At 70.2% G+C, this 56,541-nt stretch carries 51 protein-coding genes and 1 tRNA gene; 22 read left to right on the top strand and 30 right to left on the bottom strand.

All coding sequences use genetic code 11. The annotated features are described in order from the left end of the window. The first annotated feature begins 25 nt into the window (after positions 1-25). Positions 26-508 carry a nuclear transport factor 2 family protein gene (locus tag AWQ71_RS32325; RefSeq protein WP_067140517.1) on the top strand — a complete coding sequence of 161 codons (483 nt, stop codon included), beginning with the start codon at positions 26-28 and terminating at the stop codon, positions 506-508. On the opposite strand, the gene AWQ71_RS32320 is transcribed toward AWQ71_RS32325, so the two are convergent. Then, positions 471-1,394: an IclR family transcriptional regulator gene (locus AWQ71_RS32320; protein ID WP_067140515.1), complete on the bottom strand. Its 924-nt coding sequence runs from the start codon at positions 1,392-1,394 to the stop codon at positions 471-473. The two genes, AWQ71_RS32325 and AWQ71_RS32320, sit on opposite strands and share 38 nt — an antisense overlap. An 88-nt stretch (positions 1,395-1,482) precedes the next feature. On the opposite strand from AWQ71_RS32320, the gene AWQ71_RS32315 reads away from it, so the two are divergent. Genes AWQ71_RS32315 through AWQ71_RS32305 form a run of 3 tightly spaced genes read left to right on the top strand, consistent with a single transcriptional unit; the run spans position 1,483 to position 4,654 of the window. Next, entirely contained in the window at positions 1,483-2,661 is a 1,179-nt protein-coding gene (locus AWQ71_RS32315) for a hypothetical protein (RefSeq protein WP_067140512.1), read from the top strand. Further along, positions 2,661-3,467, top strand: a complete 807-nt coding sequence (locus AWQ71_RS32310; RefSeq protein WP_245658694.1) for an SDR family oxidoreductase — start codon at positions 2,661-2,663, stop codon at positions 3,465-3,467. Before AWQ71_RS32315 ends, AWQ71_RS32310 begins: the two co-directional genes overlap by 1 nt. A gap of 14 nt (positions 3,468-3,481) precedes the next feature. Then, the gene (locus tag AWQ71_RS32305; RefSeq protein ID WP_067140509.1) at positions 3,482-4,654 is read left to right on the top strand and encodes a sulfotransferase family protein; all 1,173 of its coding nucleotides are present in this window, start codon (positions 3,482-3,484) and stop codon (positions 4,652-4,654) included. Between the two features lie 55 nt (positions 4,655-4,709). Here AWQ71_RS32305 and AWQ71_RS32300 read toward each other — a convergent pair whose 3' ends face one another. The 4 genes from AWQ71_RS32300 to AWQ71_RS32285 all read right to left on the bottom strand — a co-directional run bounded on the left by AWQ71_RS32300 (position 4,710) and on the right by AWQ71_RS32285 (position 7,674). Further along, positions 4,710-5,042, bottom strand: a complete 333-nt coding sequence (locus AWQ71_RS32300; protein WP_157570711.1) for a hypothetical protein — start codon at positions 5,040-5,042, stop codon at positions 4,710-4,712. 53 nt (positions 5,043-5,095) lie between these two features. Beyond that, on the bottom strand, positions 5,096-5,761 hold the full coding sequence (locus AWQ71_RS32295) for a response regulator (protein ID WP_067140503.1): 666 nt from the start codon (positions 5,759-5,761) through the stop codon (positions 5,096-5,098). Next, the gene (locus tag AWQ71_RS32290) at positions 5,758-6,909 is read right to left on the bottom strand and encodes a sensor histidine kinase (RefSeq protein WP_084259531.1); all 1,152 of its coding nucleotides are present in this window, start codon (positions 6,907-6,909) and stop codon (positions 5,758-5,760) included. The genes AWQ71_RS32295 and AWQ71_RS32290 overlap by 4 nt, the downstream gene beginning before the upstream one ends. Positions 6,910-7,068: 159 nt before the next feature. Further along, positions 7,069-7,674: a helix-turn-helix domain-containing protein gene (locus tag AWQ71_RS32285; RefSeq protein ID WP_067140500.1), complete on the bottom strand. Its 606-nt coding sequence runs from the start codon at positions 7,672-7,674 to the stop codon at positions 7,069-7,071. A gap of 73 nt (positions 7,675-7,747) precedes the next feature. Here AWQ71_RS32285 and AWQ71_RS32280 point away from each other — a divergent pair, with 73 nt between their 5' ends. Beyond that, positions 7,748-9,355: a bifunctional NAD(P)/FAD-dependent oxidoreductase/class I SAM-dependent methyltransferase gene (locus tag AWQ71_RS32280; protein ID WP_067140497.1), complete on the top strand. Its 1,608-nt coding sequence runs from the start codon at positions 7,748-7,750 to the stop codon at positions 9,353-9,355. 28 nt (positions 9,356-9,383) lie between these two features. Here the strand turns inward: AWQ71_RS32280 and AWQ71_RS32275 are convergent, their stop codons facing one another. Together AWQ71_RS32275 and AWQ71_RS32270 are read right to left on the bottom strand one after the other, a co-directional pair. After that, a complete protein-coding gene (locus AWQ71_RS32275; RefSeq protein ID WP_067140495.1) occupies positions 9,384-10,598 on the bottom strand; it encodes a hypothetical protein in 1,215 nt (404 codons plus the stop codon). Between the two features lie 10 nt (positions 10,599-10,608). Next, entirely contained in the window at positions 10,609-10,830 is a 222-nt protein-coding gene (locus AWQ71_RS32270; protein ID WP_157570710.1) for a hypothetical protein, read from the bottom strand. A 176-nt stretch (positions 10,831-11,006) separates the two neighbouring features. On the opposite strand from AWQ71_RS32270, the gene AWQ71_RS42860 reads away from it, so the two are divergent. Beyond that, on the top strand, positions 11,007-11,171 hold the full coding sequence (locus tag AWQ71_RS42860; protein ID WP_169806686.1) for a VOC family protein: 165 nt from the start codon (positions 11,007-11,009) through the stop codon (positions 11,169-11,171). 73 nt (positions 11,172-11,244) lie between these two features. Further along, positions 11,245-11,856: a VOC family protein gene (locus AWQ71_RS32265; RefSeq protein WP_067140489.1), complete on the top strand. Its 612-nt coding sequence runs from the start codon at positions 11,245-11,247 to the stop codon at positions 11,854-11,856. Positions 11,857-12,087: 231 nt separating this feature from the next. Here AWQ71_RS32265 and AWQ71_RS32260 read toward each other — a convergent pair whose 3' ends face one another. Next, a complete protein-coding gene (locus AWQ71_RS32260) occupies positions 12,088-12,933 on the bottom strand; it encodes a M55 family metallopeptidase (RefSeq protein ID WP_067140486.1) in 846 nt (281 codons plus the stop codon). Positions 12,934-13,184: 251 nt separating this feature from the next. Between AWQ71_RS32260 and AWQ71_RS32255 the strand changes: the two genes are divergently transcribed. The 3 genes from AWQ71_RS32255 to AWQ71_RS32245 all read left to right on the top strand — a co-directional run bounded on the left by AWQ71_RS32255 (position 13,185) and on the right by AWQ71_RS32245 (position 15,156). Further along, complete coding sequence (locus tag AWQ71_RS32255; protein WP_067140484.1) at positions 13,185-13,781, top strand: 3'-5' exonuclease; 597 nt, start codon at positions 13,185-13,187, stop codon at positions 13,779-13,781. Between the two features lie 104 nt (positions 13,782-13,885). Continuing rightward, the gene (locus tag AWQ71_RS32250; RefSeq protein ID WP_067140481.1) at positions 13,886-14,485 is read left to right on the top strand and encodes a TetR/AcrR family transcriptional regulator; all 600 of its coding nucleotides are present in this window, start codon (positions 13,886-13,888) and stop codon (positions 14,483-14,485) included. Further along, entirely contained in the window at positions 14,482-15,156 is a 675-nt protein-coding gene (locus AWQ71_RS32245; RefSeq protein ID WP_067140478.1) for a molybdopterin-dependent oxidoreductase, read from the top strand. The genes AWQ71_RS32250 and AWQ71_RS32245 overlap by 4 nt, the downstream gene beginning before the upstream one ends. 32 nt (positions 15,157-15,188) lie before the next feature. On the opposite strand, the gene AWQ71_RS32240 is transcribed toward AWQ71_RS32245, so the two are convergent. After that, on the bottom strand, positions 15,189-15,971 hold the full coding sequence (locus tag AWQ71_RS32240) for a PIG-L family deacetylase (RefSeq protein WP_067140475.1): 783 nt from the start codon (positions 15,969-15,971) through the stop codon (positions 15,189-15,191). Positions 15,972-16,030: 59 nt separating this feature from the next. Here AWQ71_RS32240 and AWQ71_RS44895 point away from each other — a divergent pair, with 59 nt between their 5' ends. After that, a complete protein-coding gene (locus AWQ71_RS44895) occupies positions 16,031-16,243 on the top strand; it encodes a helix-turn-helix domain-containing protein (protein WP_218002051.1) in 213 nt (70 codons plus the stop codon). 23 nt (positions 16,244-16,266) lie between these two features. On the opposite strand, the gene AWQ71_RS32235 is transcribed toward AWQ71_RS44895, so the two are convergent. Continuing rightward, on the bottom strand, positions 16,267-16,806 hold the full coding sequence (locus tag AWQ71_RS32235) for a GNAT family N-acetyltransferase (protein ID WP_067140472.1): 540 nt from the start codon (positions 16,804-16,806) through the stop codon (positions 16,267-16,269). 848 nt (positions 16,807-17,654) lie between these two features. Between AWQ71_RS32235 and AWQ71_RS32230 the strand changes: the two genes are divergently transcribed. Continuing rightward, positions 17,655-18,467 carry a hypothetical protein gene (locus tag AWQ71_RS32230; RefSeq protein ID WP_157570709.1) on the top strand — a complete coding sequence of 271 codons (813 nt, stop codon included), beginning with the start codon at positions 17,655-17,657 and terminating at the stop codon, positions 18,465-18,467. A 100-nt stretch (positions 18,468-18,567) separates the two neighbouring features. On the opposite strand, the gene AWQ71_RS32225 is transcribed toward AWQ71_RS32230, so the two are convergent. The 3 genes from AWQ71_RS32225 to AWQ71_RS32215 all read right to left on the bottom strand — a co-directional run bounded on the left by AWQ71_RS32225 (position 18,568) and on the right by AWQ71_RS32215 (position 29,457). Then, a complete protein-coding gene (locus AWQ71_RS32225) occupies positions 18,568-18,951 on the bottom strand; it encodes a hypothetical protein (RefSeq protein ID WP_157570708.1) in 384 nt (127 codons plus the stop codon). Between the two features lie 7 nt (positions 18,952-18,958). Beyond that, the gene (locus AWQ71_RS32220) at positions 18,959-25,258 is read right to left on the bottom strand and encodes an RHS repeat domain-containing protein (RefSeq protein ID WP_067140463.1); all 6,300 of its coding nucleotides are present in this window, start codon (positions 25,256-25,258) and stop codon (positions 18,959-18,961) included. Between the two features lie 92 nt (positions 25,259-25,350). Continuing rightward, entirely contained in the window at positions 25,351-29,457 is a 4,107-nt protein-coding gene (locus AWQ71_RS32215) for a LamG-like jellyroll fold domain-containing protein (protein WP_157570707.1), read from the bottom strand. Between the two features lie 510 nt (positions 29,458-29,967). Between AWQ71_RS32215 and AWQ71_RS32210 the strand changes: the two genes are divergently transcribed. After that, on the top strand, positions 29,968-30,525 hold the full coding sequence (locus AWQ71_RS32210) for a nitroreductase family protein (RefSeq protein WP_084259535.1): 558 nt from the start codon (positions 29,968-29,970) through the stop codon (positions 30,523-30,525). A gap of 250 nt (positions 30,526-30,775) precedes the next feature. Then, positions 30,776-30,961 (top strand): hypothetical protein, encoded by a 186-nt coding sequence (locus AWQ71_RS42145; protein ID WP_157570706.1) that lies wholly within the window; start codon positions 30,776-30,778, stop codon positions 30,959-30,961. Positions 30,962-31,233: 272 nt separating this feature from the next. Here the strand turns inward: AWQ71_RS42145 and AWQ71_RS32205 are convergent, their stop codons facing one another. The 6 genes from AWQ71_RS32205 to AWQ71_RS32185 all read right to left on the bottom strand — a co-directional run bounded on the left by AWQ71_RS32205 (position 31,234) and on the right by AWQ71_RS32185 (position 38,154). Further along, positions 31,234-31,995 (bottom strand): hypothetical protein, encoded by a 762-nt coding sequence (locus AWQ71_RS32205; protein WP_067140460.1) that lies wholly within the window; start codon positions 31,993-31,995, stop codon positions 31,234-31,236. A 658-nt stretch (positions 31,996-32,653) separates the two neighbouring features. Next, a complete protein-coding gene (locus tag AWQ71_RS32200) occupies positions 32,654-33,688 on the bottom strand; it encodes a serine hydrolase domain-containing protein (RefSeq protein ID WP_067140457.1) in 1,035 nt (344 codons plus the stop codon). 365 nt (positions 33,689-34,053) lie between these two features. Further along, positions 34,054-35,661, bottom strand: coding sequence for an ABC-F family ATP-binding cassette domain-containing protein (locus AWQ71_RS32195; RefSeq protein WP_067140454.1), 1,608 nt, complete (start codon positions 35,659-35,661; stop codon positions 34,054-34,056). Between the two features lie 53 nt (positions 35,662-35,714). Continuing rightward, complete coding sequence (locus AWQ71_RS32190; RefSeq protein ID WP_067140451.1) at positions 35,715-36,773, bottom strand: radical SAM protein; 1,059 nt, start codon at positions 36,771-36,773, stop codon at positions 35,715-35,717. 29 nt (positions 36,774-36,802) lie between these two features. Beyond that, positions 36,803-36,988 carry a 50S ribosomal protein L32 gene (rpmF, locus tag AWQ71_RS40860; RefSeq protein WP_245658693.1) on the bottom strand — a complete coding sequence of 62 codons (186 nt, stop codon included), beginning with the start codon at positions 36,986-36,988 and terminating at the stop codon, positions 36,803-36,805. A gap of 761 nt (positions 36,989-37,749) precedes the next feature. Further along, on the bottom strand, positions 37,750-38,154 hold the full coding sequence (locus AWQ71_RS32185) for a nuclear transport factor 2-like protein (protein WP_157570705.1): 405 nt from the start codon (positions 38,152-38,154) through the stop codon (positions 37,750-37,752). A 271-nt stretch (positions 38,155-38,425) separates the two neighbouring features. Here AWQ71_RS32185 and AWQ71_RS32180 point away from each other — a divergent pair, with 271 nt between their 5' ends. The 3 genes from AWQ71_RS32180 to AWQ71_RS32170 all read left to right on the top strand — a co-directional run bounded on the left by AWQ71_RS32180 (position 38,426) and on the right by AWQ71_RS32170 (position 41,507). Next, positions 38,426-39,187, top strand: coding sequence for a hypothetical protein (locus AWQ71_RS32180; RefSeq protein ID WP_067140445.1), 762 nt, complete (start codon positions 38,426-38,428; stop codon positions 39,185-39,187). A 3-nt stretch (positions 39,188-39,190) separates the two neighbouring features. After that, positions 39,191-40,351: an AAA family ATPase gene (locus tag AWQ71_RS32175; protein WP_067140442.1), complete on the top strand. Its 1,161-nt coding sequence runs from the start codon at positions 39,191-39,193 to the stop codon at positions 40,349-40,351. Between the two features lie 166 nt (positions 40,352-40,517). Then, positions 40,518-41,507, top strand: a complete 990-nt coding sequence (locus tag AWQ71_RS32170; protein WP_067140439.1) for a hypothetical protein — start codon at positions 40,518-40,520, stop codon at positions 41,505-41,507. A 99-nt stretch (positions 41,508-41,606) separates the two neighbouring features. On the opposite strand, the gene AWQ71_RS32165 is transcribed toward AWQ71_RS32170, so the two are convergent. The 5 genes from AWQ71_RS32165 to AWQ71_RS42130 all read right to left on the bottom strand — a co-directional run bounded on the left by AWQ71_RS32165 (position 41,607) and on the right by AWQ71_RS42130 (position 43,577). Beyond that, positions 41,607-42,035 (bottom strand): hypothetical protein, encoded by a 429-nt coding sequence (locus AWQ71_RS32165; protein ID WP_067140436.1) that lies wholly within the window; start codon positions 42,033-42,035, stop codon positions 41,607-41,609. Beyond that, positions 42,032-42,286: a hypothetical protein gene (locus AWQ71_RS32160; protein WP_067140433.1), complete on the bottom strand. Its 255-nt coding sequence runs from the start codon at positions 42,284-42,286 to the stop codon at positions 42,032-42,034. Before AWQ71_RS32160 ends, AWQ71_RS32165 begins: the two co-directional genes overlap by 4 nt. A gap of 195 nt (positions 42,287-42,481) precedes the next feature. Continuing rightward, a complete protein-coding gene (locus tag AWQ71_RS42140; RefSeq protein ID WP_157570704.1) occupies positions 42,482-42,682 on the bottom strand; it encodes a hypothetical protein in 201 nt (66 codons plus the stop codon). Positions 42,683-43,088: 406 nt separating this feature from the next. After that, on the bottom strand, positions 43,089-43,262 hold the full coding sequence (locus tag AWQ71_RS42135; RefSeq protein ID WP_157570703.1) for a hypothetical protein: 174 nt from the start codon (positions 43,260-43,262) through the stop codon (positions 43,089-43,091). A 219-nt stretch (positions 43,263-43,481) separates the two neighbouring features. After that, positions 43,482-43,577 (bottom strand) — tRNA-Sec (locus tag AWQ71_RS42130). Between the two features lie 93 nt (positions 43,578-43,670). On the opposite strand from AWQ71_RS42130, the gene selD reads away from it, so the two are divergent. Both selD and AWQ71_RS32145 read left to right on the top strand, forming a co-directional pair. Beyond that, positions 43,671-44,717, top strand: a complete 1,047-nt coding sequence (gene selD, locus AWQ71_RS32150; protein WP_084259527.1) for a selenide, water dikinase SelD — start codon at positions 43,671-43,673, stop codon at positions 44,715-44,717. 346 nt (positions 44,718-45,063) lie between these two features. Continuing rightward, entirely contained in the window at positions 45,064-45,384 is a 321-nt protein-coding gene (locus AWQ71_RS32145) for an alpha-amylase inhibitor (RefSeq protein WP_067140428.1), read from the top strand. Positions 45,385-45,560: 176 nt separating this feature from the next. Here the strand turns inward: AWQ71_RS32145 and nrfD are convergent, their stop codons facing one another. Genes nrfD through fdh form a run of 3 tightly spaced genes read right to left on the bottom strand, consistent with a single transcriptional unit; the run spans position 45,561 to position 50,578 of the window. Next, positions 45,561-46,490: an NrfD/PsrC family molybdoenzyme membrane anchor subunit gene (gene nrfD, locus AWQ71_RS32140; RefSeq protein ID WP_067140425.1), complete on the bottom strand. Its 930-nt coding sequence runs from the start codon at positions 46,488-46,490 to the stop codon at positions 45,561-45,563. Between the two features lie 52 nt (positions 46,491-46,542). Then, complete coding sequence (locus AWQ71_RS32135; protein WP_067140421.1) at positions 46,543-47,397, bottom strand: 4Fe-4S dicluster domain-containing protein; 855 nt, start codon at positions 47,395-47,397, stop codon at positions 46,543-46,545. Then, positions 47,390-50,578: a formate dehydrogenase gene (gene fdh, locus AWQ71_RS32130; protein ID WP_218002050.1), complete on the bottom strand. Its 3,189-nt coding sequence runs from the start codon at positions 50,576-50,578 to the stop codon at positions 47,390-47,392. The genes AWQ71_RS32135 and fdh overlap by 8 nt, the downstream gene beginning before the upstream one ends. Before the next feature lie 131 nt (positions 50,579-50,709). On the opposite strand from fdh, the gene AWQ71_RS32120 reads away from it, so the two are divergent. Next, positions 50,710-51,549 (top strand): TIGR03619 family F420-dependent LLM class oxidoreductase, encoded by an 840-nt coding sequence (locus AWQ71_RS32120; protein ID WP_067140412.1) that lies wholly within the window; start codon positions 50,710-50,712, stop codon positions 51,547-51,549. Between the two features lie 6 nt (positions 51,550-51,555). Here the strand turns inward: AWQ71_RS32120 and AWQ71_RS32115 are convergent, their stop codons facing one another. Beyond that, positions 51,556-52,482 carry an aldo/keto reductase gene (locus AWQ71_RS32115; protein ID WP_067140409.1) on the bottom strand — a complete coding sequence of 309 codons (927 nt, stop codon included), beginning with the start codon at positions 52,480-52,482 and terminating at the stop codon, positions 51,556-51,558. A gap of 29 nt (positions 52,483-52,511) precedes the next feature. Beyond that, on the bottom strand, positions 52,512-53,384 hold the full coding sequence (locus AWQ71_RS32110; protein WP_067140406.1) for an NAD(P)-dependent oxidoreductase: 873 nt from the start codon (positions 53,382-53,384) through the stop codon (positions 52,512-52,514). Between the two features lie 195 nt (positions 53,385-53,579). Here AWQ71_RS32110 and AWQ71_RS32105 point away from each other — a divergent pair, with 195 nt between their 5' ends. Continuing rightward, a complete protein-coding gene (locus tag AWQ71_RS32105) occupies positions 53,580-54,884 on the top strand; it encodes an FAD-dependent oxidoreductase (protein ID WP_067140404.1) in 1,305 nt (434 codons plus the stop codon). A 295-nt stretch (positions 54,885-55,179) separates the two neighbouring features. Here the strand turns inward: AWQ71_RS32105 and AWQ71_RS32100 are convergent, their stop codons facing one another. Continuing rightward, entirely contained in the window at positions 55,180-55,722 is a 543-nt protein-coding gene (locus tag AWQ71_RS32100; RefSeq protein WP_157570702.1) for a hypothetical protein, read from the bottom strand. Positions 55,723-55,900: 178 nt separating this feature from the next. Between AWQ71_RS32100 and AWQ71_RS32095 the strand changes: the two genes are divergently transcribed. Next, entirely contained in the window at positions 55,901-56,395 is a 495-nt protein-coding gene (locus AWQ71_RS32095) for a GNAT family N-acetyltransferase (protein ID WP_067140398.1), read from the top strand. Positions 56,396-56,541 lie beyond the last annotated feature (146 nt).

The raw sequence follows: 56,541 nt of genomic DNA, 5'->3' as shown, positions 1-56,541 counted from the left end.
AGGCGGTCCCCTCCGCGCCGATCTGATGGATCCGACCACTCTCGAAGAGATCCGCCAGGTGAAGTACCGCTACCTGCGCTGTCTGGACCTCAAGCTCTGGGACGACTTCACCGACACCTTCACCGACGACGCCGTCGCGGCTTACGACACCCCAATGCTCCGCGAGCCGCTGCGCCTGGCCGGGCGGGACGCCATCGCCGGCTACATGCGCGCCACCCTGGGCGCCGGCATGATCACCACGCATCTCGTCAGCCACCCCGAGATCGAGGTCGGCGGCGACGACGCCACGGGGAGCTGGTGCCTGGAGGACACGGTCATCGTCATGGAACACCGGCTGCTGATCCGGGGCGCCGGCTACTACCGGGACACCTACCGGCACTGCCCGGACGGGCGGTGGCGGATCAGCGCCACCGGCCACGAGCGGACATACGAGTTCTCCGTCTCCCTCGACGACCTGCCGAGCCTGCGGTTCACCGCGAACCGCTGGGCATCTCCCGCCGGGGCCTGACCGGCGACCTGCCGCCGAGCTCGGCGGTGACCGCGCTCGCGGCCGCCGCCAGTTCGGAACCGCGCCGGGCGATCTCCGCGCCGGTGACGGACGCGCCGACGTGCAGGGTCAGCACCATCTCCTGCCCACCGCCGGCGTCGTACGTGGGCGCAGCGACGAGGTGCACCGGGTGCCTGCGCCGCGGATCGAGGTCGGCGCCCAGGTAGACGCGCTCTCCGAGGCTCGACACCATCTCGCCGACCAGCGCGCGCACCTCCTGCGGCAGCTCGTACGCCGCGACCCCGGCCATCAGCGAGTGGAGCCGCATGCCGGCCGGGGTGAGGCTCTCCACGAGGTATCCGGACTCCCGGCACCGCTCGACCACGGCGCGCAGGTGCTCGCGGTCCATCCGCACCGGCAGCGTCGGCTCCTTGGTCAGCCACCGGTCGAGCTCCTCGTCGGGGCCCCACAGCACGTACATCAGCCCGACCGGCGGGGCGAACGGGTAGCGCTCGCCCACCTTGACCGGCGGCGCGCCGGACGGGACCACCGCCTCCAGGATCATGATCTCGTCTCCGACCACGGCCGAGGCGGTGCACGTCACGCCGTACCGCTCGGACAGCGGCGAGAGGTGGCGCCGCGCGACTTCGCCGGAGAGGAGTTCCCCCTGCGCGGCCCGGCCGGCCGCGACGAGGGCGGGGCCGAGGCCGTACGTCAGCGTGCGCGGGTCGCGCACCAGGTAGCCGGCCGCGACCAGCTCGGTGAGGATACCGAGGCACGTCGGCTTGCTGATGCCCAGCTCGCGGGCGAGCGCGGACAGGCCGAGGCGGCGGCCCCGGGCTGTGACGAGGTGGTCGATGACGGCGACCACGCGCTGGGTCGGCGGCGAGCTCCTCGGCGTCGGCATTGACCATCTCCTAGAACCAGTTCTACGCTCACGTGGACGACAACCTACCGCTTCGGTACATATCTGTACCGCGATCCGAGGGGGTCCGGTGGCCACGCAGACATTCGCCCAGGCGATCGCCGAGGCCGAGCGGATCATCCGCTCGGCGCCGCACGTGCGGACCGATCAGGATCTGGCCGAGGGGCTCGACTACCTCTCCGGCAGCATCAAGGCGTCGCTGCACCTGGCCTGGGCCTACGAGCGCGACTTCCCGTTCTTCGTCGCCTCCACCGGGCCGTACGCCAAGCTCGGCCTGGACAACCCCGACACGCTCTACTTCCACGCCTACATCCGCGACGACGCGGAGTACGTGGTGTCGGGACGGCGCGGCACCACGTCCGACCTCAGCTTCCAGGTGCTCAACGGCGACTACTCCCCGGCGCGCTCGCCCGACAGCCTCACCGCGTTCGACGACCGCGACATCGAGATCGCCCCGGACGGAACGTACGAGCTGCGCTTCGGGCCGGCCGGGTCGGGCGGCGGGCCGAACCGTTTCACGCTCGGGCCCGGCTCGGCGATGCTGGTCGTGCGCGAGGTCTTCAGCGACTGGGAGAACGAACGGCCCGGCGAGATCCGGCTGCACCGCGCCGGCACGCTCGGCTCCGCTCCCCCGCCACGCTCGCCCGAGGCGATGGCCAAGCGCTTCGACGTGGCCGGCCGGATCCTGGTCGCGCGGCTGCGCACGTTCCTCGCCTTCCCCGAGTGGCACTACCTCTCGCTGCCGGTCAACACGATGACGGAGCCGCGGCCCACACCCGGCGGCCTGGCCACGCAGTACTCCTCCGTCGGGCACTACGACCTCGACGGCGACCAGGTCATGGTGATCACGGTGCCGGCCGCCGCCCGCTCGGACGCGCCGTACCAGGGCTTCCAGCTCGGCAGCATGTGGTACGTCTCGCTGGACTACATCAACCACCAGACGAGCCTGACCGCCGACCAGGCCCGGATCGATCCCGACGGGATGATCCGCTACGTCGTCAGCGAGCGCGACCCCGGCCTGGCCAACTGGATCGAGCGCACCGGGCACCGCCGCGGATACCTGCAGTTCCGCTGGCAGCGGCTCGCGCGCGAGCTCAAACCGGAGGACGGCCCCGAGGTGGAGGTGCTCCCGTTCGACGAACTGCCGCGACGCCTCCCCCATTACGAACGGCAGCGGGTGAGCCCGGGGGAATGGGCGGAGCGCGTCGCCGCCCGCCAGATCGCCGTCGCCCGAAGGATGCTGGGCTGATGGCGGCGCAGGACCCCGTGGAGGACCCGATGTCGCTGGAGGGCAAGGTCGTCGTCGTCTCCGGCGTCGGGCCGGGCCTCGGCCGCGCCCTCGCCGTACGATCCGCGCGCGCCGGAGCCGACGTGGTGCTGGCCGCGCGCACCGAGTCCCGGCTGGCCGAGGTGGCCGAGGAGGTCGCGGCGCTCGGCCGCCGCGCCCTGACCGTGCCGACCGACATCACCGACGAGGCGTCGTGCCGCCGGCTGGCCGACGCCGCCCTGGAGGCGTACGGCCGGGTGGACGGCCTGGTGAACAACGCCTTCGCGATCCCGCCGCTGGCCGACCTGGGCACGGTCGACCTCGACGCGGTGCGGGCCGGATTCGAGACGAACGTGCTGTCCACGCTGCGGCTGACCCGCCTTCTCACGCCCGCGCTCGCCGAGGGCGGCGGCTCCGTCGTGATGGTCAACTCGGCGGTGCTGCGGCACTCGCGGCGCACGTTCGGCGCGTACAAGATGGCGAAGACGGCGCTGCTCTCCATCGCGCAGAGCCTGGCGACGGAGCTGGGGCCGCGGGGTGTTCGGGTCAACTCCATCGCGCCCGGATACATCTGGGCGGACAACCTGAAGTGGTACTTCCGGTCCCTCGCCCGGGAGCGCGGCGTCACCACACGGCAGGTGTACGACGAGACGGCCGCGACGACCGACCTGCGCCGGCTGCCCGAGCCCGACGAGGTCGCCGACGTCGCGGTGTTCCTGCTGTCCCCGGGGGCGCGGGCGGTCACCGGGCAGTGCCTGGACGTCAACTGCGGCGAATGGCACCACTGACCCGGAGGTTCGCGATGACCACAGGACGCGACGCCGTCCGTACGGATGTCGGCACGGTCGAGGATCTGCACGCCTCGGCCCGCAAGATCACCGGCTTGGCCGACTTCGGCGCGGACGCCTACCTGGACGGCCTTGAGGTGCTGCTCGACTCGTACGCGAGGGAGGCGGCGCTCACCCCGCTGGGCCGCCGGGCGCAGCGCTCCTTCCTGCGCGGCGCGCTGGCCGCCCGGCTGTGGTCGGAGGAGGCGTGGCGGCGGCACCCGGAGCACGCGGACGTGCCCGTCGAGCGGCCGATCTTCGTCACCGGGCTGCCGCGCACCGGGACCACGGCGCTGCACCGGCTGCTCACCGCCGACCCCGCGCACCAGGGGCTGGAGGTGTGGCTGGCGGAGGCGCCGCAGCCGCGCCCGCCGCGCGAGACCTGGGCGGACGACCCCGTCTACCGGGCGATCCAGTCCGGCTACGAGCGGCACCACGTGGAGAACCCCGAGTTCATGGGGGTGCACTACATCTCGGCCGACATGGTGGAGGAGTGCTGGCAGCTCCTCCGCCAGTCGATGCGGTCGATCTCGTTCGAGTGCCTCGCCCACATCCCGGCGTACTCGGCCTGGCTGGACGGGCAGGACTGGACGCCGGCCTACCGGCGGCACCGGCGCAACCTCCAGCTCATCGGGCTCCGCGACGCCGGCCGGCGCTGGGTCCTGAAGAACCCGAGCCACCTGTTCGCCCTCGACGCGCTCCTCGCGGTCTATCCGGACGCGCTCGTCATCCAGACGCACCGCTCCCCGCGTACGGCGATGGCGTCGATGTGCAGCCTGGCCGCGCACGCGACCGCGGGCTGGTCGGAGGCGTTCACCGAGGCGGTGATCGGGCGGGACCAGCTCGACCTGTGGAGCCGCGGCCTGGACCGGTTCCGCGCCGAACGCGCGAAGCATGACCGGGCGCGCTTCTTCGACGTCCACTACGACGACTTCGTCCGCGACCCCATGGGCACGATCGAGGCCGTCTACGCCCACTTCGGGCTGCGTCTCGGCGACGAGGCGCGTACCGCCATGGCGCGGATGCACGACGAGAGCCGCTCCGGCCCGCGCCGGCCGGCGCACCGGTACAAGTTGTCGGACTTCGGCCTGACCGGCGAGGAGATCGACGAGCGGTTCGCCGGCTACGTGGCGAGCCTGGCGCGCTGACCCGGGGCCGGCCGCACCGGTGGAGTCCCCGGTCGCCGGACCGGGGCTCCCGCTCTCAGCTGCTCTCCACTCCGCGCGGTGAGCGGTCCGAGTTCATCGGGAACCATCGCTCGGATCCGGCCATCCACGCCGCCATGGCGACACAGCCGGTCTCGAAGGCGGTCAGGTCGCCGCCCCAGCGCGACCCGCCGGAGCGCCGCGTCGGCCACAGCAGCAGCGCGCCGGCCGCGAGGTTGAGCCCGGCCCACGCGGCGTTGACCGCCGGACCGGATCCGTGTCCGGCCAGAGGGGTGAAGTGCCGCCGTCCTGTGACCGCGGTGGCGAGGTGCGGCGCGCTGTTGGCTATCAGCACCCCGGCGACGAATGACCGGATTTGCGATGATTTCATGGCGGTCAGCATAGATCGTCTTCTGCCGCTCACCGGGGACGGCTCTGGCGCGCTCACCCGCCGGGCCGGATCAGGCCGCTCTCGTAGGCCAGGATGACCAGCTGGACCCGGTCGCGCACCTCCAGCTTCGCGATGGCCCTGGTGATGTGCGTCTTCGCGGTGAGCGGGCTGATGACGAGGCGCTCGGCGATCTGGTCGTTGGACAGTCCACGCGCGACCAGCCGGACCACCTCCAGCTCCCTCGTGGTCAGGGTGGCCATCCGCCGTCCGGTGTCGGGAGCGAGGTCCTGCCGGTGGGCGAACTGCCCGATGACGCGGCGGGTGACGCCCGGGGACAGGAGCGCGTCTCCGGCGGCGACGGCGGCGACCGCGCGGCGCAGCTCGGTCGGCTCGACCTCCTTGGTGAGGAAGCCGCTGGCTCCGGCGCGCAGCGCGGCGAACACGTGGTCGTCGGTGTCGAATGTGGTCAGGATGACGACGCGGCAGCCCGCGGTCGCGGGGTCGGCGACGATGCGGCGCGTGGCGGTGATGCCGTCGGTGCCCGGCATGCGGATGTCCATGAGGATGACGTCGGGGCGGGCGCTCGCGGCCAGCCGTACGGCCTCCGCGCCGTCGGCGGCCTCGCCGACGACCGTGATGTCCCGCGAGCGGGCCAGCAGGCTGCGAAAGCCGGCCCGTACGAGCGCCTGGTCGTCGACGAGGAGCACCTTGATCGTCACGGTGAGGAGTCTGCCAGAGGGACTCGGGCCTTCACGGCGAAGCCGCTGGGAACCGGCCCGGCGGTGAGCGTGCCCCCGAGGGCGCTCACCCGCTCGCGCATGCCGGCCAGGCCGTGCCCCTCTTTGATGCCGGCGCCGCCGGCGCTTCCGTGTCCGTTGTCGACGACCTCGACGCTGACCGAGTCCGGCTGGTAGGCCACCGTCACCTCGGCCGTGGTCGCCCCGGAGTGCTTGAGCGTGTTGGAGAGGGCTTCCTGCACGACGCGGTAGACCGCGACGGCGCAGGTGGCCGGGACGGCCGAGGGGTCGCCGCGTTCGTCGAGGGTCACCTCCAGTCCGGTGGCGCGGGCGTCGGCGACGAACGCGCCGAGCGACGCCAGATCGGGCTGAGGCACGGTGCCGGTCGGGGACGTCCGCAGGACGTCGATGAGGGCGGCGAGGTCGGCCATCGCCCGGTTCCTGACGTCCTGGGCGAGGCGGAGCGCGGCGGCGGCCTCGGCCGGCGCCTCTTCCAGAGTGTCCGCGGCGACGTTGAGATGGACGCCGACGACGGCCAGGGTGTGGGCGACGGTGTCGTGCACCTCCTGCGCGACGCGCAGCCGCTCCTCCGCGGCGCGGGCGCGCCCGTCGGTCTCACGCAGCCGATCGCGCCAGCGCAGCGACGCGGCGTAGAGGAGGCCCGCGCCGATGATGAACGCCAGCAGCAGCGCCTCACCGACGGTGTGGGTGAGGTAGCGGGCCATATTCCGGTCGATGACCCAGCGGAAGTCGACGGCGGAGTAGACGAGCTGGGCGACGCCGATGGCGGCCACCCAGCGCACCCGGGGCGTGGCCGCCGCGGTGAAGTACGCCGCCCATATCGGCCAGATCCAACCGTTGGGGGGTTCGTTGGTGAGGTGGTAGGCGAAGATCGCGGCGATGGACAGCAGCAGCACGATCATCGGCCAGCGGCGCCTGACGAGCAGGAGCGCGCCGAGGAACAGTGCGAGGGGGATCACCGGGATGGTGCCCCCCCAGGGCGACTGCACCCCGGAGGCGAGGGCGACGGCGACGAAGATGACGACGGTCAGCACGGCGAGCGCACCATCGATGACCTTCGCGGAGTGCCGGACGGAAGCGGGTTCGCGCCGCTGTGACAGTGCGGACATGTGACGCCTTTCTGGGAGGACGGCGGTCACATTAGGCCGGACCGTGGCCGGCCCGCGTCGTCCGTTCACCGTCACCTGAGCTCCCACCGTTCGCGGTACGCGTACACCGAACGGAGTAACGACGGCCTCGCACGCCACCCCGTCCGCGGGGACCGGGCGTCAGTCCGGGACGGCGTCGCGGGACGACGCGCCGCGCGGCTTCGTGCGGACGTGCATGCGTTCGCCCTGCGGCCCGAACAGGCTGAGGACCTCCACCGGCGCCTCCCCTGTGCTGCCGAACCAGTGCGGCAGCCGGGTGTCGAACTCCGCGGCCTCCCCCGTTCTGAGCACGATGTCGTGATCGGCGAGCACCAGCCGCAACTTCCCGCTCAGTACGTACAGCCACTCGTAGCCCTCGTGCGTACGCGGGTCGGGCGTGCTGCGGGTGGTGTTGATGATCATCTTGAACGCCTGCGGCCCGCCGGCGTGCTGGGTCAGCGGCATGATCGTCGAGTCCCACTGCTTGATCGGCTTCAACCGCACCCGCGGGTCACCGACCTGCGGCGCGCCGACGAGCTCGTCGAGCGGCACCTGGTAGGCGCGGGCGAGCGGCAGCAGCAGCTCCAGGTTGGGCCGACGCTCGCCGGATTCGAGCCGGGACAGGGTGCTGGCCGAGATCTCGGTGGCCTCCGCGAGCTGGGTCAGGGTGATGCCGCGTTTCTTGCGCAGCGCGCGCAGCCGCGGGCCCACGGCGGCCAGGACCGCGGCGTCGTCGGTGTTTGCCATATCGGCAAGATAACTTGTCCGTCCGGCAGGCGAGAGAGCAGCGTATAGACCCACGAGCGAGAGGAGTCCCACGGTGGACGAGACGTACGACGTGGTCGTGGTGGGCGGCGGCGCGGCCGGACTCAGCGGCGCCCTGGCGCTGGCCCGGGCGCGGCGGTCGGTGCTGGTGGTCGACGAGGGACGGCCGCGCAACGCGCCCGCCGGCCACGTGCACAACTACCTGGGCCGGGAGAGCACGCCGCCCGCCGAGCTGGCGGCGGCCGGGCGGGACGAGGTGACCCGGTACGGCGGGCAGATCGTCAGCGGGCGGGCCGAGACCGCCGCGAAGGACGGCGACGGCTTCCTGGTGACGCTGGACGACGCGCGCCACGTGCGGGCGCGGCGGCTCCTGGTGACCACCGGCGTCGTGGACGAGTTGCCGGACGTGCCGGGGCTGGCCGAGCGCTGGGGGCGCGACGTGCTGCACTGCCCGTACTGCCACGGATGGGAGGTCCGCGACCGGCGCATCGGCGTCCTGGCGACCGGGCCACTGGCCTGGCACCAGGCGGAGATGTGGCGGCAGTGGAGCCCGGACGTACTGGTCCTGCTGCACCACACCCCGCCGCCGGACACGGAGCGGGCCGAGCGGCTGGCGGCGCGCGGGATCGTCGTCGTGGACGGTCCGGTCGCGGGGGTGGAGACGGACGGCGACACGCTCACCGGCGTACGGCTGGCCTCGGGCGAGGTCGTCACGCTCGACGCGGTGGTGGTCGCGTCGCGGCTGTCCGCCCGCGCCGACGTGCTGGAGTCACTCGGGCTGAAAACGGTCGAGGTGGAGATCGGCGGCCACGTCGTCGGCACCCGGGTCCCCGCCGACCCGACCGGAGCCACCGCCGTCCCCGGCGTCTGGGTGGCGGGCAACGTGGCCGACGTACAGGCTCAGGTGATCGCGTCCGCCACCGCGGGCCTGACGGCCGGCGCCGCGATCAACGCCGACCTCATCGCCGAGGACACCCGCGACGCCGTCGAGGCGTACCGGGACCAGGCGCGGACGATGTTCGAGCGGGATGCCTGGGAGGAGCGCTACCGCGCCCGCCCGGCGCTGTGGAGTGGCCGCCCCAACCCGCAGCTCGTCGCCGAGGCCGCCGAGCTCACCCCCGGACGTGCGCTGGACGTCGGCTGCGGCGAGGGCGCCGACGCGATCTGGCTCGCCGAACGCGGGTGGCGCGTCACCGCGGCCGACATCTCCACCACCGCGCTTGAGCGGGCCGCGGCCCACGCCGCCGCCGCGGGCGCGGGGATCGCCGACCACATCACGTGGACGCACGCCGACCTGCGCGACCAGCCGCCCGCCGAGGGCGCGTACGACCTGGTGTCGGCGCAGTTCATGCACCTGCCCGGCGACGCGCGGCGGGACCTGTACGCGCGGCTGGCCGCCGCGGTGGCTCCCGGCGGGATCCTGCTGATCGTCGGACATCACCCGTCCGACCTCTGGACCACCGCCCGCCGCGGGGTGTTCCCGGACGCGATGTTCACCGGCGAGGAGATCGCCGCCGAGCTGGACCCCGCCGCGTGGCAGGTGCTGGCGGCCGAGAGCCGCCCGCGCCCGGTGACGGACCCGCAAGGGCAACCCATCACCGTCCACGACGCCGTCCTGGTCGCCCGCCGCCGCTCGCTCGACACCCGGACGCCCGCCGTCTGACGTGGTACGGCTCAGCTCGTGACGACGCTCACTCCAGTTCCGGGATCGCGGCCAGGTTGAGGACGTCGTAGTCGTCGCCCGGCTTCGCCTCCCAGAAGAAGACCTGGGTGGGCGACGACGAGGCGCCCTGCCCGTACGAGCCCGACTTCCCGTCCGGGCTGGGCGCCGTGATCCCGCCCGCCTTCCCTGTGGCGAGGTCGTAGATCATGCTCGTCGTGTCCCGGTACACCTCGACGAAGCGGCCGCCGTAGACCTCCGGCTCGGTCATGGTCCCCGGCACACGGCTCAGGTCCCGACCGTCGACGCGTACGGCGACGGCTCCCCCGCCCTGGCGGCCGACGCACCACTCCGTGGAGCAGCGCAGACCGGTGACGTCCGGCAGCGGGATCATGTTCTGGCGCACGCCGGTGCGCAGGTCGGCAAGCACGTTCTGGTTGGTGTCCGGCAGCCCCGTCTCGATGTCGCTCGCCGCCGGAACGTTGCGGGCCCACGGCCACGACGCCAGCCACAACCCCTCCGTTTCCGACATCTTCTCCGGCTTGCCGCCGCCGATCGGCATGCGGTACACGCCGCCGGCCTCGGGCGACCAGACGACGTGGTCCGCGCTCACCCCGAAGCGGTCGATCCCCGCGAGCTCGCCGGTCACCTCGCCGACCCGGATCGGATCCCCGCCCTGGCGGGGGGCCACCCAGAAGTCCACCCAGCTCCGCGGCTCTTTCGGCCTCCTGCCGTACCACGCGATGTAGTCCTCGCCCACCTCCACGCCCCCTTGGACGTATCCGTCGGCTTCGGGAACCAACGTGACGAGGGTCCGGCTCCGGCCCGTCTTCATGTCGTAGACGTCGAACCGGTTCGGCTCCTCGAACGACGGCCCGGCGGTGAGGAGGATCTCGGTGGGTCCGAGCGCGGTGACCGGCCGATAGCCGAGTCCGTCCGCGGACGTCTTCGGGAGCGACGCGACCGCCTCCGGCCACACCGTCCGCGCGTCCCGGACCCTCGCGTCCCGGACCTGCTCGTCGGCGGCGCCGGCCGTCCGCTCCGCCGTACCGGGCGTCACCGACCCCGCGCTCTGCCCGGGAACGTCGGTACGGTGGCCGACTCGGACGACGGCGATGGCCCCCGACGCGACGGCCATGACACCGATCACGACCAGGGCCACCCGGCCGCGCGTCCCGAGTCCACGGCGCCGGGCGCGAGCGTCGCCGAGGCCGGCCGGTCCAAGCGGGTCCTGCTCCGTTCCCACACGTCCTCCATCACGATCGCTCTGCGGTCATCATCGGTGTCGGGGCGAAGGTCATCGGGGCGAGGCCGAGGGCGGCGAGCGCGTCCGCCGTGGCGAGCAGCGCCTCCTGGTCGCCGTCGAGCAGGGCTTCGGCTCGCTCCACGATGGCATCGGCGACCGGGTTGCTGAGATGGGCCCCGACCAGATCCAGCACCTCGGCTTCCCGAGGCGAGATCTCCACTTCTGCCACCACTGCCCCAGTTTGCCGCACCCCCTCCGCGTTCTCTTCCGTGGTGGCCACCATGCGATCCGTGCCGTCGATCCGTGGGCGGTTCCGTGGTCGCCACGGATGTGGAGTGGGCAGGTCGGAAGCGAAGCTGTGCACACCTACACAGCGAGTCGATACGACCCACCACTACAGGAGTGACCATGACCGGCTCTTCCACTCAGGGAATCAAGACCGTGCTGCACCCCGTCGTGACCGCCGCGGGGGCCACCGTGAAGGAGGCCGCGCACGAGGTCGGCGGCGGCCGCCTGGTGGCCACCGTCATCGACCCCGATGGCAACGTCCTCGGGCTGATCCAGGACCGCTGAGCGTCGGCCTGCCCCTATCCGCCGAGTACCGGCCCCCGACAAGACGACGAACCCCTCGCGCAAAGGACCTGCCATGACCTCCTTCGAATCTGTCACCCTGGAAGTCCCCGACTCCGCGGCCGCGGACGCCTTCTACAAAGCCTTCGGTTTGGACGCTTATGTGAACGTACGCGCCTCGGACGCGCCGACGACCGGCTTCCGTGGGTTCGCGCTGTCACTCGTGGTGTCCCAGCCGGGCAACGTCGACGCGGTCATCAGCGCCGCCCTCGACGCCGGCGCCACGACGCTGAAGCCGGCCACGAAGGGTTTCTGGGGCTACGGCGGCGTCGTACGCGCCCCGGACGGGACGATCTGCAAGGTCGCGACCTCGAAGAAGAAGGACACTGGCCCTGCCACCCGGCACATCGACCAGGTCGCGCTCCTCCTGGGAGTGGAGGACGTCAAGGCGAGCAAGCGGTTCTATGTCGACCGCGGCCTGGCCGTGGCCAAGAGCTTCGGCGGCAAGTATGTCGAGTTCGACGCTCCGTCGTCGGCCGTCACGCTGGCGCTCTACCCGCGCCGCGCCCTCGCCAAGGACACCGGCGTCTCCCAGGAGGGCGCGGGATCGCACCGGATCGTGATCGGCGGCGGTGCGGGGCCCTTCACCGACCCGGACGGGTTCGTCTGGGAGACCGCATCCGTCTGATGCAGGCGGCGGTGCGACCTCGACAGCATCATCACGCAGGTGCGGGCCGGTGCCGCCAACGGCGTTCGCAACCGCGCGGGGACTCAACAAGCCGGCGGTGGATCTCCGGGCATGCGTCATGCCGCGGAGATCCACGGGTCGACCGCTACCTGCGGCGCGTCACCGCTTCCTGCAGCTCGGTCACCAGGTCGCCGGGCGGAAGGGTGCCGGCGAACCTTGCCGGTCCCGGCGCTATCGGCGGCTGAACAGGGCCATCCGGCTGATCATGGCCTCGGCGGCGAAGTGGTAGCAGAGCGTGACGCAGCCCAGAACCTCGCGGGGCGTGGCGAAGGTGGCGGCGAGCGTCTTGTCGGCGATCCTGCGCACGCCGGGGATCTGCGCCCCCATCTCGGCAGCGGGCGTGCTCGGCATGTCGATCTCCAGCTCGAGGGTCTCGGGCAGCTGGAGCGGCGCCAGCTCCCCGGCCCCCCGTACGGTCTCCGCCGCCGCCTCCCGGATGAGCCGCCTGGCCTCGGTCGGGGAGAGGCTGTCCGCGGCGGTGTGCCCGTGCGCGATCTTGACGGCGACCGTGCGCACGCCGGGGAAGGCCTTCTCCGCGACGCCGCAGATGACGTCGTCGCCGGTGAGCAACCCCACCGGGACGCCGACCGCGGCGGCCTGCAACGCGTTGACCTCGGCCTCCGACACCTGCCGGCCGTTCAGTCGTACCTCGTAGAAGTGCGAGGAGTAAGTGTGGGCGAGCACGCCGGGCGAGCCGGCGGCGGCGTGGTAGCCGAGGAACATGGCCACGTCGTGCTCGGCCGAGATGCCTTCGGCCATGCAGTCCAGCTTGGGACTGCCGAAGATCAGCCGGGCCCGCGGGTCGAGTTCGTCGTGCAGCAGGTTGTCCATGGTGCCGTGGCTGTCGTTGATCAGCACGCTGTCGGCTCCGGCCTCGAACGCGCCCTCGATGGCGGCGTTGGCCTCGGCGGTCATCAGCCGCTGCGATCGCGGATACCCATGGCCGCCGCGGACGATCTGGTCCATGGTGGCGATGCCGCCCACGCCCTCCATGTCGATGGAGATGTAGACCCGCACTGGCTACTCCTTGCCTCGTCCTTGGCCGTCGTTCACAGGGTGTCACCCCGGAGGGACGGCAGGCTTTGGCGTCGAGACCGAAGCTGAGTGCCCGCCTTGGGTGTCCCGCACAGCCCGGGGGCAGCATCCTCGGCGGGCGGCGGCCGCCACACCCGTGGGGTGCTTCCCCCGACCCGACCGGCCCGGCACCGTGGAGCCCAGCCCGCAGCAGCACCCAGACGATCGGCCGACAACCCCGCGAGGACGCACCCATGGACTTCGGCACCTGGCCCCACCTGCTCGTCGTCGATGTGGAGGGCAACGGGGCCACCCCGCCCGACCTCGTCGAGGTCGCCGCCGTCCCCATCGCCGCCGGACGGCCGGTTCCGGAGTCGGCATGCCGCACCCTGGTCCGGCCGCCCCGGCCCATCACCCGGTTCGCCACCCGCGTCCACCGCATCACCAACCAGGACGTGGCGGGCGCCCCCTCTTGGGAGGAGGTCGCCCCCGCCGTCCACGCGCACCTCCGGCACACGTGGATCGCCGCTCACAACGCCGGCGCCGACTACAACGTGCTGCGCCGCCACCTACCCGGCTGGAAGCCCGCGGGGGTCATCGACACCCTGCGCCTGGCCCGCGCCACCTATCCGGCCGCCCCGCGGTACACGCTGGACGCCTTGCTCGCCTACGCCGCCATCCCGCTGACCGGCGTCGACGGCCGGCGCCACCGGGCGGGATTCGACGCGCACGCCACCGCGCTGCTCCTGCTCGACCTCGCCCGCCACTACCCCTCGTGGGACGCCCTCACCGCGGCGGCCGTCCCGCCGGGCCTCGCCTCTCCACGCCACGAGGAACCAACCTTGTGGTGACACTCTCGCGATAGCTGCCCGAGCGCTACCGGCCCGCGCGCCCAAAGCGCCATACCGTACCGTATGGTATGTCCGAAGCAGGACGAAAGCGACGGGACGTGCACATGGCGCGCAGGCAGGACTGGCTTGAGGCGGGGCTCACGGTGCTGAGCGAGAAGGGGGCGCCCGCGCTGACGATCGAGCGGCTTTGCGGACGGCTCGATCTCACGAAGGGCTCCTTCTACCACCACTTCACGGGCATGGCGGGGTTCAAGACGGGGCTTCTCGCGCACTTCGCGGCGGAGTACACCACCCGCTACATCGACCAGGTGGAACGTTCGGGCGGCTCTCCCCTCGCCAGGCTGGAGCGCCTCCTCACCCTGGTCCTGGCCGAAGAGGACGAACGCTCCCGTGTGGAGATCGCCGTACGGGCCTGGGCGGCGCAGGACGGCGAGGTCCGGGCCACGCAGGAACGCGTGGACGCTCTGCGCCTGGACTACCTGCGGTCGTTGTGGCGGGAGGCCGGCGGCGCCGAGGCCGACGCCGTACCCATGGCGCGCCTGCTCTACCTGGTGCTGATCGGCGCGGGTCAGGTGGTCCCGCCGATGGCGGCGGGCGACCTGCGCGAGGTGTACGAGCTGACCATGCGCCTGGCACCGGCCAGCGGGACGAGAAACCGCGGCCGGGCGGCGGGCGCCGCGGCGACGCCGGAGGCGGACTCGTGAGCGGTCTGCCTCGTGGCCAGTCACCGGCTCCGCTGCGGAGGTTCGGCCTGCCCCGGTTCGCCGGGGTGCGCCCGGAGGTGCCTGCCCGGCCGGTGCTGTCGGTGTCGGGCGTGGTACGAAGGCCGATCCAGATCGACCTCGCCGAGTTACTCGCCCTACCGGGCCGCCGGGAGCAGGTCGGCGACCTGCACTGCGTGACGACCTGGAGCGCGACCGGTCTGCGCTGGGGCGGCGTCCCGTTCAGGGCGGTGCACGAGGCGCTCGCGGCACGGGTGCGTCCGCATCCGAGGTGCGCCTGGGTGACCTTCACGGGGCTGGACGGCTACCGGAGCTGTCTGGCGCTGGCCGACGCGCTCGCCGAGGACGTCCTGCTCGCGGACACTCTCGACGGGGTGCCGTTGACCGGGGATCAGGGCGCTCCGGCGCGTCTGGTCGCTCCCGCGCACTACGGCTACAAAAGCGTCCGGCATGTGTGCGCGGTGGAGTACCGGCTGAGCTACGACCCCGGATCGGCGGGCCCGCTGGGCCACCGCAGGGGCCGGGTCGAGAGGGAGGAACGCAGCGCGCTGCTCCCGGGCTGGATCTGGCGGCGGGTCTGGCGCGGGCTCGTCCCCCGCGTGCGCCGCCGTTACGACGGCGACGTCTCCGACCGGGGATCCGCCGGCGTCTGACTCTCGTCGAATCCGGTCGACGATCGCCATCCTCACCCGCGGTGGTCCCCCCGTGGCGGCAAAAGGGTGGTTTCGGGGTCCCCGGTGTAGACGACGCGCCGGTACCACTCGTTCGACAGCATCTGGGCACGGGCCCGCTCCGGCAGCGTGGTCAGCAGAGTCATCGACGCGCCGCGCTCGACCTCGGACTCGTGCGCCTGCATCGCCGCCCATTTGCGGTCGGCCCAGGGTGTCACGTCGAGGTGGGTGGTGACCTGGTCGTCAGGGACGCCCGGCAGCGTCTGTCCCGGATCGGGGGCGGCTCCGAAGACCTCCTGCCAGTGAGACACGACAACGGAGCGCGGGATGGTCGCCAGGTAGAGAGCGCGTGGTCGCCAGGGGGCGCCGGCGTCGGGGTAGAGCTGGTCGTAACCAGCCGCTTCGACCGCGGCCATCGTGACCCGGTGCGCGTGGATGTGGTCGGGGTGCCCGTAGCTTCCGTACCCGTCGAAGGTGAGCACGACATCGGGTCGGACATCCCTGATGTGTTCGACCAGTCGTCCCACCGCCTCGTCGAGCGGCACGTCCAGGAAGCGCGGGCTGCCAGGTGCGGACTCGGGCTTGTGCGCGTCGGCGTAGCCCAGCAGCCTCGGCTTGTCGGCGCCGAGGATGGCGAGGGAGCGCTCCAGCTCATCGGCCCGGCGGGTGCCCTCCGCCCAGGTGCAGGTCACAACCGCGGTTCTGGCACCCTCGTCGGCGTACCTGGCCAGGGTCCCGCCTGTCCAGATCGCCTCGTCGTCCGGGTGGGCATGCACGCACAGCAAACCGAAGTCCACTACGGTCTCCTCATCACCAATGGCCGCCGATCGCAGCGCCGGCAACCCATTGCCTGTTGATGATCCACAGTGCCAGAGCCACCGGGTTGCCGCGGCGGATCCTGTTGCCCTGCCGCTCTTTTCGCCATCGGCGCGCGGTGATGGTGCCGGCCTCGGACGGTGGGAACCGTGTTCCGGTGATTGCCCGGCTGGTGCAGGCTGACGAGGACACCGTGCGGGATGTGATCCACCGGTTCAACGAGATCGGACGCCCCGTCGCCGCCGCAGCCTGATCAAACGACCCCGGCGGAGAACGTCAGATCCTCGCACTACGGGCGATGCGGTACAGCACGTTCGGACGCAGTGGCCCTTCGGGCTCGGTGGGGTCGTCGAAGTCGTCGGCCGGGTCCCGGGTCATGCCGATCCGGCGCATCACCGCCTGGGAACGAAGGTTGGTGGCCGTTGTGACAGCGAGGATCTCAGGAAGCTCAAGAGTGTCAAAGCCGTGGGCCAGGACTGTCAGCGCAGCCTCGGTAGCGTAGCCCTGGCCCCAGGCCGAGCGGGCGAGCCGCCAGCCGATCTCCACTCCTGTGAACGGCATGTAGTCGTCCACTTCATCCAAGCCGGCGAAGCCGATGAACTCGCCCGTGGCCTCCACCTCAACCGCCCACCACCCGTAGCCTCGCTGGTCGAACTCGGCCTGAAATTGCGACACGGAGGCATCGCTCTGTTCGCGGGTAAGCAGGTCGCCCAAGTGCTCCCGGACCTCGGGATCGGCATTCATCGCCGCCCACGGTTCAAGGTCGGAGTCACGCCATCGGCGCAAGATGAGGCGATCGGTACGCAGTTCGGCCATGCCGCCCAGCCAACATGAGCTCTGGCCCCGAGGCAATCGCTTTTCTTCGTGACACCGCCACCTGGAAACGCAGGTCGCTCCCAGGGTGAACGAAGCGACCACCGACCCGGCGAACCTGTGCGGTCAGAGCACTGGACGAATGGGTTTGCGTGGCCCAGCGCCTCGGGACGGGCGGGTCCGACTCGACCCGCGTGGCGCCGGCCACCACGCGACACTTCTTCAAGCTGTTCCTGATTGTGACCGGCGCATTCTCCGGAAATCATGCGGAGAGAATCGCGCGGACGGCCATTTCCGTGCGGCGATGAATTAACGACGCGGGTCTGTCAGTGCGACCAGACCGTGCTCGGTTGAACGAGCGTCACCGATGCGCTTTCTTCCTCCTCGGCCCCTCGCCGACGAGGACGCCGCAGGGAGTGCCCTCGCCGGGCCTGTCCAGTTCGGCCTGACGAACGGCCTGCATAGCTCCGGTTGATCATTCCGATCCGCACGGATGAGAACGTTTGGCGAGACAGGTGGTTATCAATACGTGGGCGAGGCCATCGTCCCGCCCAGAACGGCGCGGAACCGCGGTGACGCATCGGAGCCCCGAATTCTGTTTCCGAAAAGAGGTAATCAGCCCCAATCGACCCCTTTGCCTGTTACGGGTGTCCGGCCCGGCGTGGCGCGCTCTACCGTGAGGACAGGTCAACCCGCCGTTTCGGCGTCATCCCGGGCGACCGATTCGACGCTCCGTCAATCAGTAGTGACTGAGACCAGGCCGAGCATCCAGCAGGTCCGGTGTCACGTGAGACACAGCCCCGCGCATGAGCGGGAGCGTGGAACCATCACCACCACACGGAGTGATCTTCATGCTCAGACAAGCTCTCGCCGCCGGCGTCATGGTGGCTTCCGCCCTCACCGTACCGATGGCCATCTCCGCCCAGCCCGCGAACGCGTCCGTCGCCCCCTCTGCGATCGCCGCGTCGAACGTCACGGGCTCCGTAATCAGCTGCTGGTCAGAAAAGGGCTGCGGGACCCGGCACTACCGTCATACGAAGACGCGGGCCGTCCGCAAGGTGATCGTCCAGGAGCGCCTCTACGTCGAGAAGCCGAAGTACCGCAGGACCTACGTCAAGGAAGTCCGCGTCGCGAAGCACCCGCGGATGCACCGGGCGTACGTCAAGGAAGTCCGCGTCACCCAGCCCCGGATGCACCGGGCCTACGTCGAGAAAGTCCGCGTCACCAAGCACCCGCGCATGCGACGCGCATACGTCGAACGCCCGATGTACGTCCACCGCCCCACACTCCACAAGGCCTACGTCGAGAAAGTCCGCGTCACCCAGCCCCGGATGCACCGGGCCTACGTCAAGGAAGTCCGCGTCACCAAGCACCCGCGCATGCGACGCGCATACGTCGAACGCCCGATGTACGTCCACCGCCCCACACTCCACAAGGCCTACGTCAAGGAAGTCCGCGTCACCCAGCCCCGCATGCACCGGGCCTACGTCGAGAAAGTGCGCGTCACCCAGCCCCGGATGCACCGGGCCTACGTCAAGGAAGTGCGCGTCACCAAGCACCCGCGCATGCGACGCGCGTTCATCGAGCGCACGACATACGTCCAGCACGCCGTACCCCGCAAGCACGTCATGAAGCGGGCGCACAAGACCTGGTCGTGCAAGTAGTCCGCAGGTCAGAAGTGCCGGTGCCGCCTACGTGAATCCCGCCGGAAGTGCGGACGCCCGCTCACTCTCGCAGGAGGGTGAGCGGGCGTTTTCGGATGCCTCAGCTGTCGCGCCGGGTCTCCGCTTCGACCAGCCAGCTCGGTTTCGCGCGGCGCGGCGGCCGATACAGCCGCTTCACCGCGATCCCGCCGAACACCAGCGAGGCGAAGATGAACAGGGCCATGAGGGCGTCGATCGTCTCGTCCCCCGAGACCCAGGTGTAGGCGAACATGATCGCCCACATGGACATCATGATCGCACCGGGTAGCTGGGCGAAGGGCAGGTTGCGCCACTCCTTCGCGTTGTCCTCGTCGAAGTAGCGGGACGCCCAGGAGCTCTCCGGGCCGCTGCGGACGAACCGGACATGGTTGACGAACCCGATGATTGCCAGCAGGGCGGTGACGAGCACCGCCCACACCGGCGCGTGCGGGTAACCTACCGCCACGCTGATCTCATCCAAAGAGATGGTGCCATCCCTTCTTGATTCCGGACCCGATCGACTTGCCGACGCTGATCGCCGGGCCGCGCAGCTTGTCGTAGCCTGCGATCAACGTGTCGCCCGCCAGGCCGCCGACCAGGCCGCCGACGTAGGCACCCGCGGCTCCGCAGACGGCGGCGAGCACGACCCCGGGGCTGCAGGCGGCTGCCCCGATACTAGCCCCGGCGTAGGCGCCGCCGGCGACGGCCGCTCCACGGATCCCCGCCCGGACGGCCTTCTCGCCGGTGTTGATGTCCTTGCCCGAGTCGTTGTTCCACTGGGTGGCGGCGCCGTCGACGAAGGTCGCCGCCACGCCGAACCTGCCGAGCCACTTGCCGGCCTTGCCCAGCCGGCTACCCCACTTGATCCCGCGGGCTTCCACCCTGTTCGCCTTGGCGTCGTACCAGGAGCTCAAGCCCTTCCAGAGCCACTTGGTCAGCCAGTTGCCCTCCGGATAGCTGACGGATTTGAGCTTGTAGAGGCCGGCCATGACGCGGCCGCTTTCCTTGACGTTCTCCCCCCACGTGCCCAGGGCGTCGGCGGGGCCGCCGAGCCCGTACGCGAGCCAGCCGAGAGCGGTGAACTTGCGTGGGTCGACGCTGCTGAGCGCGTTGCTCTTCACTGTGGAGCCGAAGCTCGGGCTCTGACGATGCGGCGCGCTCCAGCCACCACCGCTGTGGCCGCCGCCACCGCCACCGCCACCGCCGTGGCCGCCACCGCCACCGCCGCGGCCGCCGCCACCGCTGGGTTTGCTGAGGAGGGCCAGCAGGAGCGCCAGCAGCGCCAGCAGGAGCGCCAACGGGTTGCCCCAGAACCTGCCGTCGGGGTCGCTGAAGGTGATCGGGTTGTTGTTGGCGTAGGCATACCCGTTCATCTGCTGCGGATCATGGTTGTCGATCACCGGGTCGACGCTGATGAACCTGCCGGTCGCCGGGTCGTACTCGCGCGCGCCCAGGTGGGTGAGCCCGGTCGATTCGTCGGCGCTGCCGCCGACGAAGCCCTTCTCTCCGGGCCAGGCCCCCGGTGGCGCGCCGCGCACCTGCCCGAACGGCTTGAAGCGCCGCTGGGTGACCTGCTGGGTGGTCGCGTTGATCGCCAGTTCGGCCGTGCCGTTCTGGTCGTCGGCCAGGAAGCTGACGCCCTTGGTGGTGCGCACCGCCACCGCGACGGTGTCGTGGGTGTAGTAGCGGGTGGCCTCGACCTTCGCGGTGGTCTTGTCCAGGCGCAGCTCCATGCCCGGCAGGTAGAGCGTGGTACCGGTCGGGTCGCGGCGGATCAGCCGGTTCCCGTCGGCGTCGTAGAGGAAGGAGGTGACCTTTCCGCCGTCGGTGACCTTGCTGAGGTGACCCTCGGTGTCCCATTCGAGCACCTGGTCGACCGCGCCGATCTTCCTTCTGTCGGTGTTGCCCACGTCGTCGTAGCCGTACTCCTCGACGCGGTTACCGGCGGCGCCGGTCTGGGTGACCGTGGCCAGGGCGTGCGGCCTGGGCTGCCCCGCCGCCGGGTAGCTGTAGTCCCGGACGGTGTCGGCGGCGCCGCCGAAACCGTGCTCGACCTCCTTGGTGCGGTTGCCCGTCACGTCGTAGGCGAAGGACTGCCAGTACGGTGCGACGCCGCCGATCGAGCCGGGGGTGGCCCCGCACGCGGCGGTGCCCTGCGTCCACGCCTCGGTCATCCTGCGCAGGTAGTCGTACTGGAAACACTGGGTGTCCGTGCCTCCCCGGGACACGTCGGAGATCATCGTGATGTTGCCGGCCGCGTCATAGGCGTATGTGGCGTCGCGGTCGACTCCGGCGATGTCCTCGCGGTCGACCCGTGAGGAATGCAGGCGCTGCGTGCCGTACTCGTAGGCGTACGTCAGCCACGTCTTCTTGCCGCCACTCGACAGCTCGTACTGCTCGGGCTTGCCGGTGAGGCTGTGGATCGAGGCCGTCACATACGGCGTGAGGCCCGAGGTGGTGGTGGGCCTGCGCAGCTCGTCGTAGGAGTAGACGACGGTCTCGGCGGGGAGCCCGCCCGCGGCGGGGTACGAGGCCGACTGGACGGTGCCGTCCAGTTTGTACTGCGAGTTGAACTCGTAGCTGCCCGCCAGGTCCCCCTCCACGGCCGGGACGGTCACCGTGGTCCGGATCGCCCGGTACAGGTTGTCGTAGGCGTTGACCGTGGTCGTGTAGGCCTGGCCGCCGACGAACCGTGTCGAGGTGGAAACCTGCCCCTTGCGTACGGTGTCGTAGGTCCAGGAGGCCTGGATCGGCCCGGTCTCGGAGCCCTCGCGGGTCGCGGTCTTGCGGCCGAGCGCGTCGTAGCTCGTGAAGATCTTCTTGCCGCGGGAGTCCGTGGTGGACGTCACGCGGTCCAGGTCGTCATAGGTGGTCTTCGTGGTGCCCTTGTCGGGATCGTCCACCTGGATCTCGCGGCCCCGCTGGTCGTAGACGTGGGTCCAGGTGTTGCCCGCCGCGTCCTTGATGGTCGCCAACCGGCCCGCGGGCGTGTAGGTGTAGGTGGTCGCGTCGTAGGCGCCGGTCGGTGAGTCGCCCCGATACTGGCGGATCTCGACGATCCGGTCCCGCGCGTCGGTCAGCGTGGTCACCGGGGTGTCGCCCTTCGGCGGGTCCACGGAGACCCGGCCGCCCGAGTAGGTGGTGACGGTGCGCCACTTCTCCTGGGTGTCGCCGTTCCCGATCAGGAACCGCTCCAGCGTGGCCCGGTTTCGGCCGTCGAACTCGTAGACCTTCTGCGACTCGACGTTGCCGTCGTACGCGCCGAACAGGGTCGTCGAGGGCGCTCCCGTCGAATAGTACTGTCCGTACTCGCGGCCGACGTTGCCACGGGAGTCGTAGAACTTGTCGGTGATCAGCCGCCCGCCCTTCGGGCCCGGTTCCTGCGTCTGGCGCAGGCGTAACCGCCCGTCGTAGAGCTCGTACGTGGGGGCGGTCTGGCCGCCGTCCGCGGTCAGCTTCCTGGTGCCGATGGCGATGATCTCCCCGTCGACGACCCGGTAGCTGAACTCCAGGTTGGGGGTCTGCTTGCCGGACTTGGATCTGTCCGGCATCCACACCTTGAGCAGCCTGCCGAGCGCGTCGTAATCCATGTCGGTGCGCTTGAGGTTGGCGTCCAGTTTGACGGTCTCGAACCCGAACGCCGGATCCTTGTCCACCACGGTCACGTGCGAGGTGGTCGCGTCGCCCGGCACGGTCGGCGGGCTCGTCGTGCGCACCTGGGTGGTCAGCCCCGCCGTGTCGGTGAACGCGGTGGTGGTCACGTTGCCGAGGGCGTCCTTGGTGGTCACCTCGCGGCCGAAGCCGTCGTAGGTCGAGATCTCCTTGGGCACGTAGGTGGCGGTGGTGCCGTTGTGGGACGCGATCCGTTCGGTCCTGGTGACGTCCCCCTTGGTCGGGGCCGCTCCGAACGCGCCGTTGTCGTAGAAGGTCCGCTCATCGTCGATGACCTGCTTGGACCGGTCAGGCGTGGCCGAGCAGGCGACCGCCACCGTCTCCACCCTGGACGGATATTTCAGCATCCACGCGGTGGTGTTCTGGGCGTAGGTGGTCCGGGTGCAGGTGTCGTCCGCGGTCGTGGACAGGTCGCCCTTGTCCTCGACCTGGGTGGGCAGGCCCGCCACGTTCTCGTGGCTCGTCACCGTCTCGGTCTCGCGCCATTTGCCGCCGTCCATCGCGGTCCATGTGTGGGTCTTGGCGACGTCGACGAGGTTGGCGGTGACGGTTCCCCAGCTCCTGGTCCGGCTGGCGGTCTGGTGGAACCAGGGCGTGTTGACGGTCTTGACCGCCGCCGTGCCGCCCGTGTCCTCGTACACGGTCTCCTTCAGCTGGAAGCCCTGTAACGGGTCCTGGTCGACGACGCTGCCGCCCTCGCCGTCCGAGATGGTGACCTTCTTGACGCCGCCGCTCGGGTTCAGGCGGTCGCCGTCCATGCCGCGCAGGAACAGCTTCTCGGTCTGGGAGCGCAGGTCGCCGATGCCGCCGGTCCGCACCCGGACCCGCCCGTAACCGCGCCACTGCGACCAGGTCTTGTACTTCTCCTTGGTCATCCCGTCATCGTCGTCGTAGTGCCAGGCGGCGCCGTCGAGGTACTCGTAGGTGGTCAACGCGTCCGGCGCCTTGCCGGTCCGGTCGCTCTGTATCACCTGGGCGACGACGTACTTGTGGAACCAGTCGAGTGTCGGGTTCTCGTATCCGGCCGGCGTCCATTTGACCGGGAAGCAGCGCTTGGTGTTGGTCTCCGGCGTCGGCAGCGAGCTCAGGGTGCAGTCGGCATCGGAGTAGTTGATGTCGATCTGCCCGCCCGACTCGTCATAGACCGCCCCGAGCCGGTACTTGATGAACGGCGCGATGTCGTCGCCCTGCTTGTCGACCCGGTTGGGGAGCTGGACATGGTTGAAGGTCACCGGCGGCAGCGCGACGGCGGGTGACGTGGCCTTGCCCGTGTGCGTGATGGACTTGAGCAGCAGGGCCTGGTCGATGTCGGCGTCGCCCCACAGGTGGTCGAGGTCCCAGGAGTCGACGTCCCGGTAGCCGCCGTCGGTCTTCACGACCTGCGTGGTGACCCTGGTCAGCCGCTTGCGCGACCAGAACGTGGGCGCCAGGGTGCCGTGCGTGCCCTTGCACTCGGCGCCGTCCTCGCAGTTCAGGTCGTAGGGGACGTCCGGCCACTTCGTCGGGTTGGCGGCGATCTTGCTGGGGTCGCAGTCGAACGAGCTGGTGGTCAGGCAGCGCTCCGACACGGTGAACGACACCCGGGCCGGCGCCTTGGCCGTGAACAGCGTGTCCGACCGCTGGCCGTACTCGATCCGGTCCAGCCAGCCCCCGCGCACGTACGGGGTGCCGTCCGCGGCCTTGAGGTTGCGGCCGTAGCGGTTTCGCTCCTGCGTGTAGAAGTAGGAGATCGCGTTGCCGTGCGGGTCGACGACGTAGTCGAGGTTCCACTGGTACGCCTGCTGGCACCAGGAGGTGGCGAAGGTGGAGCCGTGACAGGGTTCGCCGGCGTCGTTGCCGAAGACCGGGTGCGTCCAGGCGGAGGCGGTCTCCGGCTTGCCCGAGCTCCACCCGGGCAGCCGGTTCAGCCCGAAGAAGTACTGCACACCGTCCGGCGTGGTCAGCTTCCAGTACTCCCCGTCGTCGTCGCCGTTGGCCTTGCCGGTGTCCTTGAGCCGCTCGATCTTGGTGCCGTCGTCGTTCTTCATCCGCCAGGTGCCGTCGGACGCCTGGACCAGCTCGCCACCCCTGCCGTTCCAGCTGAGCACGGCGTTGTCGTAGGCCCAGCACTGGTCACCCGGCGGGGTGCCCCACTGGTCCTTGGGGGCGCCGTCGTCGGAGCAGGGTTTGTAGGCGCGCTTGATGTACCCGGGCCAGTAGTCGAATCCCTCGCCCACCCAGGACGGCTGGTTGTTGGTGTTGGACGTGCGGCCGTCGATGGAACCGGAGGAGTAGCCGATCTCCAGCTTGGGGGCCAGCTCGCCGGGGACGGGGGGCGTGCGCAGCGGGTAGACCCAGGAGAAGTCGCCCGACTGCTCGGCGACGCTCCAGGTGGCCGAGGGGGACAGCTTCGACGCCTTGTAGTCGCCCTTGTCGCTGGAGTCGCCCGATTCGGCGGCGAGCACGGTCGGCTCCGCCGCCGCGGCCTTCGCCGTGGCGTCCGCCACGATGTCGGCCGAGAGCGTCTCCTGCTCGGTGTTGTTGTGCGCCTCGACGGGCGTCGTCGTACGGCAGGCCGGGTCATCCGGGGTGGTCAGCGCGCAGGCGGGCAGCCTGACCAGGCGCAGGCGGCTTCCGTACGAGCCGCCGTAGGCGGCGGCGAACGATCCGTAGTCGAGCTGGACGCCGACGTCGCCGTCGGCGGTGACGGCGAAGACCACGCCGTCCACGCCCGCGCGCTTCGCGAGCGCCTGGTCGGCGACCTGGACCGTGGCGGTGGTGGCCGTCGACGCGGCGCGCGAGGTGGCCCGGGCAGGGGCCGCCACCTTGACCGGCAGGTCACCCGCCCTGGTCGGCTGGGTGCCGACCTTGGCCTCGGCCCGGCCGGCGGCGGGCCAGGCGGCGCTGGTCTTGGCCGGCCGGCCCGCCGGGTCGGGGGTGCGCGGCCGTCCCTTGACCGGCTCTCCCTTGACCACACGTTCCAGGCTGTCGACCTTGGGCCGTTCCTTGGGCGGCCCGGCCTGGGCCGATGCCTGCGGTGCCACCAGGCAGCCCGCGACGGTGATCAGCACCGTGGCCGCGGCGACTCGCCGTCTGAGACGGCGGTTGGCGAACCCCTTCATGCACAACCTCCCGCCCGGCCGCCTCGTCTGGGCGGCCGGGGGCTAGTTCGGAATTCGGAGTCGTGGGGATGTGATGAGGAAGGGAAGCCCGCTCAGGGGCCGGTCTCCGTGTCCAGCTCGGCTCCGCCGGCCAGCATCTGGATCTGCTCGTCGCTCGCGACGCCCTGGAAGGCCCAGACGTCGTCGATCACTCCTGGCCAGTACTCGCCCCAGACGCCGTCCGCCTTCGTCCGGCCGAGCTGCAGGCCCTTGGTCGCGTTGACGCCGACGACGTTGGACCGCCACGACACCTGGTCCTCGGTCTGCTCAAGCTCGCCGTTGACGTAGAGCCGCATCTGGTCCTGGAAGGCGTCGTAGACGATCGCGACGTGGTCCCACTCGAATCCGGCCTGGAAGGAGGAGTGTTCGGCCGTCGGCCGGTCTGCGCCGGTGGCGTCCTTGTCCGGCATCTCGATCTGGTAGCCGCCCCAGTTGTCCGGGTCGGCGGGGTCGGGCCGGTAGCGGAGGGTGAAGCCGCTGTTGACCGCCCCCTCCTGGCTGAAGACCGTCACGGCCTTGTTCGGGCGGCCGGCCGTGGTCACCCAGCCCGCGACGGTGAAGCTGTTGTCGGTGCGCACCACGGGGACCGCGGTGGCCGCGTAGTCGCCGTCGCCGTCGAGCACCAGGCCGCCGGGCGGGTTGCCGACCCAGCCCGCGCCCTGGTCGATCTTGGCGTTGCCGTTCAGGGTGACGTGCCGTCCGGCGGGGCCGTCGTCGGCCGCGATGGTGAGCGGGGCGCCGCCGGCCATCGTGGCGATCTCCGAGTCGGTGATGATCTGGTCGAAGATCCGTACGTCGTCGATGTCGCCGGGGAAGAAGGAGTCCAGCTTCCCGTACCAGCCGACGCCGAGCTGCACCGGGCCGTTGGCCTTCCACGGGGTGGTGAAGGCGGTGGTCGAGTTCAGCTTTCCGTTGACGTAGAGCCTGATCGTCTTGGCGGCCGCGTCGTAGATCCCCACCAGATGGGTCCAGACCCCGCCCTGCGGCACCGCGGTGGACTGGGCGCGGGTGATCGCGTTGTCCGCGGTGTCCGTGTTGTACCTGTTGAAGATCCACCGGTCGTAGCTGGAGGAGTAGTACAGCTCGAACCCGCTCTTGTTGGTGCCGATCTGGGTGGCGATGATCGACGCGTGTGTGGGTTTGGTCGCGGGCAGCTTCGCCCAGGCCGACACCGAGAAGCTCTTGGTGGTGTCGATCACCGAGCCGGTGGTCTTGGCGTATCCGGTCGTGCCGTCCAGGTGGGCGGCGGTGCCGACCTTGCCCGCGGCGCCGAAGGTGAGGCCGCCGACCTTGCCCGCCGGGTATGTCCCGTTGGCCTCCTCCGCGCGGGTGGCGCCCGCCGGCTCGTCGAGTTTCCAATACGCCTTGCTCTGGCGTACGGCGGACGCGGAATCGTTCAGCTTCCAGCGGGCCGCGACGACCGGGTGCTGGGTGAACAGGTTGCCGACCTCCTCCGGAGTGACGATCCTGTCGAAGATCCGCACGTCGTCCATCTCGCCGGAGAAGAAGGCGTCCAGCGCCCCGTACCAGCCGGCGCCGAGCTGCACCGGGCCGGTGGCGTTCCACGGGGTGGTGAACGCCGTGGTCGCCTGCAGCGTCCCGTTGACGTAGAGCCTGATCGTCTTGGCGACGGAGTCGTAGACGCCCACCAGGTGGGACCACTCCCCGCCCTGGGGCGCGGTCGTCGCGATGGCGCGGGTGATCGCGCTGTCGGCGGTGTCGGTGTTGTACCTGTTGAAGATCCACCGGTCGTAGCTGGAGGAGTAGTACAGCTCGAACCCGCTCTTGTTGGCGCCGATCTGGGTGGCGACGATCGCGGCGTGGTTGGGTTTGACCTCGGGCAGCCGCGCCCACGCCGACACGCTGAAGCTGCTCGTCGTGGTGACCACGGGCCCGGCCGTGATCGCGTAGCCGCTGCTGCCGTTGGCCTGCATCGCCGTCTTGACGACTCCGTCGACGCCGAGCGTGATGCCGCCGTTGACGGTGGCGGGGTAGGCGCCGGAGACGTCGGTGACCTTCGGAGAGCCCATGGGCTCGTCCAGCGGCCAGATGGCTTTGGCCTCGGATCCCGACTTGACCCTGAACGCGTAGCGGGCCGGCTCGCTGGCGTTGCCCGCCGGGTCGAACGCCTGCACGGTGATGTAGTTGAGACCCGCGTGCTCGGGCGCGATGTCGATCGTCACCGGCCCGCCCGCGGTGGACGGCTTACGCTCGTTCGCCTGGGTGGGGTTGCCGTTGATCCCGAACCAGTACTTGACGGCGTCGGGCGCGGGAGAGTCCGCGGTGAACCGGCCGTAGCGGCCCACGCCGTTGTACCACGGGTCGTCCGGGTTCTCCGGATCGGACTCCGGGTAGTCCGTCGAGGTCACCACGGGGGCGGGGGGCACCGTCTTGTCGTAGGTGAAGTAGCAGGCGGTCGCGGAGCCGCTCCAGCTCCACGGGCTGTACTGGTAGCCGTCCCAGGTGCGGACGTACCAGTCGATCGTCTTGTTCTCCGGAATCGTCGCCGGCATCTTCACCTGGAAGGTGGAACCCGACGTCTTCGGGCCGATCTTGCCGGACGTCCACTGGGTCTTGCCGTCCCAGTCGGCCGCGAACTCGGCGTAGACCTTGTTCGCGTCGGCGGAGTCGGGGTCGGTCAGCACCGCGTACAGCGTCGGCGGCACCCGGATCGCGGGCGCCGGAGAGTAGACGCACGTGCCGCCGGGATTCATCGACAGGTCGCTCTGCTTCGGCTGCGGCGGCGGGGTGTTGTAGTTGACCCGCAGGTAGGCGTCGTCGGCGAACCGCTTCCAGCCGGAGGCGGCGGTCTCGGATCCCGCCTTCAGCCCGAAGGTGGTGGTCGACCACTTGCTCGCGGCGGCGTCCTTCACCGCGGCGGTGGCGTTGAACTCGACGTCACCGCCGGGGCAACTGGACGACCAGCCCTTGGCCACGGTCTTGGAGTCCAGCTGCTTCTGCCAGTTGTCCTTCGTGGAGTTCCATGTCGATTTGTCGGTGAACGCCTTGGTCAGCCAGAGCTGGACGGCGCTGGCGGTGCACGAGTACGACCAGGTCTCCTTGGCGACGAAGTCGGCGGAGATGATGGTCTTGCCGGCGTACGCGCTGGTCGGCATCCGGTAGAAGATGCGCTTGACGTCCGAGGCCGCGCACTTCGGGTCGCCGGAGCACAGGCCCATGCCGGAGTCGGCCTTGCCGCCGAACTTGTAGTACGACGTGGTCGGGTAGGCCTTCGACACGTACGCCCAGGCCGTCGCCTTGACCGTCTTCCACACCGGGTCGATGTAGACGGGGAAGCGGGTGTCGGGGGCGTTCAGCAGTGCCGCGTCCGGCTGCAGGGTCAGGGTCTCCCCCTCGACGGCGGTCCGCAGGTCGGCCACCTTCGAGGTGTCGGCGGGTCCGTCCTCCAGCCCGCCCTGCGGCGTTCGCTGGGCGTCCAGCGTTCGCGCCGCGCTCTGGTCACCGGTCGCGCCGGAGTCCCACATGATCGCTTGGGGGGCCTCGAAGACCGCGCCGCCGCTCGCCTGGTCGACGGCCTCAAGGACGCCGCCCTCCTGCTGCGTCCGTACGGTCAGGCTGGAGCCGCCGAGGCCGAAGTTGAGCGCGCCCAGGCGCGCGGCCGCCTCCCGCGTCTTGACGACGAGCGTGTGGGAGAACCCGTCGGTGTCGGCTCTGACGATCAGGTCGACGTCGTCGAGGACCGACCGGTAGACGGCCGAGTCGCCCTGCAGTTCCGGCTCGGGCAGCCCGCCCGGCCAGGTGAGCGCCAGCTCGCGGCCGGCGCGGGTCATCCGTACCAGCGGGCCGTCACCACCACCGGACAGCGACAGATCGATCGTGGACGCCTTGGGCCCGATGGATCCATCGGGGTGCTTGACCAGCGTGGCGTCGGGAGTCACCCAGGAGCTGTCCTGCCGGACCCGGACCGGGCGCAGGTGCTCGACGCCGGTGAGGGTGCCATCGGGGTTGGCGAAGACTTCCCGCTCCTCCCCTCGCCTGGCGAGCACCTCGATCTGCCTGCCGGTCTCGCGAGCCAGCTTCTTCGCCGTCTCGTCCGTCGGCGCCGCCGTGTCGGGCTCGGCGGCGGCGTGCGCGACCGCCGCCACCGGGTTGACGTTCACAAAGGTCGACACGCCGACCGAGAGGGCGGCGGCCAGCATCACGGAAACTGTTTTTCGGAACACCGAGTACCCGCCTCATCAGGACAGGGGGTTGGGACAGACAGGGGCCGGGGCAGCAGAAAGGCCCCGTGTCCCCTGGGAGAGAAGGGGAGGAAACGATCAGCGATCTCAAGTAAGTACTTGCAAGAGCATGTTGTCAAGATCTTGCCGGCCGATCGTCAAGGATTTTCACCCCGGACCGAAAATGGACCGTGACATGATCAGTTCGCGCTGCCGGGATGCCCCCGAGGGGTACAGCAGCAGTGCCCGTGGGCCCACTCTGGCGCGCACTCCGTCCAGCCGACCGGGGCTGAACTTGGGCACAGTGGGGACCACAGCGACATCTCCCTTTTGGGCTGCCGCCCCGGCTCGGCCGGCCGCTACTGGTTTGCTCGACCGGTCCGCCGGGCGGCCAGGTCGTGTGTGCCGGGCTGCCGCCCGGGCCCGCTGACAGACGGCACCCTCGGCCCGCGCGGAATACGCTTGATCGCGACAAGGTTGGGGCGCTTCGTGACGACTTCTCCTGCCCTGACGTCATTCGCCGCGCGTCGTTTCAGCCCGCTCCAATTCGACCCGGAGCACGTCGCTTCGAACGACGAGGTCGATGTGCTCCTGGAAGCAGCGGGCCGCGCACCCTCAGCGGGCAACTCCCAACCGTGGGCGTTCATTGTGGGCAGGCGCGGCGACGGCGTCCACGCCAAACTCGTTCGGCACTTGTCCCGGAGTTCATCCGCCTGGGCACCGGGCGCAAGCCTGCTCGTGGCGAACCTGAGCCAGAGGTTCGTCGAAGACACCGAGATGGACTATTCGGAGTTCGCCCACTACGACCTCGGCCAAGCAGTGGCGCACCTGACTTTCCAGGCGCACACCATGGGCATGTCGGTCCACCAGTTCCGCGCGTTCGATCAAGACGCAGTGGCACGAGAGTTCAGCGTGCCCAGCCACTGGGAGGTCACCACCATGGCTGCGATTGGCGTGCCGACCGCCGAGGCATGGTCGATGACCGGTGCGGGGACAAGCCGTGAGCGCAGGTCTCGGACACAGATAACCTGGGCCCGCGGTTCCTAGCACTCCAGTGACACAGTGAGATCATGGCTGGGATCTGCGCTGGTAGTGGCATCGGCGGGCGATGGCTTGATGGCGGCGTCGCCGGTATGACCAGTGCGGGATCTCTTCGATCCGGCGGTGCCGGGGAGTACCAACCCGTGGACTGCCCAGGCATAGCCGGCGTGAAGCGAATCCATATCGCTCGCCCGTACGGCCAGCCCCATGAACAGACTCGGCTTCCTGGCCCGCTGCGCCCCAGACGCAGTACACCGTGATCGAGGTGGACACCAACGGGGACAGGAAGCCCGACGACTCCTGGGGCATTCTCGCCAGGGTGGGGACGTTCACCTGCGCCTACCCGGCGTCCTCTAGCTCCAGGCTCGCCTTCCGCGCATGCATCAGCACCAAGCCTGGCGACAAGTGCACGTCCGCCGCCTACCGGACCTCCTGGTGGTAGACCCGACGCCTCCGATCATGTAGGCGGGGACGCTGCCGCCGCGCGAACGCTTCGGGCGTACGGGCCTGGAGCAGCGTGGGAGGCTCCACCCGCAGCAAGGCGGCCGGGCGGCCCGCGCAGCGGGCCCACCGAGCAAGGCGCAACGGCCGGGCCAGTCGAGGTCGGACAGCTCGATGACGATCAGACGCCCGGCAAGGTCCCAGGTAGGCGCGGCGGATGTCCCGGCTCATCACTTGTCCGGCGGTCTACGGCGCCGTTTGCGCGCGCTCGCCTTAACCGTCTTCTTCGCCTTGGGGATTCTCCGCCTTGGGGATTCTCCGCCTTGCCGATTCTTCGCCTTGCCGATTCTTCGCCTTGCGGAGCAGTATCCGTGCGGCGGCATCACCCAGCCGGTATTCGCTCGGCCGCCCGGGGATCGCAGCCTGCCCCCTCAGCAGGACACGAACGCGGTCGGTCCCGATCTTCACGTCGTCCAGGAGCTCGACGAGCCTGGCCGCCGTGACCAAGGTTTCCGCCGGCTCCACCTCTTCAGGCCCGGGAGGCGGAGATGGCTTCTCCGTGACTGGTTGCGGATCCTCCGCTGTGGGGCGCTCCTCGGCCGGCGTGCGGGTCGCGATGAGTAACTGTTTGATCCGCCGGTCGATCCGGTCGTCGATCCGGTTGGCGACGCGGGCCTGCACCAGAGTGTCGAGGCGGGTGTTGAGCCGCCGGTCGAAGTGGTCATCGAGCCGCGGTGTGAGGTTCTTGTCGGCCCACAGGTCGGCCCAGGCAAAGAAACGAAGATCGAACTTCTTCTCGATGAAATCGTCGGCTGCGGCGTCGACGTAGGCGTCGAGAAGCTCTTTCAGGTCGGCCTTCGGCAACGCGTCGAATCGGTCGTCGAACCTGGCGTTGAAGTGAGCGTCGATTTGCTCCTTGAGCCCTGCTTCTACCCAGGCGTGGAGCCGTGCGTCCACCCGGGCGTCGAGTCCGCGTTCTACCCGATCTTGGAACCACTCCTCGAACCATCGCCCGACCAGCGCCTTGAGTCCCATGGATATCCCTCGCCAGAAGTCCAGGAAGGTGCAGTTCCACGCACGATACGAAGCGGGGATAAGTCCGGATAGTCGTTACTCTGGGTATGCTTCCGTCTCCTCAAGGAGACAGAACTCGGGGATGGCGCAGCATTTCATTCTGTGAATGAAGGTAGACACAGGTCGTTGAATCCGCGCTTCCGAAGTGGCCCAGTGACAGAGAGCGACGCAGTCCGCATCGCGCCCCCCTCCCGGACCGGAATGGCGCAGCAGGGACAAGATCATGATGCGGCGTTCCCATTTGTTTCCCATTGGCCTCCCAAGGAGGTCGCTCGCGCGGGAAACCGTGATCGTCTCATGATTTTCCGCACGTTATGCCTGGTATCGGGCGCGGACGGGAATCGAACCCGACAGACCGAGGTCCCCGGCCTCGTCGATTCTGAAGATCAACCCCAGAGGAATTTTCAGTCGTTGACTACGGTTGGGCGCGTTCAGCTATCCAGGACGACGGTGATTTGACCCATTGGCAGTCGATTACTTCGGGGGCTGCATTCACGCCTTCTGCTACCCACGCACTAACCACTTGCCCCCCATAGGTGACCGATCGGGCTCGCAATCCACCTTCCCTGCTGGGCTTCGACTCCCGCCGGCAGGGACCTGTTGATCGGACCTTTTCGGTTCAGGTGGCGGCGAGGGTTTTCAGGGCCAAGTCGCGCAACGGCACCAGGCGTCCGCGGGCGTGCCCGTAGTAGACGGCGTTGGTGCAGATAACCAGGTAGCTGCCGGTGTGCGGGGCGAGGTAGAGGCTGGTGCCGGTCCAGCCGTGGTGGTAGGCGAGACGGCCGTCGTCGGCGAGGATCCATGACAGGCCGCGCCGCAGGCCCGGCTCGATGGTCACCTGACCGACGAGGCTGGCGTGCAGCCACTCGCCCGGCTCGGACTGGTCATCGGAGTACGCGGTCAGCAAGTGCTCGGCGTAGCGGGCCAGGTCGAGCGGGGTGGCGAAGACGCCGGCGTGCCCGGCGATGCCGCCGAGCAGGGCGGCGTTGTCGTCGTGGACGCTGCCCCAGACGCGGGGCGCGCACGGGATGCGCTGCTCGGTGGGCGCGACGTCGGGCCGGCGAGCGAGGGGGCCGTAGCAGGTGGAGGTCATGCCGATGCGGTCCCACAGGTCGCCGGCGAGAGCTTCCAGCGGCAGTCCACCCATGTGCGCCAGGGCAAGGCCGAGCAGGATGTAGCCGCGGTTGATGTAGCGGTGGGTGCCGGGCTCGTGTTCCAAGGGCTCGCGGCACAACAGCTCGTGCAGGGGTGCCTCAGCGCCGCGGTAGTGGTCCAGCCGGGTGGCCGCGCGCAGCCCGCTGGTATGGGTGAGCAGTTGGCGGATGGTCGCCTGCCCGCTGGGTGCCTCGCCGGAGATGGCGGGCAGGAAGTCGCGTACGGGCGCGTCGAGTTCCAGCAGGCCGACGTCGAGTAGCCGGCCGACCAGCGGCCAGGTGGCCACCACCTTGGTCAGCGAGGCGATGTCGTACAGGGTGTGCTCGGTGGCGGGTGCCGCGCCGGCCTCCTCGCCGATGGTCCCGGCGGTGATGGCGTGCCGTTCGCCGCCGCGGGTGCCGCAGACGATGACGCCGCCGGGGGTGACACTTTCGTCGACGGCTTGGCGGAGGGTCTCGGTCAGGCGGGTGGTGTCGCCGAGGGTGAAGACTCTGGGCATCAGGCTGCTTCCGTGTCGTCGATGGTGACGTCAGCTTCGAGCGCGGCGGGCTCAGCCGGCAGGTGGCCGTAGTCCCGCTGCGTCAACCACGGAGATGCCGCGGGCGATGGAGAAGCGCGACCAGTGCCGCCTGTTTCTCCAGCGCGATGAGCATAGGAACCTCCCTCGCCAAGTTTGGCTGGGCTGCGCGTCCAGGGTTGACGGTAATGGAAGACCACGGTGCGCAGGCGGCCTGGCCGGGAGATGGCCTCGACGGCCGGCGTGCATAAATCGGTATGTGGAAGATCCCCGGCGAAGGAGCAGGCAGGTCAGGCGCCTACGACCTGCCTGCTCCTTAACGCCTCATCGCACTCAATCCAAGACCATCAGACGTTCAGGTCTCGGCGTTGATGCATACGGCCGTCCCTGCCGAACTCGATGACAGTGTCGACTCCGATCCGCTTGAGGAACGCGAAGTCGTGGCTGATGACGAGAAGGGCCCCGCGGTACGCATCGAGTGCCTCCGCGAGCTGCTCGACGCTGGCGATATCGAGATTGTTGGTGGGCTCATCCAGGGCCAGCAGCTGAGCCGGCGGCTCCGACAAGAGGAGCCGCGCGAGGGAGACGCGGAACCGCTCGCCGCCGGATAGCGTACGCACCGGACGATCGGCGCTGTCGCCCCGCAGAAGAAGCCGGGCGAGCTGGTTGCGGATCGTGCCTGCCGGCGTCCCAGGGGCGACCGACTGCACATTCGCCATCGCGCTCGCATCGTCGTCAAGCCCGTCGAGACGCTGCGGGAGGTAGCCGGCGAGCTCGGTCAGGAGACGCCCATGCGGCCGATCGGGCGCGGGAGCCGTGCCGCGGATGAGCTGCTCGATCAAAGTCGACTTTCCGGTGCCGTTCGCCCCGACAAGCGCGACCCGCTCCGGCCCTTGGATCACGAAGGTGCGGTCCTGGTCATGCAGCTCCGCGAGGCGCCTTCCGCGCGGAACGTCGGGATCAGGCAGGACGAGGGTGATGTGCTCCTCTTCGCGTACGCGGGCATCCGCGGCATCGACTGCGGCTTGGGCCGCCTGGACCTTGTTGTCGAGCGTGGAGCGCAACGAGCCCGCGGACGCCTGGGCCTTGCTGGCGCGGTTGCCCGCCAGGATCTTCGGGATGCCGCCGTCCCTCTGGGTCTTCTTCGCAGTGCGCTCCCTGCGCGCCAGCTTCGTCTCCGCCTCGACGCGCTGCCGCTTCTCGACCTTGAGCGCCTGCTGGGCCGACCGCGCGGCTTGGACCGCCGCCGCCTGCTCCTGCGCTTGGTGTTCCTTCCAGGCGCTGTAAGGGCCGCCGAAGGTGTCGAGGGTGCCGCCGTAGAGCTCGGTGGTGTTCTCCATGCGCTCCAGCAGTCCGAGGTCGTGGCTGACCACGACGAGGGTCCCCGGCCACTGGTCGACGAAGTCGGCGAGCTTGGCGCGGGTAGGCCGGTCGAGGTTGTTCGTGGGCTCGTCGAGCAGGGTGATCGGAGTGCGGCGGATGCGCAGCCCGGTGATGGCGATGAGCATCGCCTCTCCGCCGGAGACCTCGGCCACGCGGCGGTCGAGGTCTCCGGCGGAGAATCCGATCTGGTGCAGGGCTTCGTCGGCGCGGGACTCGATGTCCCAGTCATCGCCGATCGTGTCGAAGTGGCGCTCGTCGACGTCGCCGGACTCGATGGCCCTCATCGCGGCGATGATCCCGTCGATCCCGAGGAGCTCGGCGATCGTCGCCTCTTGCCGGAGCGTGAGCGTCTGAGGCAGGTAGCCGACCTCGCCGAGGGTGTCGATCTGGCCGGTGGTCGGCCGCAGGATGCCTGCGATCAGCCGAAGCAGCGTCGATTTCCCGGCACCGTTGCGCCCGATCAAGCCGGTGCGGCCGGCGCTGAAGGTGCCGTTGACGCCCGAGAGTGCGACGGTGCCGTCTGGCCATTCGAAGGTCAGATCGCGGAGTGTGATGGCGGACTTCGTGGACATGGGTGGTGTTTCTCGTCTTTCTTTTCGTCAGCTGCGGAGGGGCGTGACGGGGATCAGTTCGGTGTTGGCGGCAGGGCGATCGTGGGGTCCGCCGCGAGGTATTTGGCGTGGAGCTGACCGCAGGCGGCATCAATGCCGGCACCGAACTGCCGTCGCCTCGTCGCGTGCACGCCGCGCACGGTTAGTCCGCGCACGAAGGCGTCTACTCGGATGGAGGACGGGGCTCGGTAGTCCGGTGGCGCCCCCGCCGCCTCGTTGTAGCGGATGACGCTGACGTGGAACAGCTCGGGCCGAGACCGCGCGCGGACCAGTTCGGCGAGCGCGGCGAGATGGTCGTTGCTGTCGTTGACGCCGGAGATGAGCAGGTAGGCGAGATAGACCTTTCGGCGGCTCGTGGCGGCGTGCCGGTCGAGGATGTCGAGGTTCTGCGTGAGCGGGAAGCGTTCCTCGAGCGGGATGATGCGGGCACGCTCCTGTGCGAACGGCGAGTGCACGGACAGGGTGATCGTCACCTGCGCGTGTTCGTCGACCAGGCGGGTGAGGTTCGGCGCGAACCCCACGGTGGACACGGTCATCCGTCGTGCGGACATCCCCGCATAGCCCGCGTCGGTCAGCAGGGTGAGCGCGTCGAACACGTGGGGGTTGGCGAGCGCTTCTCCCATCCCCATGAACGCGACACTCGCGGGTCGGGGCAGCCCTTGGCGGGTCCAGTACGGGTGCATCACCTGGGCGACGATCTCGTCGGCGGTGAGGTTGCGGACCAGGCCCACCGCGCCGGTGGCGCAGAAGGTGCAGCCCAGGCCGCACCCGGCCTGCGACGAGACGCACATGGAGTCCCATCCGGCTCGATAGTGAGACACGACGGTCTCGATACGGGCGCCGCTTTCGGACGTGAACAGCACCTTCTCAACCTGTTCGTCTCGTTGGACTTCCAGCGGAGTCAGGGGATGCAGCCGTGAACCGAATCGTTCCGCGAGATCGGCACGCAGGCCGGCCGGCAGCGCATGAACGTCGGCGAAGGTCTCGGCCGTCGAGCTCTGCCACGCGGCGATGAGCTGACGGAAGCGGAACGCAGGCGCACTGGTCTGTGCGAGATGGTCGCGAATGCGCATCCAGCGGCTCCTCGTGGTCAGGACGGTGCTCACGTGTCACCGCCCATCGGAGGCAAGACCTCACGACCCCGGTAGACGCCGCAGTGCCGACATGCGCGGTGCGGCGGGGTGGGCTTGCCGCAGGCGGGGTTCGTGCAGGTGGTGAGCGCCAGAGCGCTCGTCTTCCAGTGGGCGCGACGGTGACGGGTGCGGGAACGCGACGTGCGGTGCTGCATGGCCATGGCCTTTCGCGAGCGGTTTCGAACGCCAGCGGAACTGGCGGGACAACCGACCACGGGCCGTGAGTCACTGCGGCGAGAGATTCGATCAGGGCTGCCGGGGCACCATCCGCGTGCGGCGCTGAACCGCTGCCCGAGTACTGGGCGATGGATGGACGGGCATGGGGAAGATCGAAGTCGCGCGCGTTCGCAGGCACAAACCCAGGACCAAGGTCGGTGCGGTGCGAACGTGCCGGCACGTTTCACGCAGAGGTGTCAACGCCCCGGACGGGCGGACTCACGCTGCTGCGTAGGAGAACGGTCATTCACCAGCGTGGGCATCGCCCACACGGATAAAAGCCACCGGCAGTTCGGTGGCTAGATTCTGTCGACCTCAATCTCCATGGCACCCATCGTAACAAGGACCTCCTATGAGCTCGAACCCGAACGCATCGGGCGACTCTGGCAGGCACCTCCAGCGGATCGCCCCAGGGAGGGACGGGAGGCGCGGCCGCAGTCGGGGTGCCCAGCGCCTGCCCGTCCGGCGCCGGCAGCGGCGCCAACGGCGGAGTTCTCAACCGCTACTCGGCCGAGGGCGGCTACCCCCGGCCGGGACGGCTGCGTCACTGTCACCTACTGACACCCCGGTGTCCCGCGCCTGCTCAGCCTCGCGCGGGGTCAGGTAGTCACCTGTCGAGCCGTCTGCACGAGCAGCCGGACCGCCTCGGCGCCGTCGGAAGGCGGCTCGGCGGGAGCGTCCTCGGATACGGTCGGCGGTTTCAGTGGTGGCCGAGGTGCTGGGCGTCGGGCCAAATTCCGTCCGCAGGCATGTGCAGCCGGTCGGTCATCGACTGGCGCCATTCAGGTGTCGTCGTTGGCTCGCCCCAGTAGTCGGTGACGCGAATGGCCGTGCCGTCTCGGAGTTCCGCGATGCTGACGTTGCGGTACAGGCGGCCGTCGCCGTAATTGCAGGTCCATTCGACGATGTCCTCATCGAGATACAGGCGGCGGCCGACTTCGAGGGTGAGTTCAGGGAAGTTCCCCTCGACTTCGCCGACGAGCTTGCTGGTGCGTACAACCTCACCCATCTGCGGCCACTGGCGTTCGACATCGGATGCGAGAGGTACGCCGAGGACATAGGCCAGGCGAGTACCGCCATTCGATGCTGCTACCGGCTCGCTCATAGCCGAGCCCCTACCCAGAAGGGCTCGTCGCAGCCCCAGTCGGCACGCCCGACCGGCACGACCGGCTCGATCCCATGCTCACCACCCGCGCCCCGTTACCCGCTCGGTCTGCTGTACTGGATTGTGGTTCTGCGTGGGGAACAGCGGGACCACACAGTCGGGCATGATGCGCCCCAGCGCTGCAATGATCGGAGCCGCGGGCTGTGCGGCCTTGCTGTAGGCCACCGGATCGAGGGTCACCGCGGTCTGCCGGAGCTCACCGCGCCTCGACGTGACCCCGACGGGTCCGGCGGTGTTCGGCTGGCATGACCGAACCATCGGATCGGCCGCCCTCCGCCAAGGCGGCCGGGTCTGGCTGCGCGCGACCGCAGAACACCAGGACTGGGCAGGCGGCGAAGCGTGGACGGGCAACCGGGACGCCGCCGCCATCAAGCGTGTACCGAAGCCCGAACTGATCGACCGTGTCGACTGGAGCGAACCTCCGATCGCGATCTACGGCGAGCTCCTGACGTATGTGCCGGACTCGCCGTGCTCTCCCACGCTGGAGCTCACCGCGCCTCTCGCGCTGCGCGTCTCCTGGTGGCTGGAGCTCCGTGCCGCGCTAGATACTCTGGCCGTCACGCCGACCACGCGGGGCGACCACGACCCGCGCGACGCCGTCCGCCGGGCGAAGGACTTCTACGGCCAGGCTTTGGGCGTCCCGGAGCCGGTGCTGCGGACCGAGCACACCGACCTGCACTGGGCCAACCTCACCCAGCCCAGCCTCTACCTGCCGGATTGGGAGTACTGGGGCATGGCGCCGGCCGGGTACGGCGCCGCTGTCCTCTACCTGCACAGCCTCCCGGTCCCGGAGGTCGCGGCCCGCGTCCACGAGGTGTTCGCCGATCTGCTCGACTCGCCGGCTGGTCGTCTCGCTCAGCTCTCGGCCGCTGCGCACATCCTCGACCGGGCGGCCGGCGGCGACTACCTCGCTCTTTCCGGCCCTGTCCGGTCCCACGCGGAGGACCTGCTGCGCCCCGCCGCGAGGAGGTAGGGCGTGCTGCTCACCCGCATTCGCGTCCCGGGCCGCGCACGCGACGAGTGGCCGTTCATCCTCCCCGCCGTCCGAATGTTGAGCGGCCGGGGCCTGCGCTTCACCGCTGGGGTGACCTTCTTCATCGGCGAGAACGGCTCAGGCAAGTCCACGATCGTCGAGGCGATCGCCGACGCGTGCGGCATCAACGCCGAGGGTGGCAAGGCTGGCACGAAGTACGCCAGCCGCGGACCCACCACCATGCTGGGCGAGGTGCTGGACGCCGAGCTGACCGTCGCCGGGTTCCGTCTCCTGGACGGGCCCCGCCTGAAGCGGCGCGGGTTCTTCTTCCGTGTCGAGACGCTGTTTAACCTCGCGCAGAACGTGTCAGGCCGGTACGGCTTCTGGGAGGACGACCTGACTGAGCAGTCGCACGGGGAGGGGTTCTTCACCGTCTTGGACCGGATGGTGTCCGGGCCGGGGCTGTACCTGATGGACGAGCCGGAGGCCGCGTTGTCGTTCAGCTCTTGCCTCCAGCTCATGGGCCTCATGGATCGCGTGGCCCGGCAGGGCGGGCAGATCGTATGCGCCACGCACTCGCCGATCCTCGGCATCGGACGTTCTCCTGCCTGGCCGTCAACCCCACCAGCGGCACGGTGCTTCTGCAGAAGAAGTCGCCCGGCCGGTACGCCTTCGACCGGCCGGACTATGCCGACTTCACGGTGGGCGGCCACTACGAAGCCGGAGAGGAGCGTCCCAGACGGCGTCCGAGAGGTGCGGGAGGAACTCGGCCTCGACATCGCCTACTGGGAGCTACAGCCGCTTGGGATCCGGCAGACCGCGGTGACCCTCGATCCTGGCTGGGTTGAGCGGGAGTTCCAGTACTGGCACCTCCTCCCCCTGGACGCCAGCCTCGAGGAGATACCGCTCGACGACAGCGAGGTGTCCGGGCTCGTCCAGATCGACCTGAGCGACGCGATCGCCCTCGCCGGCGGCGACCGCGTCAAGGTGGCCGCCCGCTATCTTCTCCGCACCGAGGAGGGCCGCGAATACGTGGACGGGACCTTGAGCCGCGACAAACTCATACCGGGCTACCTCGACACAGATGGCGATCAGCTCTACCTGCGTTTGTTCATCGCCGCGCACCGCTACCTCGGGGGCGAGCGGACACACCTCTTCTGGTGACCGGCCAGGGGCTATTGCGTACCGCCTCGGTTAGAGACTAGCCAGCGTGCGGCGAGTCGCGGGGTCGGTCCAGATCCCTCCGCATGTCCTGGGCGCGCTCCTTGATATTCCGATCTCTCCTGTGGCTACGGTAGCCACGACAGCCCCTCAGGCCGAGGAGGACCCGATGCACCGCCGTACCCTCCTGTCCGCCGTGGGGCTAGCGATCCCCATGCAGCTGCTGATCAAGCTGGACGACGCCTTGGCGGTATTGCCGGCAGCGTCCAGCCCTCCGGACCTATCCCGCGTCACCGCCCGGCTCGCGCAGGCGCGAGACCGATACGACATGGGCGACCTGACGCGGCTGATCGCCGACCTGCCCGACCTGCTGGGTGCCGCGCACGAGGCCGCCGACTACCACGCCAGACCGGACGCCTACGCGCTGGCGGCCTCCTGCTATGACCTGGCGACCGTGGCCCTCAACAAAATCGGCAGCCACCAGGCGAGCCGGATCACCGCGGACCGCGCCACAATGCTCGCCCGACTGTCCGGCTCACCGGTCAGTGAGGCCGCCTCAGCTCGGTGCCTGGGCATCGTGCTGCGCCACGAGGGCCGCGCGACGGTTGCCGATCAGGTCGTGCTGCGCGCAATCGCGCTCTTGGAATCCACCGGGCTCGCCCGGCCCTCCGAGGCCGCCACCTACACGCAGATGTTGTGCGCTGGCGCCTACAACGCGGCCCGGCTCGGTGATCGCGACCGTGCCTTGGCGATGAGCAAAGAAGCGAGAGAGGCCGCAGCCCGTCTGCCTACGCTCCCTGGTCAGCGTGTAGCGATCAGCTCCGCTCACGTCACGGGGTACGAGGTCAGTGTGCATTGGCGGCTGGGCGACGCGGGGGCTGCGCTCGACGCCGGCCGCAGCCTACATCCGAGCCAGTTGCCCACACCGGAGCGTCGAGGGCGGCTGCACACGGATCTGGCGCGCGCCTGGTGGCAGTGGGGCAAGCCCGAGCAGACCGCACTCGCCCTGCTCGCCGCATGTCGTGAATCGGTGCCGGAGGTGCGCGACCGCCCGGCTATCCGTTCGATGGCCGTCCAGCTCATCGAGCGGCACTCCAAGGCGTCGGGGGTGCGTGAGCTGGCCACGGCGATCGGCTACCGGCGGGCGTCGCCCATCTGAGACGCCGAACGCCCCATTTCGCGATGTGACGCGGTTGGGGCGCTCTCAAGGCGCTCAAGCCTAGGTGTCGCGCCAGCCACTGGCTCCCCTTCGGCTGGGTCAGGACTTTCCCGGGTCGGCGATCTCGACCAGCTCGACAGGCCACGGCAGATACGCCTTGACCGTCTCCCACCGTCTGAGATCGAGCGTCAAGATCGGCCAGTCGAGGTACTGCGACACAGCGACCGCGTGAGCGGCGGCCATATCCACCGGCTGGTCCATGCGGGCCACAACCTCAGTGAGCCGCTCTGTTTCGGCCTGCGTGGAGATGACCTCTAAGTGGATGTGCTCCAGCACGTCAAGCATCCCGCGGATCACCCGCCGCTGGTCGGGCGATAGCTCCGCCTCAGCGACGGCCAGCGTGACAGCGGGGACGCTCGTGCGGACGTGGCTGCGGTCGAACACAATGATGAGCCTGTGCAGGTCCAGGTCCCTGCGGCCGAGTTCGACTAGGACGGTGTCGTCGAGGACGTACCCGTAGGAGCTCACTGGCTGGCCTCGCGTCGGCGTAGGTAGTTGATCATCGGCTCGGCTTGGCGCTCGGCGCGAGCCATGCCCTCGGCGTCTTCCTGAGCGCGAGCGGCGACTTCCATGTAGGCCATGCGGTTGCGGTACATGTTCGTCTCGTGGTCTTCCAGGAGGCCTTCGAGGACCTGGGCGAGGGTGGTTCCGCGGCCGCGCTCGTCAGCCAGGGCGTTGAGCCGGTCGCGCAGGTTCTTGGGTACCTTGATGCTCGTCATCTCCACAGTCATACCAAAAAACTACCCGGTAGAAGTCCGGTATGAAAACCCTGTCTGTGCCCCGGCCCCCTCGGAGGGACCGGGGCACGCCTGTACAGCTACATGGGATGCGCAGCCGGACGCGCCCGGACGCCAGCGGACGCTACCGAAAAGCGCGGAACGATCTCGAACGCGAGAGAACGATGCCGCCTGATCTCAGGCGGCCGACTCGGTGTCCGATCGGCCCCGCAACCACGCGAGGGCGCCCTTCGCCCACGCCCCGATGCGTCGCAGCAGCCCGCGCTGTGCTGGCCGCATGAGGTCGCCACGCTGGGGGCGGTCGGCGACCGGAACGCTCTCGATCATCGGCTTCGCCGGTGGCGTCTCCACCAACGGCTCCACGGGCGGCTCGGGCACCGGCCTTCCCGGACACGGCCCACCCCTGTGCCTGAAGTGGGGCCTCCGCTCCCCGAGCCGCACCACAGTCTGCACTTGCGTGCAGACGAGGCAGCGGTACTCCCCGTCTGGAAGGTCGCGGGCGGCTTGGACTTTCACACCGTCTGCGTTTTGCGCGTAATCCATGCCGCTCTCCCCTGCTGTACAGGACAGGCCAGGGTCGAGTATGTCCCGCATAGGGGGCTTTGGGCCGTAGCCGACGATCTAGGCTCCGGTCTCCGGTCCGTCACGGAAATGACACGCACTCCCCCCTTGCAGCAACGCAGGTAATCGTCTTGGAAACGCCGTGATGCCCCGCTCCAGGCGTGCGGAGCAGGGCATCAGGGCTGAACGGCAGCGGGGCCAGGTAGCCAGCGAAGTGCCCCCGTTAGATCCACTGGACGCGGACGATGAACACCTTGCCTTGCTCTTCGAGAACCATGTAGGTGACCAGGCCGCGTTCCCCGAACTCCATGGTCAGCATGTTCCCGTCAGGGTTGGCCGCCTGTAGCGGGGCGCCGCTCCGCGGCGCCGTCTTGAGAAGCCTGTACGCGTCGGCCAAGCGCGGGACAGCGTCGGCGGGTAGAGCCTCGATCGCCGCCTGCGCGTGATGATCGGGCTCGTCTAAGACGTATACCTAAAGCTCGACGCCGCGCTCGGCAAACAGCTCGCGCCAGGTCTTGTCGCCCCGCGGGAGTGGGGCGCCGGCGGCGGCGAGTTCCCGGATCTGGGCGGCGCGGTCGTTGACGGTGTTTGGAACGCGTCGTGGCTTGCCGGGCAGTGGCGGAGGCGGACGGGAATCGAACCCGCCAGACCGAGATCCTCGGCCTCGTCGATGTTGAAGATCGCGGGGGCCACCAGGCGCCCAGACGCCTCCACGGGAGAACGTACCGGCGGGCGGGTAAGGGCCATCACGAGCGGTGTTCATGAACCTCCCCACTTCTGTCCAGATCGACCCATGTGAGGCGGCATGACCGGAACGACGACCGAGCCCGGCTCCACATCACAACACGACCCGCCGGTCGGCGGGGTACGACTCACGCAGTACGCCCACGGGGGCGGCTGCGCCTGCAAGATCCCTCCGGGAGAGCTGGAGTCCATCCTGGCCGGCCTCATGGGCGGGCCGGACGACGGCGCGGCGGGCGAGTTGCTCGTCGGGCTGGACGACGGGGACGACGCGGCCGTGGTCAGGATCGAGGGCGGCCGGGCGGTCGTCGCGACGGCCGACTTCTTCACCCCCGTCGTGGACGACCCGTACGACTGGGGGCGGATCGCCGCCACCAACGCGCTCTCGGACGTGTACGCCGTGGGCGGGGAGCCGCTGGTGGCGGTCAACCTGCTGGGCTGGCCACGTGACACCCTGCCGATGGACCTCGTCGCAGAGGTGCTGCGCGGCGGCCTCGACGTGGCGCGGACGGCGGGCTGCCACGTGGCGGGCGGCCACAGCGTGGACGACCCGGAGCCCAAGTACGGCATGGCCGTCACCGGCCTGGCCGACCCGGACCGGCTGCTGCGCATCGACGCGGGCCGCGCCGGGCTGCCGATCTCCCTCACCAAGCCGCTCGGCGTCGGCGTGCTGAACACCAGGCACAAGGCGACCGGCGAGGTGTTCCCGCAGGCCGTGGCCGCGATGACCACGTTGAACCGGGACGCGGCGCGGGCGGCGCTCGCGGCGGGGGCGCGGTGCGCCACGGACGTGACCGGCTTCGGGCTGCTCGGCCACCTCTACAAGCTGGCCAGGGCGAGCGGCGTCACGGCGGTCGTGGACGTGGCGGCCATGCCATACCTGGAGGGAGCGCGGGAGGCGGTGCGGGACGGCTATGTGAGCGGCGGCACCCGGCGCAATCTGGCCTGGGTGGAGCCCCACCTCGATCCGGGGAGCTGCGACGCCGCCGAGCTGCTGCTGCTCGCCGACGCGCAGACGTCCGGGGGGCTGCTCGTGGCGGGCGAGGTCCCGGGCGCGCCGGTGGTCGGCGAGCTCGTCCCCCGCGAGCGCGCGGCGCTGCGCCTGCGCTGACCGAGCGCGGTCGCGAGGCCGAGGAGACGTTCTTCACCGTGCCCGGGTGCCGGCCGGTCCGGCGCCCGGGCATCGGCGGGCAGCCGGACATGAGCACTCACGTCCGTGCAGCGCGTCCGGTATGCGAGGGTCCACCGCAATCTCGGCGCGCCTCGCGAAACGTTACGGTCGCCACGCCGTCAACCCGCGAGAGAGGTGTTGTGGCTCGTGGCGGTAGCCGCGCCCGCGACGCGGTTGAGATGGTGGGCCCTGCTCCCGCCCTCGGACCGCGCCCCGCCCGGCCGAGGCCGGGGCGGGTTGGACCGTTCTCATCGCAGCTCCACAGCAGAGAAAGGGATCATCTTCCGTGCGCACACACTTCAGGACCGCCATCGCCGGGGCCGCTTTCGGCGCCGGCATCACCCTCCTCACCCTCCAGGGCACCGCCGCCGCGTCCACGTCGGCGGCCCCCATGGGCAACGCCCCGACCTGCGTCACCGTCTGGCAGCAGACGGGCACCATCACCAAGACCGGCTACGCCCGGAACGACTGCGGCTACACGCTGAACCTGAAGATCATCTGGGCGCACGGCGTGGACGGGAGCTGCCAGACAGCGCGGCCCGGCGTCACCATCAGCAGCAAGGTGCCGCGCGGCCCCAGGAGCTTCGACGGCGCCAACCGCTGCTGACCCCGCCCATGTGCGGAGGCCGGACCCACTCCGGCCGGCGCTGATGGCGAAGTAGCTCCGAAAGAGGCGGCCCCATGATCACGCAGGTGACCATGGGGCCGCCTCTTCGTTGTGCGCCCGTCATGCGGATGGAGTCATTCGTGTCGTCGCATTCGGCAAGGCACACCGGGGCCGGTTCACCGGACGGCGCTCGCGTCGAGGCGTTCCCGCTGCGGCACCACGGTGTATTTGGGATCGGCGGCGGAGGCGCGGCCCGCCTCGAGGATGCCGAACCGCGTGCACAGCGCCCCGGCGGTCAGCGCGAGGCCGGAGGCCACGGTGGCGGCCCGGCTGCGTCCGGCGAGCAGCGCGAGCAGGCCGCCGCCCGCGCTGAGCGCGCGGGCCGCGCTCAGCAGGCGTCCCGCCCGCCCCTCCCGGTACGGCTCGCCGACCAGGCCGAGCCGCCGTTCCAGCATCGTGGCGGCGGCGGTCTCGGCGGCGGCTCCGAGCGCCGCGACGGCGCGGGCCGGGCCGGCGTCGGCCCGGGGCGTGGTGAGCATGGCGACCGCTCCGGCGCTGGCCAGCGCGCTCCCGGCGAACAGGAACGGCAGCTCCCGGTAGCCCGCGTGCCAGGCGGGCACGGCGGTGTCGGCGACCAGCACGGCCGTGTACGTCGCGGTCAGCGGCCCGGTCACCGCCGTGGCGAGGGCGGCGGCGTCGCCGGCGGCGGGCAGGATCCCGGTCACGGCGGAGGCGGCCGCGGCCGCCGACAGGCCGCCCTGGGCGGCGAGGATCCACGAGCCGACGCTCATCGGGGAGGACGGCTTGAACATGCGGAGCATGTTGAGGAACCGGGTGGGCCGGCCCAGCTCGGCGATCAGGAGGACGGTGCCCCCGGCCGCCCCGGCCGCGGCGGCGATCCGCGTGGTGCGGGCCAGGCGGGGCCGCCCGGTGGCCCGGGCCAGGACCGCCATGAGTGAGGACGCCCCGGACAGCCCGCCCAGGTACAGGTAGGCCGGCATGTGCGGCACGTGCCAGATCGGCCGTTTGATCACTGGCCGCCCGTAGTACGACCGGAACTCCGCGTCGTCCAGCCGCGGCTCCCGCTCGCGCGTGCTGCTGGTCATCGGCACCTCTCCCGCGTCCGCGTCGTCGAGAACGTTCTTCTCCGGTCCCGCGTCATCGCGGCCCGCCCCGTCCGAGGAGCCGGTCGGAGGATCCGAGGAAGGAGAGGGCGACGGCGCCCGCCATCGTGAGCGCGGCGGCCCCGGCCCACCGCCACATCGCGGGCAGGTTCCGCGTGGGCACCACCGGGTCGGGCGGCAGGCCGTACACCTCGGGCTCGTCGAGGAGCAGGAAGAACGCGCCCATCCCGCCGACGCCGTCGTCCGGGCTCTCGCCGTACAGGCGGGCCTCGGTGCGGCCGAGCGCGTGCAGCTCGGCCACGCGGGCGGCGGCGCGCTCGCGCAGCTCGTCGAGCGGGCCGAACTGGATGGAGTCGGTCGGGCACGCCTTGGCGCAGGCGGGTTCGAGGCCGCCGCGCAGCCGGTCGTAGCACATCGTGCACTTCCACGCGCGGCCATCGTCCTCCCTGCGGGCGATCACCCCGAACGGGCAGGCGGGCACGCAGTAGCCGCAGCCGTTGCAGATGTCGGACTGCACGACCACCGTGCCGAACTCGGTGCGGAACAGCGCGCCGGTCGGGCAGACGTCGAGGCAGCCGGCGTTCGTGCAGTGCTTGCACACGTCCGACGACATCAGCCAGCGGCCGTCCGGCCCGATCTGGAACGGCTTCTCGCCCCCGTCGCCGTCGCCGTCGCCGGTCGTGCCGTCGGCCGTCCAGACGGGCTGCTGCTCGATGAAGGCGACGTGCCGCCAGGTGCTCGCTCCGAGCGCGCCGGTGTTGTCGTAGGAGGTCGCCTCGAACACGAACCCGTCGTCGGGGAGCTGGTTCCACTCCTTGCAGGCCACCTCGCACGCCTTGCAACCGATGCAGATGCTCGTGTCGGTGAAGAAACCCATCCGCTCAGCCATGCCGGTACTCCTCGACCAGGCGGAGCAGGTCCGCGCCGCGCGGCCGGCGGCCGGGCCGCACGTCGCAGGTGGTCGCCTTGCTCTCCTGGATGTGGACGTTGGGGTCGAGTGCGAGCGGCATCAGGTCGTTCACGATGTCGCCGGTGACCAGGCCGCCGCTTCCCCATCCCCAGTGGTACGGCAGGCCGATCTGGTGGACGATCCGCCCCTGGATCCGCAGCGGCCGTACCCGCTCGGTGACGAGGACACGCGCCTCGATCGCGGTCCTGCTGGTCACGATCGTGGCCCAGTCGCCGTTCGCCAGGCCCAGCTCGGCGGCGAGCGCCGGCGACACCTCGCAGAACAGCTCCGGCTGCAGCTCGGCGAGGTAGGCCAGCGGCCGGCTCATGGCGCCCGCCGTGTGGTGCTCGGTCAGCCGGTACGTGGTCAGCACGTACGGGAAGCGCGGCGACCGCTCCGGGTTGTACGGCGACTCGGGCCGCGGGTAGAGCCGGCGGGCCGGGTTGTCCTGCTGGGCGTACAGCGGATTGCGCACCGGCGACTCGAACGGCTCGTAGTGCGCCGGGAGCGGCCCGTCGACCAGGCCCGCCGGCGCGTACAGCCAGCCCTTCCCGTCCGCCTGCATGATGAACGGGTCGGTCCCGGACAGCGCCGCCTCGGCCAGGGCGCCCTCCGGCGGCCGGTAGCCCGGCGGCTTGGTCTTCTCGAAGTCGGGCACGTCGGGCCCGGTCCACTCGCCCTTCTTCTCGTCCCAGTAGATGTACGCCTTGCGCTCGCTCCATGGACGGCCGTCGGGGTCGGCCGAGGCCCGGTTGTAGAGGATGCGCCGGTTGGCCGGCCACGCCCAGCCCCATTCGGGCGCCTCGGGGCTCTGTTCGCGCCCCGGCCTGCGCCGGGCCGCCTGGTTGACCTCGTCGGCGTACACCCCGCAGTAGATCCAGCAGCCGCACCGGGTGGATCCGTCCGGCTTGAGCTCGGTGTATCCCGACAGGGCGCCGTCCGGCCCGACGCCGCCGATCTCCCGCAGCACCGCCGACGCCGACGGGTCCCCGTGGACGCCCTCCTCGGGGTAGTCCCAGGTCAGCTCGCGCAGCGGCCGGTCCCTCTCGTCGGAGGACGCCCGCTCCTTGAGCAGCTTGCCGAGGTGGTAGTAGAACCACAGGTCGCTACGGCAGTCGCCGGGCGGATCGAGCGCCTTCTCCCGCCACTGGAGCAGCCGCTGCGTGTTGGTGAAGGTGCCGTCCTTCTCGACGTGGCTGGCCGCGGGCACGAAGAACACCTCGGTGCCGATGTCCTCCGTGCGCATCTCCCCGGTCTCCAGCTCGGGGCCGTCCTTCCAGAACGTCGCCGTCTCCACCAGGGTCAGGTCGCGGACCACGAGCCACTCGAGGTTGGCCAGGCCGAGGCGCTGCGCCCGGCCGCCCGCGGACCCGACGGCGGGGTTCTCGCCCACCACGAAGTAGCCCTTGACGGTGCCGTCGATCTGGCCCATGACCGTGCTGTAGTGGCTGTGGTCCCCGGTGAGGCGCGGCAGGTGGTCGAAGCGGAAGTCGTTGTCCTCGGTCGCCGCGTCACCCCACCACGCCTTGAGCAGGCTCACCATGTATGAGCGCTTCCTGCCCCAGAACCCGGTGTCGCCGCCCGCCCTCGCCAGGTAGTCGTCGAAGGTCTCGTGCTGGTGCGCGTGCGGCATCGGCAGGTACCCCGGCAGGATGTTGAACAGCGTCGGGATGTCGGTCGAGCCCTGGATGCTCGCGTGGCCGCGCAGGGCGAGGATGCCGCCGCCCGGCCGCCCCATGTTGCCGAGCAGCAGCTGCAGGATCGCCGCCGCCCTGATGTACTGCGCGCCGACGGTGTGCTGGGTCCACCCGACGGAGTACACCCACATGGTGGTGCGTTCCCTGCCGGAGTGGGCGGTGATCGCCTCGGCGAGTTCGGCGAAGTCCTCCGGGGAGATGCCGCACAGCTCCGCGACCAGGTCCGGGGTGTAACGCGCGAAGTGCCGGCGCAGGATCTGGTAGACGCAGCGCGGGTGGCGCAGCGTCGGGTCGGTCTTCGGCTTGGGATGCGCCGCCGCCCCGCCCGCGCCGTACTGGTCGGGCCCGCCCATGTCCGCGTGCTCCCGGCCGTGGTCCAGCTGCTCGGAGCGCTCCCCCGCCGCCGCCTCCTCGGTCACTCCCTCGTACGACCAGGTCGCCGGGTCGTACGTGCGCGTCTCCGGGTCGAAGCCGGAGAACAGGCCGTCGAGGTCCTCGGTGCCGCGGTACTCCTCGGACACGATCATCGGCGCGTTCGTGTAGGCCAGCACGTACTCGCGGAAGTCCAGCTCGTTCGACAGGACGTGGTTGATCAGCGCCCCGAGCAGCACGATGTCGCTGCCCGCCCGGATGTTCAGGTACCGGTCGCAGAGCGCGCTGGTCCGTGTGAAGCGCGGGTCGATGTGGAACACCTTCGCCCCGCGGGCCTTGGCCTCGACCACCCACTGGAAGCCCACGGGATGGCATTCGGCCATGTTGGACCCTTGGATGACGATGCAGTCGGCGCGGGCCAGGTCCTGCTGGAACGTGGTGGCGCCGCCGCGCCCGAAGCTGGCCCCCAGACCGGGGACGGTGGAGGAGTGTCAAATGCGGGCCTGGTTCTCCACCTGGATCGCGCCGAGGGCGGTGTAGAGCTTCTTCATCAGGTAGTTCTCTTCGTTGTCGAGCGTCGCCCCGCCCAGGCCGGCGATGCCCAGGGTGCGGCGCACGACCTTGCCCTCGTGCTCCTGCTGCCAGGTGTCCCTCCGGGTCCGCGTGACCCGATCGGCGATCATCTCCATCGCGGTGCCGAGGTCGAGCGGCTCCCACTCCGTGCCGTACGGCCGCCGGTAGAGCACCGTGGTCTGGCGTCCGGCGTGGGTGACGAGCTGCTTGCTGGCCGATCCCTTCGGGCACAGCCGGCCCCGCGAGATGGGCGAGTCGGGGTCGCCCTCGATCTGGCTGACCTTGCCGTCCTTGACGTAGACGAGCTGGCCGCAGCCGACCGCGCAGTAGGGGCAGACGGAGCGGGCGACGCTGTCGGCCTCCTCGACCCGGGGACGCAGCGCGTCGGTGCGCGCCGAACGCGCGGCCTGGCCTCTGCCGTCCTGTCCCCGAAGCTGCCGGATCACCGGCCATCGGGCGAACAATCCCCCATCTGCCATGGTGCGTGTTTTGCCCTGCTCGGCCCGATCTAACCGCTCGCCCGCGCGAGCCGCGGCCAGGTGCCGGGGCGAGTGCCGGGGAGCGAGTGTCGTCTCCGGGTGGGACGCGTCCCCCGGCTTACGCTGGGGCGATGGACTCCGGTTTCGGCTACTTCGCCACGCACGACGCCGTCGATCCCGCCACACTCGCCCGAATGGTCGAGGAGCGGGGCCACGTCGCGCTGATGTTCAGCGAGCACACCCATATCCCGGTGACCGGCGGCGCGCCGCTGGGCCCGGACGGCGGACCGCTGCCCCGCAAGTACTGGCACACGTACGACCCGCTGGTGGCGTGCACGGCCGCCGGGGCCGCCACGACCCGGCTGCGGGTGGGCACCGCCATCTGCCTGGTCCCGCAGCACGAGCCGATCGCGCTCGCCAAGGCGGTGGCCAGCGTCGACGCGCTGACCGGGGGCCGGTTCGAGTTCGGAATCGGCGCGGGCTGGAACGCCCCCGAGATCCGCAACCACGGCGTCGACCCCGCCCGCCGCTTCGCCGTCATGAAGGAGCACATCGAGGCGATGCGGCAGATCTGGACGCGCGCCGACGCCGAGTACCACGGTGAGTTCGTGTCGTTCGGCCCGATGTGGTCGTGGCCGAAGCCCGCGCAGAGCCCGTACCCGCCGATCCTCGTCGGCGGGACCGGCCCGCGCGTCTTCGACCGCGTCCTGGCGTACGGCGACGCCTGGCTACCGAACTACGGCCCGGGCGTCCTGGAGCGGGTGCCCGAGCTGCTCGGCCGCGCGGACGACGCGGGCCGGTTCATCAAGGTCGTGATGCTGTCGGCCCCGGCGGACCCCGCCGTCCTGGAGCAGTGCGAGAAGGCGGGGGTGTCGCGCGTGATGGCGTGGCTGCCGTCCACCGGGCCGGCCCGCATCGAACGCCAGATGGACGCCTTCGAGGCTGCCCTCGCCGACATGCGGGGCGAGTGAGGCTACCTACGCCGCGAGCTCGTCGAGCTCGGCCAGCGCCGCCGCGTCCGGACGCCACGTCCCGGCGGCGGCGTTGGCCCGCACCTGCTCCGGCCGGGTGGCTCCGGCGATGACCGAGGCCACGGCCGGCCGGGCGAGCAGGCCGCCGATGGCGACGTCGAGCAGGCCCACCCCCTGCCGCTCCGCGAACCCGGCCAGCCGCTCCACGGTTTCGAAGCGGGCGTCGGTGAGGTAGTCGGGCCGGGCTGCGAGGCGGGCCCCCTCGGGAGGGGTCGCGCCGCGCCGGTACTTGCCGGTGAGCAGGCCGTTCGCCAGCGGGAAGTAGGGCAGCACGCCGACGCCGAAGCGCTCGGCGGCGGGGAGGAGCTCCTGCTCGACCTGCCGGTTGAGCAGGCTGTACTCGTTCTGCGCCGACACGAAGCGCTCGTGTCCGGCGGCGCGGGCGAGGTGGTCGGCGTCGGCGACCTGCCAGGCGGCGAGGTTGGACGAGCCGATGTAGCGCACCTTGCCCTCACGCACCAGCTCCGTCAGCGCGGCGAGGGTCTCCTCCATGGGGGTCGCCGGGTCGGGGAAGTGCAGCTGGTAGAGGTCGATCCAGTCGGTGCGCAGGCGGCGCAGCGACCGCTCGACGGCCTTGCGGATGTACCGGCGGGAGGCGCGGGCACCCCAGTCGGGGCCGTTCGCGCCCTGGACGTCCGCGCCGAACTTGGTGGCCAGGACCACCTCGTCCCGCCGGCCCTTCAGGACCTCGCCAAGGTACGCCTCGGACTCGCCGTACATGTCGGCGGTGTCGATGAGGGTGATCCCGACGTCCAGTGCGGCGTCCACCACCGCGCGGGTCGCGTCGATGTCGATCCGGCGGCCGAAGTTGTTCGCTCCCAGACCGACCTGCGAGACGACCAGGCCGGAGTCGCCGAGGCGGCGATAGGACATGTCAGACACGGAAACACTCCCCTGTTTCGTCAACGATGCTCATCGCGTACGGCGTGGCGACGCGGGCGGAGCAGCTCCACGACGGCGCCGATGTCGGCGTCGGCCCAGCCCAGCTCGGCCGCCTCCTCGTAGCGCCGTTCGACCAGCCGGGCGATCGGCGGGTCCACCCCGGCCGCCCGGGCCACCTCCACGGCGAGCCGTACGTCCTTGGCGCCGAGGCTGGTGGTGAACCAGCCGCGATGATCACCGCCGAGGATATCGTCGATCCGGTTGTGCGCCGCAAGCGGCACCGTGGGCCATCCGAGGAGGAAGTCCCGCAGCAGGAGGTCGTCCACCCCGGCCGCGAGCCCGGTGGCGACCACCTCGCCGAGTACGGCGACGCTCGACATGAGCAGGTAGTTGTTCAGCAGCTTGAAGACGACCGCGTGGCCCGGGTCGGCCCCGCAGTAGCGGTACGCGGCGAACCCCTCGGCCCAGATCGGCCGCAGGTCGTCGACCAGCTCGCGATCGCCCCCGACCAGCGTGAACGCCTGCCCCTCGGCGACGGCCGCCGGGCCTCCGATGATCGGCGCGGAGACGAACCTGCCTCCCGGCGCCGCCTCGCCGAGCGCCCGCGACGTGTCCGGGGAGACCGTGCTCATGTCGGCGAAGATCGGCCCCTCGACCCCGGCGAGCCGGGTCATGACCTCGCGCACCGCCGCGTCGTCCGCGAGTGAGATCAGCACGGCCTCGGCACCGCGCGCGGCCTCCGCCGGGTCCGCCGCCTCGGTGGCGCCGCGGGCGGTCACCTCGCCGGCCCGGCCCGGCGTCCGGTTCCACACCGTGACGGTGAAGTCCCGCGCGAGCAGCCGTTCGGCCAGCGCCCGCCCCATCCTGCCCATCCCGAGTACCGCGACACGCATGCCGCATCCCCCCTTATCCCCGTTGCCGCCATTCTCCCCAGGTCCGCCGTACGGGAACGTGCCGGGTCGAGCCGCTCCAAGGGAAGGGTCGAACCAGGAAATATCTGCTTTTGCAGCGGAATGCCGGGGGTTGCGCCGGGAACGGTCATGTACTGCTGGCAGGAAACATGTGAACCAGCGGGAGGGAGCCGGGCGATGCCGGAACCCGAGAGCACGACCTGCGCCATCTCCGGCGGCGGCCCGGCGGGGGTGATGCTGGGCCTGCTGCTGGCCCGCGCCGGCGTCCAGGTGACGGTGCTGGAGAAGCACGGGGACTTCCTGCGCGACTTCCGCGGGGACACGGTGCACCCCTCGACGCTGCAGGTCCTGGACGAGCTGGGGCTGGTGGAGGAGCTGGAGCGGATCCCCCACCGCGACCTCACGACGTTCCGCATGATCACGCGCGACGGCCCGTTGATCGACGCCGACGTGCGGCGGTTCCCGTCAACGGGGAAGCACCGGCACGTCGCGATGATCCCGCAGTGGGACTTCCTCACCCTGCTGGTGGAGCACGCCCGCCGCTACCCCACGTTCCGGCTGCTGATGAACGCCGAGACCCTCGGGCCGATCGAACACGGCGGCGCGATCCGCGGGCTGCGCTACCGGGACGCGGGCGGGGAGCACGAGCTGCGCGCCGTGCTGACGGTGGCTGCCGAGGGGCGCCGCTCCGACCTGCGGCGGGCCGCGGACATGATCCCCCTCGAGCTCGGCGCGCCCATGGACGTGCTGTGGCTGCGCGTCTCCCGGCGGCCGGACAGTGACGACGGCGGCCTCACCGCCTACATCGGCAAGGGGGCGATGGGGGCTGCGATCGACCGGGGCACATACTGGCAGATCGCGTTCCTCATCCCCAAGGGCTCGTACCAGCGGATCAAGGAGCAGGGGCTGGAGGGGCTCCGGACCCGGCTGGCCCGGCTGCTGCCGTTCCTCGGCGGGCGGGTCAACGAGATCGACGACTGGGGCAAGGTGGCGTTCCTCGAAGTCGGCCTGAACCGGCTCAGGCGCTGGGACCGGCCCGGTCTGCTGGCGATCGGCGACGCCGCGCACACCATGTCGCCGATCGGCGGCGTGGGTATCAACCTCGCCGTTCAGGACGCGGTGGCGACGGCCAATCTGCTGGCCGGGCCGCTCCTGCGCGCTCAGGAGGACCCGGCGAGGTTCGACAAGACGTTGAACCCCCGACTGGTTCAGCGGGTCCAGCGGCGCCGGATGCTCCCGACGGTCGGCACCCAGTTCGTCCAGTTGCTGGCCCAGCACGGGCTCGTCGGCCGCGTCCTCGACGGCGAGGAGCCGCGGCTGCCCGAGATCCTGAACGGCGAATACGCCCGCCGCCTGATGTCCCAGCTCCTCATGCGGATCATGCTGTACGGCATCCGCCCCGAGCACGTGCGCACGCCGGAGCGGGTCGAAGACCCCCGAACCGCGCACATCGGCAAGAGGACACCGGCCGTACACCGTTGACGCAGCCGTGGCACCGCCTCGCCGGACGTAAACCGCTGACGCGGACGACCCTGACTCGTCCGGGATTCGGGCGTCCCCGACCTAGTGCCGTGACCGGCAAGGTTTGCCCGGACGGAGCGGTGATCCAGGGTGGTGCATCGCAAGGCGGAGGAGGAGGCCGTAGCGGAGCCTACGGCCGACAATCCCGGGCCCCGCGGAAAGTCCGAGCCTGCGAGGACTTTCCGCGGGTGGGGCGTCAACGCAGCGAGGTGCCGCCCTGGGCGACGCGACGGGGCAAAAATTGGCGGGAGGGGCACTAGTTGGTGCAGTCCTGGTTCACCAAGTCCAGGCTCATCTCGTAGACCTTTCCGTGGTTCGACAGGAAGGAGAACCTGGCCTTCGGGTTGCCGGGGACGGCGGCAACGGGGTATTGGCCTGTGGTGTCGAGTTGGGGATATGCCTTCCGGACCTGCTTCATCGTGGAGCCGATCCCGATGCCCTCGGGCGTCTTGACGCCCTTTGGAGCGAAGATGGCGGCGACGCCCAGCTTCTTGGAGATGTAGAGTCCCACGCTGTCGCGGCCAGGGGGGTGCGCCTTGAGGTCCCAGCCCGAGCAGCCATAGCTCCCGTAGGAATTCTTTACGATCTTGTGGGTTGCCTTGGCCTGCTTGAGAGTCATCCCGAGCTGCACGCCTCCGTAGCCGAACGGGCCGAACGTGGCGGTGGCGGTGGCCGCGCTGGCCGCGTTCGCCGCTATGACGCCGGTCAATGCGAGCCCCGCGGCGAGCGTCACCGCCGCGGCCGGGCGTCCCAGCCGGACTACCGTGTGCTTGCGGATTCCACTGCGAAATGTGTTCATATCGCATTGGACTACCGTCCCGCCGACAAGGTTCGCCGCAAATCACATCTGGCCGGCGCCCCGGGGCCGTACGCAGCCGGCCTACGGGTCCACGCACCCTGATCCGCTCCGGCACCACGGCGAGCCGAGTGGGTAGGCACGCCTTGCGACCAGATCAGCGTGGTGGAAAGCTCTGCGCATGTCGATCTTGGTCCGGCCCGCTGAACGCGGAGATGTGCCCGCTCTCGTCCGTCTGCGCCTCGCCAATGCGGAACGGCACAGGCAACTCGCACCCGACACCTACCGGGTTCCCGACGCCGAAGCCGTGCGCCGGCACTTCGAGGAGGTAGTAGAGGACGGATCGAAGGTGCTGATCTCGGTCGCGGAGACGGCGGGCGAGGTGGTGGGAATGGCAGAGGTCGTCCTGCTGGCAGAGCCCCCCGATCACCAGATCCTGGTTCCCCGTCGCGGGGCCGACCTCCACACCGTGGTCCTGGAAGAGCATCGTGGCCGCGGCGTGGGGGCGGCCTTGGTCGCGGCAGCGGAGCGAGCCGCGGTGGACCACGGTGTCTCGATCATCTACGCCGGCATCTTCGCCCGGAACGAGGACGCCGTCGGCTTCTACTCCGTGTCCGGGTTCGGACCACGCGGCATCCTGCTGAGCAAGGAGCCCGAGGTTCCCCCTACGGGCTGATAACACCTGGCCGTGAGTGCCTCGGCGAGCCGCACCTCACGCAGCGAACAGATTCATATCGCGGTCGATCAATCCGACGCTCGAACCGCAGGGAAATTTCCAAGTCGCCCGTCTGGGGTGATTGTCACCTGATATGCGGATCAGTG

The organism is Microtetraspora malaysiensis, assembly GCF_001528665.1.
In the GTDB taxonomy this organism is placed as follows: Bacteria; Actinomycetota; Actinomycetes; order Streptosporangiales; family Streptosporangiaceae; genus Microtetraspora_A; species Microtetraspora_A malaysiensis.
Note: the sequence above shows the minus strand (reverse complement) of the source record. Positions and strands in the feature narration are given on the sequence as shown.

Bases quoted from the DNA above. Each gene is read 5' to 3' on its own strand.
- AWQ71_RS32320 (WP_067140515.1), bottom strand. From the start codon at position 1,394: ATGCCGACGCCGAGGAGCTCGCCGCCGACCCAGCGCGTGGTCGCCGTC.
- AWQ71_RS32230 (WP_157570709.1), top strand. From the start codon at position 17,655: ATGCTCAGACAAGCTCTCGCCGCCGGCGTCATGGTGGCTTCCGCCCTC.
- AWQ71_RS32170 (WP_067140439.1), top strand. From the start codon at position 40,518: ATGCACCGCCGTACCCTCCTGTCCGCCGTGGGGCTAGCGATCCCCATG.
- AWQ71_RS32305 (WP_067140509.1), top strand. From the start codon at position 3,482: ATGACCACAGGACGCGACGCCGTCCGTACGGATGTCGGCACGGTCGAG.
- AWQ71_RS32235 (WP_067140472.1), bottom strand. From the start codon at position 16,806: ATGGCCGAACTGCGTACCGATCGCCTCATCTTGCGCCGATGGCGTGAC.
- rpmF (WP_245658693.1), bottom strand. From the start codon at position 36,988: ATGCAGCACCGCACGTCGCGTTCCCGCACCCGTCACCGTCGCGCCCAC.
- AWQ71_RS32215 (WP_157570707.1), bottom strand. From the start codon at position 29,457: ATGCTGGCCGCCGCCCTCTCGGTCGGCGTGTCGACCTTTGTGAACGTC.
- AWQ71_RS32300 (WP_157570711.1), bottom strand. From the start codon at position 5,042: ATGAAATCATCGCAAATCCGGTCATTCGTCGCCGGGGTGCTGATAGCC.
- AWQ71_RS32135 (WP_067140421.1), bottom strand. From the start codon at position 47,397: ATGGCTGAGCGGATGGGTTTCTTCACCGACACGAGCATCTGCATCGGT.
- AWQ71_RS32290 (WP_084259531.1), bottom strand. From the start codon at position 6,909: ATGTCCGCACTGTCACAGCGGCGCGAACCCGCTTCCGTCCGGCACTCC.
- nrfD (WP_067140425.1), bottom strand. From the start codon at position 46,490: ATGACCAGCAGCACGCGCGAGCGGGAGCCGCGGCTGGACGACGCGGAG.
- AWQ71_RS32160 (WP_067140433.1), bottom strand. From the start codon at position 42,286: ATGACGAGCATCAAGGTACCCAAGAACCTGCGCGACCGGCTCAACGCC.
- AWQ71_RS32255 (WP_067140484.1), top strand. From the start codon at position 13,185: ATGGACTTCGGCACCTGGCCCCACCTGCTCGTCGTCGATGTGGAGGGC.
- selD (WP_084259527.1), top strand. From the start codon at position 43,671: ATGACCGGAACGACGACCGAGCCCGGCTCCACATCACAACACGACCCG.
- AWQ71_RS32195 (WP_067140454.1), bottom strand. From the start codon at position 35,661: ATGTCCACGAAGTCCGCCATCACACTCCGCGATCTGACCTTCGAATGG.
- AWQ71_RS32115 (WP_067140409.1), bottom strand. From the start codon at position 52,482: ATGTCCTATCGCCGCCTCGGCGACTCCGGCCTGGTCGTCTCGCAGGTC.
- AWQ71_RS32105 (WP_067140404.1), top strand. From the start codon at position 53,580: ATGCCGGAACCCGAGAGCACGACCTGCGCCATCTCCGGCGGCGGCCCG.
- AWQ71_RS32120 (WP_067140412.1), top strand. From the start codon at position 50,710: ATGGACTCCGGTTTCGGCTACTTCGCCACGCACGACGCCGTCGATCCC.
- AWQ71_RS32250 (WP_067140481.1), top strand. From the start codon at position 13,886: ATGGCGCGCAGGCAGGACTGGCTTGAGGCGGGGCTCACGGTGCTGAGC.
- AWQ71_RS32095 (WP_067140398.1), top strand. From the start codon at position 55,901: ATGTCGATCTTGGTCCGGCCCGCTGAACGCGGAGATGTGCCCGCTCTC.
- AWQ71_RS32220 (WP_067140463.1), bottom strand. From the start codon at position 25,258: ATGAAGGGGTTCGCCAACCGCCGTCTCAGACGGCGAGTCGCCGCGGCC.
- AWQ71_RS32185 (WP_157570705.1), bottom strand. From the start codon at position 38,154: ATGAGCGAGCCGGTAGCAGCATCGAATGGCGGTACTCGCCTGGCCTAT.
- AWQ71_RS32110 (WP_067140406.1), bottom strand. From the start codon at position 53,384: ATGCGTGTCGCGGTACTCGGGATGGGCAGGATGGGGCGGGCGCTGGCC.
- AWQ71_RS44895 (WP_218002051.1), top strand. From the start codon at position 16,031: ATGATCCACAGTGCCAGAGCCACCGGGTTGCCGCGGCGGATCCTGTTG.
- AWQ71_RS32325 (WP_067140517.1), top strand. From the start codon at position 26: ATGGATCCGACCACTCTCGAAGAGATCCGCCAGGTGAAGTACCGCTAC.
- AWQ71_RS32200 (WP_067140457.1), bottom strand. From the start codon at position 33,688: ATGCCCAGAGTCTTCACCCTCGGCGACACCACCCGCCTGACCGAGACC.
- AWQ71_RS32190 (WP_067140451.1), bottom strand. From the start codon at position 36,773: ATGCGCATTCGCGACCATCTCGCACAGACCAGTGCGCCTGCGTTCCGC.
- AWQ71_RS32265 (WP_067140489.1), top strand. From the start codon at position 11,245: ATGACCTCCTTCGAATCTGTCACCCTGGAAGTCCCCGACTCCGCGGCC.
- AWQ71_RS32205 (WP_067140460.1), bottom strand. From the start codon at position 31,995: ATGGGACTCAAGGCGCTGGTCGGGCGATGGTTCGAGGAGTGGTTCCAA.
- AWQ71_RS32310 (WP_245658694.1), top strand. From the start codon at position 2,661: ATGGCGGCGCAGGACCCCGTGGAGGACCCGATGTCGCTGGAGGGCAAG.
- AWQ71_RS32285 (WP_067140500.1), bottom strand. From the start codon at position 7,674: ATGGCAAACACCGACGACGCCGCGGTCCTGGCCGCCGTGGGCCCGCGG.
- AWQ71_RS32100 (WP_157570702.1), bottom strand. From the start codon at position 55,722: ATGAACACATTTCGCAGTGGAATCCGCAAGCACACGGTAGTCCGGCTG.
- AWQ71_RS42860 (WP_169806686.1), top strand. From the start codon at position 11,007: ATGACCGGCTCTTCCACTCAGGGAATCAAGACCGTGCTGCACCCCGTC.